This is a genomic window from Paraburkholderia sp. BL23I1N1, from assembly GCF_003610295.1.
GTDB lineage: Bacteria > Pseudomonadota > Gammaproteobacteria > Burkholderiales > Burkholderiaceae > Paraburkholderia.
This window is the reverse complement of record NZ_RAPV01000001.1, coordinates 6,206,893-6,262,001: the sequence shown is the minus strand read 5'-3', so window position 1 is coordinate 6,262,001 and position 55,109 is coordinate 6,206,893. Positions and strand designations below refer to the sequence as shown.

Here is a 55,109-nt window from a genome sequence, read left to right as displayed (position 1 = left end):
GCCCTGCGACTCGCCGCTCTGATTCAGCTTGGGCCCCGAATGACATCCCGCAAGCATTCCCACCAGCAGCGTAACAATACAAAGTCCAGTTCTGGTCATGATGTGTCTCCTCTGATCGGAGGTGAAACTGCGCTTCTTTGGGAGTGCTGCTAGCGATCCAAAGTGCGCGAGGGTTGACCTCGAGAACGTCAATGTTCAATTGATATAGAAGGCATCTCTTCAGATTTCAAGTTTCTTTTGAAAAACGCCGTGGAGAAAGTATTTGTTAATCAACGTGCTTCAATGGCTGCATATTTTTCTTGACCAGTATCTCAAGATTCCTAAGATTAGTATCATGAAATCATGATTCGGATGCGGCTTCCGGTTCATCATGGCAGTTGCCGCGGCGACCGATTACGCAGTTCTCACGTGGTAACGCGTCCATTAGCAGGTGCGCCTGCTGCAACCGGCTTGATCAATATCTCCTGGTTGGATTTCAGGTTCGGCGAGGAGCCAGCCGTCAAAAGCAGGTTGGTTGGCGCTATCCCTCATCAGCTCGACGTTGATCGCCTTGCGAATCCCGAAATCCTCGGAATCGGGAATGTTCAAATCCGAATCGGATGCACTCCGGAGCGTACCTTTCGACGACTCGAGTTCAGCTGCTCTGGAGAGCGCTCCCCGCGTCGGCACGTTTTGATCGACCATGTCAGTATTGGTGTCGATGCCCCGGGAAATTGCCATAAAATCGACGACGATGACGGCAAGCGCGGCGACCAGAAGGAACACGCAGCACCATGGCGCGATGCTGGAGTGGGGGTGCCTTTCAAGTGACGTGATTCATCACAACTCCGGGCGGCCAGATGGTCCACGACATCGGCCCGATGACAAACAGGCCCGGATTGCTGGGCACGACCTTCGACCTGTCTGATTCGTGCGGCCTTGTATTTCGACATGAATGTGGCCATGCGGGTTCGCCGTCATCGAAAGGTTAGCGGTGGATATGCACCGCCCAATCCCGGCCATTATGTCGATCGACAGAAGTGCTCTCCGGGTAGCCCGCCGTCTGTCGCTACAGTCGGCCGGGATCGAAAGGAATCTGAAATACTCGTTTCGGCGAGCATGACCTCGATAAAACGCGGGGACGTAGCTGCTTATTAAGTCTCGCTTAAGGACGGTTGCTTACAGTGGACTGAGGCTTCCGCATCGGACTGGCGGACGCGAACGTCCAGGCGTCCCCGGTTTTGTGGATGGGGGCGACTTTTCCGGATCCGGTGTCCTCCGCCGGATCCACTTTTTCTTTTTAATGCCGGGAGGCTGACGTGTCGACGATAGGGGCGAGCAGTCTGTCTCGCGGACTGCGCCGGGAGCGACGATCACCGGGTTTCGACGCGAGGGCGTTCAGGACAGGTTGAAATTCAACTCCGCGGTTGGCCTGCGATCTCGAGCACACCCAGCCGAACTGCACTGGCTTCAGTTAGCGCTATGAAGGAGGGCTGTGATGAAGCGGATCATGATTGGGGTGTTTGTTGTGGGCTTGGGAATGTCACAGATCGGCTTCGCACAACCAGCGCGGCAAGTGCAACCTGCAAGAATGAAATGTGAAGATTTCCTGTCGCTAGCCGACAATTACAAACCCGCGTTGCTGTACTGGACGGCCGGTGTTGACCGGACGAACATGAAAACGAATGACGTACTCGTGGTCGATGCAGCAGACCCGGTGGGGTTGGTCGTTGATGAATGCAGGAAAGACCCAGGAACATCTTTCATGGGCAAGGTCCGGCAACTGACCAGGTCGGGGCGGCTCAATGTTCTGGAGCATGACGATCACCGCTAGACCGTCCTTGTGCGTCACTGCGCGTTCAAGGCTTGCTCTGCGAAACCAGGGTTTTTGAACATCCTGGGTTGCGATGTACCTGGAGGTCTTGTTCCAGTGGGTAGGTCGCGGATCGACGTAGAACAGACGTGCGCGTCAACAAGCGCCGGTCCGTGCCGCCCGCGGTATTGGTGGAGGGGGAGGCTGATCGATCGCGGGGTGCTTTAAGGACTTGATGAGTGAACTGCGACGTCTGGTGCGCGGGGTCGTGGAGGGCGTCTGAGATGGAGCAGCAGCGACCGGCGTTTATACTGTCGCCTTCATACGCTTCTCCGGCCTCATGTCACTTGTTCAATTTGTAGACCGACGTACATTGCAACGTGCGCATCGGCTGTGGCTGCACTACGGCGTGTTCTGGCTTGGCGCCATTGCCGTAGGGCTTACTGCTGTGTTGTATGCGCAGTTGATCGACTTTGGTTACGGTGCATTCCTGAGATATTCCGCGCAGTACCGATGGTTACCGCTGCTGGTCACCCCCGCGATCAGCGCGGCTTGCGTCTGGATCACGCGCCGTTTTTTCCCGGGCGCGGAGGGAAGCGGGATTCCACAGGTGATTGCGAGCCTCCACGACCACAGCGGGTTGGGCCATCGCCTCCTGACGATCAGAATTCTCGTTGGCAAGATTTTCATCTCCTTTCTGGCGATATTGGGAGGGCTCACGATTGGCCGTGAAGGGCCCACCATCCACGTGGGGGCGGCGCTGATGTTCAATCTGCGCGCCTTTTACCCAAAAAGGTTTCGCGCGATGCAGGGTGGCGTACTGGAACGCAGGCTGGCATTAGCGGGAGCGGCCGCGGGCTTATCGGCGGCATTCAACGCGCCTTTGGCCGGCGTTGTCTTTGCGATAGAGGAGCTTACCCGCAGCTTCGAGCAGAGAACAAGCGGCGTACTGATTACCGCAATCATTTTTGCTGGTATCGTCGCTTTGGGAATCCAGGGCAACTATACGTATTTCGGCACGATCGACGTTGGCCCGCATTTTCCCGATCTGCTTGCGTTGGCCGTCGTCCTGATCGGCGTAGTTGCAGGTGCTGCCGGCGGCATCTTCTGCTGGCTCCTGCTCAATACCCAACGCTGGATGCCGTCCATTGTGCTCGGCTGGCGGGCACAACGTCCTGTGGCATTCGGTGCCGGATGTGGCCTTCTGATCGCAGTGATCGGTGTCCTCTCCGGAGGGCACACGTTCGGCAGCGGCTATGCAGAAGCTCGCGGGATGCTTGAGGGCAATGCGCATCTTACCGTCTTGTATCCTGTGTTCAAGATGGCATCGATGGTCGGCTCTTACCTGCCGGGGGCGCCAGGTGGACTATTCGCCCCGTCGCTCGCGATTGGCGCGGGAATCGGCAATGCGCTCCATCTGCTGTTTTCCCAGATGCAACTGCCGATGCTGATTGCACTCGGAATGGTTGGCTATCTTGCGGCTGTCACGCAAAGTCCTATCACGTCATTTGTCATCGTGATCGAGATGATCAACGGACACGCGTTGGTGATTTCACTAATGGCCACTGCGCTGATTGCCAGCCGCGTGTCCAGGATCTTCGCGCCACCGTTGTATGAAGCGCTGTCAGAACGCTACGGTACTGGAAAGCAATCGTGATCTCGAGACGCGCGGATGGTGCGTGCACCTCATACAAGTCGCGCCGACTGATTACAAACCGATGGTGTTAAGCCCCTCAGGATGCGTGCCGTCGATGATCGATCTCCCTTCAGCGAAACCGGCTTGTTCCGCGGCTTTCGCAGTAAGCAGATCGGCGAGGGGATGAGCAAAACTCACCCTCTGTGACGACCCATAGCGAACGTCTGCGCTTGGGCGGGCAATGTAGCCGGTATAACCGAACGGTATGTTCGGTGGGTGAGGCGAATACTCAGGAACGGCGAGGACTCGGATCGTAAAGCCGTTGTATTCGTCGAATTGCTCTTGTCCCTCAGCCATGTCGGTCTCCGTCGCCCTGTGCGGGGAACTACAGTGCCCGGTTCAGTTCAAAATTCCGTCGCACCAGTGAATCGCCCATGCCTTCGCACAAGAAATTGCATCAGCTTCATTAGCGAATCGATCAATGTCGCCGGACTCGTGCGTTTCGACCCGGTCTTCATCGCTTCCGGGCCTGCGAGTGATTCTGGCTCTCGCGATGTAACCACCACCGCTGTCAACGCTTCGCGCCCGGCAATCGATGTGAAACCCCTTGTAATCGAATTGCATAGTCGCTCCCCTGGTATCGTTTTGTTAGATTGGTGGGCGTGCAGGATGTTCTAAAGTATTCGCGATCTCATCGGCGATCGCGACCCTGACCCCGTCAGCATATTGTCGTGATGACAACACCATCTCAGGTTTTTTTCACGTAAGCGCTGCACCATCCCTTTGAATCGACCAGCTTGCCACCATAAATTGGACACGGCCCGGAGGGGGCACCCGGCTTGCCCTGATAGAGCTGACAATTGGTGCACGTTTGGCCGGCAACGTATTTGGGATATTTCGCCTTGTCCACTCTTGTCGCGTCCGTTTTATAACCTAGCGCCTGAGCGGTTGGGTCGGTCTCGGAGACCGCCGTAGCGTCAGCGCGCGACTCGGTGGGAAGGAGCGTCGTGGAAGCCAGCGAAGCGGCAGCTATCACGAAACGACGACGGGATATTTGCATAAAAGCACTCCTTCTCGTGATCCATGGCCCATTGCCACCTGATACATCGGCCACTGCTAACCCTGCATGTCCTTCGCATTGGTATTCCGTCGATCCGTACTTGCCCATGGAAATCATTACCCTCTACAGGGTTTCTAGGCCATCGGCAGTAACGCGTTGCTGGCGATCATTACACGCACGCCGCGTGCGATCCCGCATTCGGCATCGCGACGCGGACGAAGTGGGTAAGGGATTCCCGGGCCCTCGCGACGGCAGGCTACTGCGTATCAGGGGCGCACATGAATTCCCGATATCCACGCGCAATCCTGGTGAATCGTCTGTGTCTTTCTGTGCAGATTACCCCTAGATTAGGTTCGATCCAGCGAGAAACTCGCTTTCAGTTTATGTCATATCATGACGAATTCAAGGCGATCGTCATGCGGGCGCTCTCAGCGAGCACAATCTGGCGAGTTGATCACATTGTGATGAAAAAATGGCCCTTCTCGTGGCTGGTTCATGAGGAGGAGTAGCCCCGATGAAATTACGAGGATGAAATTACGAGGATGAAATTACGAGGATGATTTGACCGGATCACGCCCGTCCATAGGGATGCCGTGTTCCGCTCCGATGCACAAAACCGGTCATCCTGAACGGCACGGCCGTCGTCACAGGAGACGATCTCCGGTTGCCTCGGGTCGTGCCGCGTCACACTGTGACTCCCGCGAACGCCGTCAGGGATCGGGAAGTGGACTTTCGCAGCGGGCACGGCCGCCGAAGCTTGTCGCGTGGGTGGCCAGGGTGTCGGAACGTGGTGCAGAGATCACTGGGCCGATGCCGCAGCAGCATCAAGGCCCGTGACGCGTGCGGTTCCACCAGTGCCTGCCGGCCGCATATCGAAGAACCCGTTCGCGGGTATTGCCCGGGGGATCCTGGGCAATGACGAAAAGAACCACCATCGCCAGTACCGCGGCCGAAACTGCAATCTGTACGAGAAGATCTATGATCATCATCGCCTCCGCCATGGTTGTGCGTTCAATAGTGAGGTCGTTGCCGCCCGACGCACAGATCAGAGTTGCTTCGCTCAGTGACGACCGTCCCGTCCCGTTTGCGAACGCCGGGACGGCTAGGTGACACCGACACCCGCGAGCGTCCTGTCGATATAGCGCTTTGCCATCGCGGCGGCGATTCTCAAGGCGTTTCCGGAACGAAGGAAAACCCGTCGCTTCTGGTCACACAGAAGTTTTCTATGTGAGCCGGTGTTGTCCTGCCAATCGATGACGGCCACCGGTTGATAGATCGCGCCTAGTTCCAGCCCTTCGCCAGCCACCGGATCAAGCTGCGCGCACGCGCAGAGCTGAAAACCCCTGTAGTGTTCGTATGAATGTTCGTTCATTGTGCCCACCTCGATTCGAATTTTCGCAAGACCGTCAGTCGTCTACTTCGAATAGGACAGCGCAAGACACGCGGTCGAGCAGCAATGCATGGTTTTCTCCCATCCACCAGCGTGCAAAAAATCCATGCGGGTGGTGCCCAATGACGATCAGGTCGACCTTCAATGAATCTGCGAGGCGGGAAATCTGGTCAATAGCATTTCCGACCGAATAATGTCCCGTTGCAGTCACACCCCATGCCCGTAGCCAGTCAATACCCTCGCGCAGTGTTTCTCGTGCCGCCTGCTCATCGACCTCGAATTTCATCGACGACAGGACGTCGACGCCGCTGGACCAATATGTGCAGTCGAAAATCGCGAGCAGATGGGTTTCAGCGTGCAGCTGTTGCGCAAGGGCTGCGCCGCAGCGCAGCGCGAGCCGTCCCTCCGGCGTGGCGTCGTAGCAGAGCAGGATCCGGTCGAACGGGGCCATGATGGGCTCCTTTGCCAACTTTAGTGGTGTCGTCCATTCGAGCGATCGAATCGGCTCGCCACGAAATTGTCCAGGTGAGCATCGGCGCGGCTTCGATCAGCACGAAGGCCAGTAGAGCACCCTCGGCTGCACCCAGCAGCTTGGGGTGCCAACGCTGCAACTGCAGCGTGCTGAGCAGGTTGCCGGCCAGGCTAGTGCCGAGCAGCGCAAATTCCTGATACGGGCCTTTGATTCAATTATATGTCACGCCATGACATGTATGGTCAAATGTCGAACGAACTGTGAGACTGGGAAGTTCGTTGTCGGTACGTGCGTTCTGCAAAAAGGATGAGGTCGCGAGTGACCGGGTGACATACGAGAGGTTCTGGAATTGCTAGGCGTGAAGCACGCGTTCGTCAAATCGGCTGCCCGGCTGAACAATCGGGCTGAGAACAGCCACCAACCGCCGCGCGATCGCGAGCGTCGTACGCATCGCTTTCGAGAAGCGAAACGCACGCAGATTTCTCACATGCCTCGGGCCGATCCGGCAACACTTCGCGCTCAAACGGTATCTGCTGCACGCTTCACCGCATCGCAAGCAACTCGCAGCAGGGTTCGCTGTCTGGCGCGAACTCACTGGACTCATCCAACATCTTTCTGCTCGCTGCTGAGCGATCGCGACACCTGCCGCCGCTTCGTCTCACTCTCGGGAAATTGACGGATCCCGGCAGTCGTGTCAGACAGGACGACCCATTTGTGCTGCAAGCACACCGCGTTCAGCCCAGGATGTCAGTCGCTTTATGGTGCTCGTCCACACCGTCGATCAAAATCACGGACCCGTTCGCATGCCGCAGGCGTAACGGCAGGATTCGTTGATACGCGTCCGATCCGTACCAGGCGCGCGCGGCGGCGAGATCGGGAAACGCAACCATAATCAGATCGCCGTGCCATTCGCCTTCGCGCACCTCGGGTCGAGCGCCGTGCACGACAAAACGGCCGCTAAACGGCTCAAGTGTGTCGTCAATGCGCTCGAGGTATTCGACGATGTCAGCGCACAACGCGACGTTCGTCAGATGGGCGACAGCGTATGCAGTCATGGCAGCGCTCCGTAACATAGGTGTGTGTATGCTGCCTATGGTCGCCGCAGGCGCGACGCACGTCGATTACCTGGGAGGTAAAGGAATCTGCAGTACCTTACCCGGCGCAACTTCGTCGCCGCAGGGGCGAGTCGCTCTCGGAGGGCGCCCATTCGTTCTCGGCCAGACGTGCGGTTACGTTTCGCGGAATCGCAGAGCACGCTCGAGCACCATCGGCTTACCTGCTGCCCATCCGTGACAGGGCTTCCGTAAGCCGCATTCCTATTGTGCGTCTTCACGGCCCTGGAATATACCTAGCCTCATGGCTAACTATTATGGGACGGTAAGCGAAGTGTTCCAGGCGCTCGCTGACCCCACTCGTTGCGCGATCGTCCGTGCACTGGTCAGCGGCGCACAGTCGGTGTCAGCGCTGGCGGCACCGTTCGATATGGCACTGCCGTCGTTCATGAAGCACGTGAACGTGCTTGAGCGCAGCGGCCTCATCCTGACCCGCAAGGTCGGGCGGACACGCACGTGCGAGCTACTGCCGGAAAAGCTTTCGCAGGCCGAACAGTGGATAGGCCAGCAACGAGCTTTGTGGGAAGCAAGATCCGACCGCACGGTCGAATTCGTTGAACGACTTCATCAGGAGGAGCAAGCCAATGACACAAAACGCAGCCGACCACGCTGATTCCCGCGATCTCGTTATCTCTCGCGTGCTGCGCGCACCGCGGGCCGCCTTGTGGCGCGCGTGGTCAGAACCGGGCCTGCTCAAGGAGTGGTGGTGTCCAAAGCCGTGGACAACCGAGGTTCGTGCCTTTGACCTGCACCCTGGTGGAGCCTTTCATACGGTCATGCAGGGCCCGGATGGAAACACTAGCGATAACCCCGGATGCTTCCTTGAGGTCGTGCCCCAATCGCGTCTTGTGTTCACGTCGATGCTCACGGCGGACTGGCGTCCAGCCAAGCCGTGGCTCGGTTTCACGGCGATCATCACGATGGCCGACGAAAGCGAAGGTAGCCGCTATATTGCCCGGGTGATGCATCAGGACGATGCCGCGCGCGAGCAACACGAAAAGTTGGGCTTCTTCGACGGATGGAACACCGTTATCACCCAGCTCGACGAATTCGCGAGTGCGCTGCGCTAAAGCGCAGTCACGCAAAACAAGCCCCCGTCCTGCAGCATAAGGACTCCTTGTCACCCTGGAATTTTCTCGCCTCACTGAACTTATCGCGACACAACCGCTAAACCAGCCGGCCTACGCCGTCGCTCGCATTGTGATCGGCGGGGCTGACCGACTTCTTTTGGAGCATCACCCTCGTTGTTTGAGCGTCTCCCGCGATACCGGGCGATGGTTTGCTTCAGTAGCTGACGAAGAGGGCCTACAGATATTACGAAAAGCGCTCTAGACGTACCGCACTGGCGCGAAGTCGTATCGCTTTATCTGGTCATCGTGGGTCAACAACACGATTCCTTCTGCCATCGCTTGACCGACGAGGAGCCGGTCGAACGGGTCCTTGTGAAGAGGCGGAAGGGCCGCAACTTCGAACGCATGCTGTGCTTCAATCGACAGCTCTTCATAACCAGCATCAGGCAGGTTCCTGCGAAGAACGCGTGCATCGACCTGAAAGTCCTCACGGCCCAGTGCGCTCTTGACGACAATTTCCCAGATGCTGGCGACGCTGAAGTAGAGGGTGTTGCCGGCGTCCTCGATGGCTGCGCGCGCTTCGTTCGACAAGGCAGGATCGTCAGCCGCAGCCCAGACCAGCAGATGAGTATCGAGCAACAGCCTCACTTTGCCTTACCCTCAAACATGTCGCAGATTTCGTCCGCTGCCATAGTGTCGAAATCTGCGGGCACTTTGATTTGCCCCTTCAGGAACCCAATGCGCCGCCGCGGCTTTGCGGCTTCGGCCTCGATGCGCACGACCTTGACCAATGGCTTGCCGGCCTTAGCGATTACGAACGGCTCGCCGCTGTTCACGGTTTCCTCGATTAGCCGCGACAGATTGGTCTTGGCATCGTGAATGTTGTAAATATGCATGGCAGCACCATATAAACTTAGTTTATCTTAAGATTTATCCTCCCGCAATACGTTCAAAGTGCTTTGTCAACTTGACGAGCACAGGCAATGTTTCTAGTTAAACGTAGGTATCCTGATCAGATAACATGCTCGATTCAGCGTCGACGGCCCAACCATGCCAGGCGGCGATGCGTTTCTTGAGTATGGCGCGATGACGTGCCGCGTTCATCTGATGTCTAGGCAACGCGAAGTGCTGCCTGATCAGGCAAAAGCATGAGAGAAACGCCTGCGTGCGACGTGCATCGCGAAAGCCGCACATGTGTCGTTCGCGCCTGCGGATTGGCTGATGGATTCTATGAGCAGGAAGTTGTCAAGGTCTGTTACGAACTGACTCGCAAAGGGTCGGTCAAGTCTTTCTCCTCGCTGGCTCGGAAGCGCAAGCTACATTTTCGCGGGGTATATTCCGGCGGATTTCCACGGCACCTAACCTCAGCCATGGCTGCAGTCCGGTCCACGTCATTGGCCTGAAGCCGGCTATCGCGCGCGTAAGACAGGAGCGTGGCTACCACGTCGTCGACAGATACCAGCGTCTGTAAAAACTGGCGCGTCTTGATGACAGATTTCATGCGTTCATATGGGGTGGTCATCTTCCGCTTCAGCAAGCAGTTGCCTGGTGATGTCGGTGTGCGAGGTCACGCTGTTCACTCTGCACCAGCACTCCCACACATATTCCGCATTGCTTGGCCGGCTGGGTTGCCCAATGATCTGATAGACGCGCCCGGATTGTGTCTCGCCTTGCAAGGTGAGGCGGTCGAACGTAACGACTTCGGAACTGACACAGCCTGTCGAGTCTCGCTCGTCGGTGCCGACGAAATGCCGAGTTCCGTCATCTGTCTCCAGGATGCTCCACTGGAGGAGCGAAACTCCTGGTTCGTCACTCACCGGGGCGATTTTCCAAATAGGCATGACTATCTTCTGTTCGCCGACGAGCTTTCGGCGGGGGGCGGTTCCCGCGCCGGTCGCTCGTCAACATTGAGCTGAAGTTCATGCTATTCGGATTCGAGCCGAGTTAAAGTGAAAAAGTAGCTTGTTTTATCGGTGATTTTTTCGGACGAGATATTCTTTATTATTTGCCGATGGGTCGATTTATGGTTTATCGAGAAATGGACGATTGTGAATGGCGCTATATTCCGCGGACAGCTTATGCTTTATTTCGAGGACGAGTTATGGTGCACCGGCACACCGTCCATTATTGAAAGTCTTCTCTTGGGATGCAAGGTTCAATAAAGGTTCGACGGGGGCAATCTTCCGGTCACACTGTTTATCCCCGCCCAGTCGTGAGCCTCCTTCGCTGCGGGGATGCGCATCGGGCCATTCTTCAACGACAACCTACAAATTACGCGAGGCGAGCGAGCATACCTTATATGCCCATCGTAACCTGCTAAAACCGTTCTTCGAAATCGTTACCGCGATCAAGCCTATTACGAAGAGCGCGCCACGGGCTTCTCACACGGCGCGACAATTGACTGGACACGCTGGCCGTGGCTGCGGTCAGCCGGCTGTGCGCGACAGGAGCAAGCGAGAACGAATTGCTTCAAGCAGTCGCCGAGATTTTCGCGCGGAGCTACGCGAGGTGATCATCCTTTTGTTTGCGTGCGCTTCAATTAAAAAAATCGGTGCACGTGACAGCGGCGCCGTCAGACTGTTGACGGACGGTCCACACACCGTTGCCTCGCATCTTCATGCTGATTTTCAGAGGGTGCGTCCTGCCTTTTTTCGCAGTTGCTATTTCGTCTGAGAAAACCGAAAAAAGATACGTGGCTGAAGCCCGATGGCTTCGCCGCGATAAACCCTCACGATTGACCCGTGGCCGGGACTCCAGGTGCCCTCGTGTCCGCACTGGACAGCCGGAAGGGGCGCAGCCGCAACGGTACAGGCATGCGCATTTGAGGCAGGGAACATCATGAAAGAACTCAATGCATGGACAGTCGCTGGCATGGAGAGCGCCCCTCACATGCTACCGTCAAACGCTGCTCCCGATCAGCGTTTGACGCGGGCCGAAGCTGAAGTCCGTCGGCTAACCAGGTGCATGGCGATGAAGGATCGGCAGCTCTGCGAGCTGCGCAGGGCGCTTGCGAATTCGGCGACCGTTCACTACTCATTTGAAGATCGCCTGCAGCGTGAACTGGATTCCCTGCGGATCATGATACCCGTGAACGGGTTCAAGGAGGATTGGGACAAGCCTGCCAGCGACCGGCCGGAGGAGTGCGTCGTCGTGAAACTGCCCTACGTGACGTCGATTCTGTCGGTCCTGTTCGATGCAATGTGTACGTTCTGGGTGGACTGCGATCGCGAACATCCGCCGAAGTCTGCGACTGTCGCGCGCGCCATCGACGAACGCCTGGGCTTGAGTTCGCAGCGGAATGGAGAGGCTTCGCGCAGCGGGCAGGCTTATGCGTCGGCGATCAGGCCGGATTGGGTGAAGGAGGCCGACAACCGCCACCATTGCCGGCCTGCAGGGATGCGCTGATGCAAGGGGCCGGTCGTCTAGACGGTCGCTTGCGGGTGCATCGTTTCGTTGTCGCATACCGCGAGGTGCTCGTCACCGGGAGCGTACGCAGAACGCGTGCCCGCGTCAGTGGAAGACGAATGACCCCGCAAGCCAGCTTCGGGGAATGGGATCTGTCCGAAGCGCGTGATCGAGTCAAGTAGCGCGCTGGGATCGCACAGGAGATTGCGGAACGTCGCGGGACCCAGATCGATTGAGCACGCAACGATATCGGCGCGGCCCGGTGCTGTGCCAGCGCCGATATCGTGAAGATCGAGCCCGAAGCGTCGGTACAAACGCGCAACGGAGCGGGAGACGACACCGATCACACGCGTCGCGCCGAACGAGAAGGCGAGTGCCATCGCGTAAGGGAACAATGACATGCCCGAGGTTGAGCCGGTTCGATGGTCCGGCAGACCTGATCCTGCGAATCGCGACATCTCCCATATCGAAGTCGATGACGGCAGTAAGCCTGGGCCTGCGAGCTGTGGGAAAACATCACGGAGCAGATAGGGTCCTATGGTGGGCATCAGCCGCGCGCATCCGCAGACCTCGTCGTCCGCGGACAGTGCGACCAGATGAATGGTATGGCCTCCGTCGAATTCGTCCCACTCGCTCGTGGCGTCGTGGGATACGCCGGGTATTTCCCAGTGCAGACGCTGGACAAAGACCTTGTGGCGAAAGGTGCCGAGATTGCGACAGATATCCGATGGCAGGTCGGCAAGCCTGCCGGCAACGATGAATGACATGGGCTCCTCCTGGTGTTAGCCGTTGACGCGACGCTATCAGCGTGGCTGCGGCCCAGAAACTCGGAGCTTTGGGAGTGTGTCGATGCGTACGCGCGAGCGTGCATCGCCGCACGGTGCCTGTTCGGCGGCCGGCAGAACGCGCGGTGAAACGGGGGAATATCAGAGTCAGGGTTTTATGAGGCCCTGTACGGTTGCGTGGACGGCAGCGGCTGTCCTGCTGCGTATATTGAGAGCGTCCATCGCTTCCTTGATGTGGTAGTCAGCGGTATAGCGGGAGCGCCCGAGAATTTCGCCAATCTCGGCTGAAGTTTTCCCACGGGCGACCCAGGTGAGGCATTCGAGCTGGCGCGCTGTAAGCAGGTGTGCCGCCCTTCTTGAAGGTATCAGCGCGAGGCGATGAAGTTCGAAGTGAAACTGCGCACTCATCAGGTACGCCAGCCGGGAGTTGATTGTGTCGTTGACGGAATGGAGAGGGCCGGAGAGATTGAACAGCAGGATACTGCCATCGGACTGGTGGACCGGGATACTGAGCCCCGCAGGTAGTCCGGCTTCTTTTGCTTCGTCGAGCAGACGACGCTCGGCCTTGCTCAGGCCGATGATGTCGTGCCATCGGTAGGGCGCCGACTGGAGGAACGCCGCCCGATGAACGGGGTCGGTGGACGCGTAATCCCGACGCTGGTAGTGCCGTACCCACTCCTGCGGATAGTGCGAGCCGATCATCTCGAGCGCCGTTCGCCGGGCGCAGGTCGAACGGCTCCGCGTAACGCGGCTGATCACGTAATGCGGGAAGCCGAGTTTCGCAGCCGCATGGCCGAAAGACTCGACGAGAGCAGGAATATCGATGGCACATGCAAGACGCATGACCGATGCGAGCGCGCCAGCCTGCAGGCGATCAGATGCGGCCGACGGCCTGTGCTGGCCGCCGTTCGAACGGCGTCGAGAGACATGTGTCATGTTTGCTACCCCGGCGCTGCCCCACAGAGTCTGGAACGTCAGGTGCCACGTGAGAACGGGGCCCGCGCGCAACGACGATGTTCGTGTGACGCGTTCGGGCGGGCAGTCAGAAGCCTGCATACCGTTGCCGCAGGCTGCAGCACCGGCAATGGCCGACCGGACGCGTACCATGCACCCGCCCGGGTGCATTTGACATTTATTATAGTCTGCAGATTGCCGCCCGATGGTCCATGTAACTGATTACAAACTGCACCGACTGTGCGGTCGGGCATGCAGAAGAAGCGGGCGGGAGGGGCCGCGTCGCTCGGGCTAACGGACAAGCAGCGCGGCTGCGGAAAACCCGCCGACGCCGCGTGCAAAGAGCAGGAACGGCCTGCCCGGTACCAGTCCATGACACTGGGCGAGATTGATGAACGCATCGCTGACGGTGACGTGGCCGATGCGGGAAAAATTCTCCGCGAACAGCCGGTCCTGCGGGATCTGAAGCGCATCGAGCAGGCGGCGCCATGCAGGCAGATCCAGATGATGGGGCAGGATACGCTGGATGTCATCCAGTGCGAAATGTGCCTGCTGGACTGTCTGCCTGATCAGGCTGCGCGCCGCGAAGAAGTGCTGCGCTGCCAGGCGCGGTTCCTCATCTGCCAAGACCCCGCGCCAGCCTTTGCCGCTGGCATATGTTGCGATGGCGAGCAGGCGGTTGACGGCGCCGCCGCGCTCGATGAATGCGGCGAATGCACCGTCACCCAGAATCCCCCCGGTTTGCATTAACCTTTCTGACTCGAGTGGCATGATATCGGCGCCGACAAGCAGGACCCGTTTCATGTGGGGCCGGGCGATGAACATCGCGCGAATCACGCGTAGTGCGCCAAGGGCGGATGCGCAATGCTGCTGTGCGAACGAGAACGCCTCGGCGTCGGTGAAACCGAACCGGTCACATAGCAGGCCGGGTAGCGACTGCGGCGGTGGCGCAATGCTGCCCTGGAGCGTATGCACGTAGACGAGGCAGTTGACTTCACCAGGTGCGATACCTGAAGCAGCCAGGAGACTCCGGATCGCGCTGGCCGCGAGTCCGATTGCGGTCTGCTCACCCGCACTGCGGTAGTAATGCATCCCGGCCCGCTCCAGGTCCAGTACGGTGGTGGTTTTCTGTCCGGTTCGCTTTGCCCAGCTCCGGACGTCGTCGATGCGCTGGGGGAGATGGAAGGCGACGTGCGATATGCCGAGATCGGGGATCATGAGACAGACCGGATATCGTCCTGCCGACAGAGGTAGGGGGCGCCGCGAGCCTCCAGCAGCGCAGCGCCCACAAAGCCGCCGATCCCGTAGCCCCATAGCAGCATGCGATGTGTCCGGCGGCATGGGGTGCGGCGGGGCGCCCGTGCGAGGCATACGATGGATTCGGCCGCGCCGAGATGAATGCAATGTCGATGCTGCGCGCCGGCGTCCTGCCGGCCGAGCAGGTTGCATACTGCGCGGGTGAGCGACGGAATACCCGGGTGCCCGACAACTTCGTCAATTTCACTGTGACGAAGAGCGTGTCGCGCGAGCAGAAACTCGATCATCGATAGCAACGTGAATGTCCGGGCATCGGAGACTCGTGCGACACGACGACTGATGTCACCGGGAACGTGCCGGGCTGCTACATCGAGCAGGTGCAGGCCACCTGTTCCGTAGTCGGTTCTTTCAACGAGCAACGCACCGGCGGCGTCACCGTGGACAATGTCAGGTCCACATATCCTGGAAAACGGTGGGCGCCACTTCTCCGCCCCGACAACCAGTATCGTGTGGACCTCCGGTTCAGCGACGAAGAGGTCGGACGCCAGCCGCAATGCTGTGAATGGCGACACGCCATGCTGCTGCGAGACTGAAAAAGGAAAACACGGTGTGCCGATCCCGGCACACAGCCGTCCGGCAACTGTGGTCGAAACATGTTCATCGAGGCTGCTATGACAGAACACGATGACATCGATTGGGCGCGCGTCCGGCGGCCGGGCGGCGCAGATCGCGTTTGCCACTTTTGCGGCGAGTCCGGAAAGATCCGTACCGGTTTCGACCGGCACCATGCAGGTCATGTCGGGTGTTGCCAGACCGGAATGCACAAGGCGCGAACCACCGGTTTCCTCACCGGGCCATGCCTCCAGCCAGTGCCCGTAGTCGGGATGCCAGGATCTCATCCAGGCATCCCAGCCGGGATGTCCTGTCTCGCGCAGTGCCGACTCCATTGCCGTCCATCGGGACAGCGGTATGGCGTCCGGCACCCAGGCCGTAACTGCGGTGATGGCGGGTGGGTTCATGCGCCACCCTCGGCCGAGCCGCAGCCGTTGGCGAGATCGGCTGGCAGCAGGTCATACAGTACGCGCCCAAACCGCGATCCGTGCATGACGTGGCAATCCCGCTGCAGCCCGATCAGGTGAAAACCGATCCGTTCGAGCAGGCGCCGCGAGCGCACGTTGCAGTCTACGGCCCACGCCGCGATGCAGTGCAGCTGGTCGGTTTCGAGCACCTCGTGGAGCAGCCTGATGGAGGCAACAAACGTCATGTCCCGGCAGGCGGGCCGCCGGCTGTCGCGCAGTACCCAGAACGAGCCGGTGCCGAATGCATGCGTCAGATCGCTGACGGCCACAACGCCGCTTGCGGCTTCATGGCCTGCCGGTCCGAATACGCGCAGGCGGTGCCGACCGCTTTGCATCATGAGCTGCACGGCAAGCACGGGAAGCGTCTGACGGCCTTGCCCAAAATCGAACCACTGGTTGATGTCCGGTTCGGTGAGCCAGGCAGCGATGTCATTCACATCGTTGCTGTCCGGTTCACGAAGCCAGCACGAGCTGGATCCTCCACCCGTCTGGCCGGGTCCTTCAGTCTGGTGCGCGGATGCCTGTGCCCGCCCTTCGCTGCTCACGGGGAATCTCCTGCTGGTGAACGACTTATGCCGACGCGGTGAACGTGCGTAGCGCCGCCTCGACCTTCATCAACAGCATCGCAAACCAGTGCATCGTCTGGAACCGTGCCGCTGGTGGAAGACCTTCCACGTAGCCATGGCCACCGCAAAGCTGAACAAGCTCCCGCGCAACGTCCGTCGCTTCGGTGGCAACGTGGCGCGCCATCTGCGATACGGCGGCGAACTGCGCCTGCGTATCGTCCGCTGCCACGGACCGGAGAAAGAGGTGGATGGTGTGCGCGGACATGAGCATGTCGGCGAGTCGGGTAGCGACAAGCTGATGGGCGACGATCGGCTTGCGGAACGTCTGTCGGGTCACGCTATAGGTGAGAGCGAAGTTAATGCCCTGCTGCACGGCACCGGAAAGCAGCGCTGTGAGGTAGATTGCTGTATTGACGAGCCACCGTCTTGTCGGATCGCCGCCCTGGTTCGCGCCCTGGGGCACCACCAGGAGTGGGGCATCGCCCGCACGAGCGGGAGTGCGGGTGATCGTTAGAGCGCCGAGCACGGCAACGGGAGCGGTACCCCGGACGTCCTGTCCTGCAGGCGGCGTCGCCAGCATGAGCTGCGGACGTCCATCGTTCATACCGACCATCATTGCCGGGGAGGCTGGATGCTGGCGCAGGACCCAGAGGCTCGAAGCATTCGCGTCGGGGATACCCAGTGCAATGGATGTGGTGCCGTCGAAGTAATGCTGGATATCGCGAACGGGTAGCCGGTCGAGTGCATCATATACGCGCAGCGTCATCAGTGCGGGGCTGCTGAGGGTCAGCTCGGCCGCGCGTTCCAGCGGACCCGCTGCGAACTGTTCAACGACAAGTGCCAGGTCGTGCCGGCTGATTCCCATGCCTCCCACCTGCTCCGGCAGGATCATGCTCGCGAGGTCGAGCGTCGCAGCGAGCGTGACCGTTCCGCTCCACAGGGCGGGGTCTGGCCGAGCGCCCAGCAGAGGCTCGAGGCGCTCGCGCGCAAACTGCCTGGCGGCAGCGCGCAACCCCTGCTGGTCGTCGCTGAGTGTCCAGGACGCTGGCGTGAGGTCTGCGACAACGGATTCACTCGATGGCATGATGTTTCTCCAGATCTCGTGGTGTCACACGAGCATTTCGACGGGTTCGGGATGACTCAGGAAATGCAGCGGGCTCGCCGAGCGGCCATACGCACCCGACTGTCTCACCACGACGAAATCGCCAATATGGGCTTCGGGAAGTTCAATGTCGTCCGCCAGACGGTCGAGCGGCGTGCACAGGCAACCGACCACGTGACAGCGTTCGCGTGTCCCGCTGTCGGGCCGGTTTCCGAGGACGACCGGAAAGTTACGGCGAAGGACCTGACCGAAGTTGCCGGAGGCGGCGAGGTGATGATGCAGGCCGCCATCCGTGATGACGAACGTTTTGCCGCGCGAGACCTTCTGGTCGATGACGCGGCATACGTAGATCCCCGCCTCACCTACCAGGTAGCGCCCGAGTTCCAGGAGGGGCACGATTCCCGGCAGACGTTCGCCAAGCCGTGGTAGCCAGTCGTGCATCGCCTCGCAGACTGCCTTTACATCTAGCGGTGTTTCGCCCGGGAAGTAGGGGATGCCAAAGCCGCCGCCAAGGTTCACGAACCGCGGCGGTTCGGTCAAACCGCTGGCCAGCCGGAGGACGAGTTCAACACTCTGGCGCTGGGCCTTGATGACCGTTGCTGCATGCAGGCACTGTGAGCCCCAGAAGATGTGAAAGCCGGCGAGTGCGACTTCCCGCGCTTCGAGTTCGCGCAGCAGCGCCGGCACCTGGTCCACATCGACGCCGAACGGCGCCGCACCGCCACCCATGCGCATGCCGCTCTGTCCAACCTGGAAGTCGGGATTGACGCGGATTGCCACGCTGGGCTGCACGCCCAGCTCCCATCCGAGCGCGGTGACGAGCCGCAACTGGGTTTCCGATTCAACGTGCACGTTCACTCCGCTGGCGACGGCGCGTCGCAGGTCGTCGTGAGACTTGCCTGGCCCGGCAAAGCCGATTGCGGCGGGGGTGGTGCCGGCATCGAGCGCGAGGGCCATCTCCTGTGCCGAGGCGACGTCGAAACCGTCGACCCGTGCGGCGAGGAAGTGGACCATGGCGGGCATCGGATTCGCCTTGATCGAGTAGTGGAGGTGTATGCCGGAGGGCAGCAGGCTGCGCAGGTCCCGGATGCGGGCGTCGATCGCTGAGCGGTCGTATGCGAAAAACGGTGTGCGCCCGGCACGATCGGCCAGCTGTCTTACGTCCACGCCACCGAACTGCAGCCCCGGAGGCCGCCGGATGAGAGTCAGGCTCACGATGCTTTCTCCCCTGAACCGTGTCCGAGCGAGGCGAATCCAAACGCGGCAGCCATATTCCGTAGCGCCGCCCTGTCGAACTTTCCGTTGGGATTGCGTGGAATGTCCGTGCAGCTCACGATGTCACGCGGGACCATGTAACGTGGCAGGCGCTGCATGCACCAGTTGCGCAGGTCATCGACAGATGAGTCACCAGCCAGGACGACGAGCAGCGCAACCGCTTCGTCAAGCGCATCATCCGGGATACCGAACGCGACGGCTTCCACGACGAGGCCGCTTGCGTGAACCGTTTCCTCGATTTCCTCCGGACTGATCCGGTAGCCGGAGCTCTTGATCTGGGCATCATTGCGGGCGATGAAATAGAGAAAACCTTCGCTGTCGCGCCGCACGAGGTCGCCAGACCAGACTGCCGTATCACGCGGCGCGCCGCCCGGTTTGGCTTCGGGCGATGGGCGGTAGCGTTGCGCGGTGCGCGCGGCGTCGTTCCAGTAGCCGAGTGTGACGCACGCGCCCACGTGCACCAGCTCGCCGGGTTCGTCGGGAGCGCACGGCGTACCGTCCTCATGGACCACCAGGATGCGCGCATTGGGCACAGCGTTGCCGATCGAGTCGGGCCGCCGGTCGACCTGTGCGGGATCGAGATATGTGGAACGGAATGCCTCGGTCAGCCCGTACATCAGGTACGGCGTGGCACGGGGGAAGAGCGTCCTGAGCTTCTGCAGCACGGGCAATGGGAGGCGACCGCCGGTGTTCGCGAAGTAGCGCACCGCATTGCGCGGCCCGTCGGGCCACGTCGCGCCCGCGAGTTGCATCCACAGTGGCGGCACACCGGTAACGGCGGTGATGCGTTCGCGCTCGCACGCGAGGATGGCGTCCTGCGCAGTGAGGTAGTTCAGCAGGACCGCTGTTGCGCCAGCAGACCAGGCCGAGGTGAGCTGGCTCAGGCCCGCATCGAAGCTCAGTGGGAGAAGCGCGAGGATGCGGTCAGACGGCTCGTGACGCAGATACTCCGCGACGCTCCAGGCGCCCTCAAGCAGGTTCCGGTGGCTGAGCATCACGCCCTTGGGCAGGCCCGTCGAGCCGGAGGTATAGAGAAGGGCGGCAAGGTCGGTGTCAATGCATGGTGTGGACGGTGCCGGGATCGAGGCATTGCCGGGGGCAGCGGTGTCGCGGTCCGGCCAGCGATGAACCATGACCGTTCCTGTGCCGAAGGGGACCGGGTCAGGCTCGTCTACCACGATCAGATCGGATACCGGTGCAAGGCCTTCCGCAGCCAGGAAGCGGGCGCGAAATGCGGAGGTCACCAGACACCGGGCGCCGCTGTCGCGAAGCACGTGGGCCACCTGGTTCGGTTTCAGGAGCGGATTGACCGGGACGAACACGCAACCCGCAGCGCAGGCGCCGAGCATCGAGACGACGGTCTCGATACGCTTGTCGAGAAAGATTGCAACGCGCTCCCCCGGAGCGATGCCAAATGAGGATAGAGCCTGCCCGAACGCGCGGCTCCTTTTAAGCAGTTCGAGGTAGGAGACGCGGACATCGCCGCACACGAGCGCCTGCGCATCAGATGCACGGCGCGCTGCTGACTGTACAAGATCAAGGAGATTTCGCATGGCCGGTTGATATGAAGTTCTGGGTCAGTGGCGGATCACCATCGCGCCAAAGCAGCCGGCAAGTCCGCTGGAGAACAGCAGCGAGTGCGAGTCCGGTTGCGCGCGCGGCGCGGTGTGGAAATTGATGAACGGGTCGGCACCGAACACGTGGCCGAGGCGTCCGAAATTCGCCGTGAAAAGGCGCTCCTGTGGTACGGACAGCATGGCCATGAGGCGCTGCCAGCCGGGGAGGTTGACGTGGTGAGGCAGGACATGGACGAGTTCATTGCCTGTGATGCCTGCCTGTCGAAGGGCCGCACGCATTGTCGTGAATGCCGACCAGTAGTAACGATCATCTGGCACAGGCTGCAGGTCGTCGTCGGTGCCGCGGAAGTAGCGATTGTCTGTATAAAGATGCAGCCCCACGATGCGGTTGCGGTCGGTATCGCGCTCCAGCAGGATTGCGCACGCCCCGTCGCTATGCAGCGCGAGGTCCTGGATGGCGCGCAGATGATCGCAGCCCGAGCCCATCACATCCGCGCAGACAACAATCGCCCGCTGGAGGGGACGACCGGCGACGGTGAGCACGCGCAGCAGGCGGATGGCGGCTACCGGTGAGACGCAGTTCTGCTGCATCAGCGAGAACGCGAGTGCGCGGTCCAGGCCCATACGGGACTGGATGAATGCCGCAGTACCGGCAGGCGGTGCGAGGACGCTGCTCTGGATGGTGTGGGTGTAGATAAGCGCATCGATGCTTGCCGGTGTCGTGCCGGTATCCTCGAGCAGGGTGGAAACCGCCTCGCACGCGAATGTGACGGGCGACCCCGCTGCAGCATCGTGGAACTGCTGTACGCCATTGCGCAGCAGCGCGCTCGCGCGCGCTTCGGGAAATCCGCAGCGACGGGCCCAGGTGTTCGCATCGACTGTGCGGGCCGGAAAGCTGGTTGCGATGCTGGACAGCGATAATATGGAAGTGGTTGCGGGCGCAGTCATGGCTGCCTCGCGCGGTATTCGAGGATGGCGCAGGCGGCCTGTCCCTGAAAGCCGGCCGACCACAGCAGAATGTGTTGTCCGTCCGACGGAGCAACCGATTGCAGCAACATGTGGAGCTGCGCCGGCGCGTCTGCGGAGCACAGGTACCCGATGTCGCCCGGGTCGGGGTACCACATTCGCCATGCAGGCAATCGGGCCTGGGCGGTGACGTCGCACGCCAGAGTTGCGTTGATGCGCGGCGGCACGATCCAGTCGATTGCCGTGGGTTTCAGGCCTGCCTGCCTGCACGTCTTCCCGATGATCTCCACCACGACGGTTTTGTCGACACACATATCGGGGGGCGCGACGGGAACCGAAGGCGTGCATACGTTGACGCTGAGCACCTGCCATCCGGGACGGGCGTGACGCCGGATCACTACGGCAGCCGCACCGTCGCCCAGTGCCGTTAGCGATCCGGCCAGCCGGGAGAACGGTGGCAGCCAGCGTTCAGCGCCGACGATCAGTGCACAGCGCGTGTGATCGTCACTGGCCATCATGTCGGCCACCATCTGCAGTGCAAGAAAGAAGGACAGGCCCTGGAGCTGTCCAATCGCGAACGGCACGCCCGTCGATCCCAGTTCGCTATGCAGGCGACCCGCGCACGAGAGCGCGAGGTCCGGCTCGAAACTTGTCGCGCAGACGATGACCTGATCCGGCACGAGGTTGTCCTTGCCGGGACACCGCCGGATAGCTTCCCCGGCGACCGTTGATGCCATTTCCGAGAGGAAAAGGCGTGGCTCGCAGGCGACGCCCACCGGCATTGCGGCAGGCACCGATCCCGACGAATGACTGACGTGGGCAGGACCTGCCACCTCGCCGCTCCAGCGCAGCGTATCGGCATAGACTGATCGCATGACGGTTTCCCGCGCGCATGCAGGTGTAGCCGCTGGCTGCTGTAACGCTACGTCGGGCCGCACGCGCGCCTCTGGGACGTAGCGTGCCGTGGCCGCGATGCATGCCTGCCCGCGAACGGGGTCAGTTGCGATGGGCATGGGATTCCACGAAGGAGACAAGGTTGCCGAAGCGCAGGAACAGATCGGCCGAGAGGTCTTCCGGCGCGAGGGTCAGGCCGAAACGCTGTTCGAGCTGAAGAAGCAGGTCTGTCATGTTCATGGAGTCGACACCAACGTCGAACAGGTTCGTGTCGTCCGCGATCAGGTCCGCAGCCATGGTGCTGCCGATGGCTGATAGCAGGCATGACCGGACGGTGGCTGCGATTTCCTCGCGCCGGAGGCCGTGCGTGTTATGCGTCGTCATTGGGGTGTCTCCTGCCCGGATCTGTGGGCGTTGGCTATGTCAGGCGATGAGTCTGGCGATAAGACAGGTGATGAATCAGGCGTGGTGGGGCAGTCGCAAGGCACGACCGTGATGTCCCACGGACGTGACGTAGATCGCTGTGCTGCCCGCGCGATCATGAGCCGCTGCAGGTCGCCGGTACCTTCCATGATGTCGAACGCCCTGGTGTCCCGGTAACCCTGCTCAAGTGACGGACAGGCGGCGATGCCGTCGAGACCGGCGAGGTCCATTGCAGCGCGCGTCACCCTGGCGGCTACGCGCGAGGCAAACGCCTTGGTCATGGAGGAATCCATTGATGTTGCAATGCCGCGATCTGCTTTCCAGGCCGTGCAGTGACAGAGCAGCCATGCGGCCGCAATTTGGCGGTCGATGTCGAGCAGGGACGCTTCCACGCCGGCCACGCCTTGGTGCCTGTCCGCGGGCGTGCCATCCGCATCTAGCCAGGCCGCAAGGTCAGCGCGTACCCGCCGGCAGGTACCGACCATGACGGCGGAAAGCAGGGGCCTGAAGTAGTCCCAGGAGCGCTGCGCACCCGAGAAAGCGTCGCCGAGCGGCTTTTCGTCGCCACGAGCAAGCAGCGCATCGCTGGTTACCTCGCAGTCGGTGTAGGAGAGCACGGCAAGCTGGGTCGCGCGCAGGCCTGCCATCCGCTCGATGCGCGACACTTCGAATCCAGGTGTATTGCTCTCTACCAGGAATGCGCGGATACCGTAGCGACCCATCTGCCGGTTGATCGTTGCAAACGTGATGGCATAGTCGGCGCGCGCGCCGTTCGTGATAAAGCACTTTGTGCCGTTCAGAATCCAGCCGCGACCGGTCTTCCTTGCACTGGTACGCATGGCAGTCGCGTCGGAACCATAGTCCGGCTCGGTGATGGCGAAGGCGCCCCAGCGCGGTGTGCCCGACTGGAATCGCTGGAAGAACCGGGCCTGCTGTTGCGTCGAGGCGAGCGCAACGACAGGCGGCATGGCGAGACCCGGGCCCGGTAAAGCAAGGGCGAGGCTTGCATCGGCTTCCCCGAGGTAGGCCATCAACGTTGCCTGAGCCACGAGGGACTGCAGGGCCGGACAGCCGCCGTACTGGATGGGTACAAGGTTCATGTTCAGGGCGCTGACGTCATCCGCACGCCAGGGAGGACCGACGATCTGGCTGGTTGCGTCCGATTCGATGCTGACGTTGCGCATACGTCTGGCAAGCAGATCAAGATCGAGTCCACGATCGGCGAGCGCTGCACCGATATTGTCGATCGTGTGAACCGCCTGCGACGTCTGCTCATGGCGCGTCATGTCGAGCTCTCCCAAGCGGGCGCATCTGCGCCCAGGACCAACATTCACGCCAAGCCACGGATGAGGTTTGCGTGTCGTCTGGCAATGAGCGTAGGCATTGGGGCGGGGAGTCGTCACCTCCGAAAATTAGGAGGGTGTTGTATTGGAGGGCGTTTGCGGGAACGTCATCGCGGTCACTCGATAGCGGATGACTGATAATGACGTTCGGACGAACGATGATGGCCAACTATGGGTGTGAGGTATGGCAGCGCGAAAACAGACGACAGAGAAAACACCGTTGCTGAAGCGAGACAAGCGGGGGCCCCGCACGACCAAGCGGGGAGACCAGGTTGCCGAACTTATCAAGACGTGGATTACCGATGGAAAGGTGCGCCCCGGTGTGCGACTGAACAAAGAGGCCGAGCTCCAGGACATATTCAACGTCAGCCGCGGCTCGATGCGCGATGCCCTTAAGGCACTGGAGGTGCAGGGGCTTGTGCGTCTGAGTACGGGACCGGACGGTGGCGCGACGATTACGCGAGTGCCGCTTGCCCGTGCATTTCAGGCGTTGCAGAACTACCTGTTTTTCGAGAGCATCAGTCTCGAGGATATCTACGCCGTGAGGCGCGTGCTGGAGCCGCTACTTGCAGCAGGGGCGGTCGAGCATCTGACCGATGCGGACCTGGAAGCGCTCGAGCGTAGCGTGGACGTGTGCGAGCCGTTTGTCGCAAGCCATGAGCATGCGCTTGATCAGCGCCATGAGGACATACACTTTCATGACGTACTAGCCGCGGCAAACCCGAACGCATTCCTTCGTTGCGTATGCCAGATCATCAACCAGATGCTGCACAGTCTCGTGATCGTGGCTGGCAACGTGACCCAAGATGATTACCAGGCGTTTGGCCGGCAGACCGTCGCTGCTCACCGCGCGATCCTGGAGGCGGCAAGGCGTCGGGACGCAGGGGCGGTAGAGAAGCTCATGGCGGCGCACATGGAAGAAGCGGAAGCGCAGCTTCGCAAGGTGCACGCAGCCTTGCGTCAGAAGCTGGTGCTGGATTCGGACCTTGGTTTGCACGCCAGAAGGGGCAGTGACTGATGGACGCCGGGACCGTTGACGCGTGCGTTCGGTCTCCTCCGGATAGCCGGCCTTAATGCGTCGCGCGGCCTAGAATGGACGCTGAAAGCGAGCGTGCCACGTCGGTCAGCGGTGCCCGTCCGAAGGCGAGTTCAAGTATGTGGCTTGCCCAGAGCACAAGTGCATCGGCGTGACGGCCGCCAACGATCTGTATCCCGATCGGTAGGCCGTCTGAAGTGGTGCCCGTGTAGACGCTCGCCGCAGGAAGCCCGAGCTGGTTGCACCAGGCGGTGAAATGGGGAAACAGTTCTTCGCTGGCTGGGACTTCCACAAGCGGCATGGCCACGCGGGGATACACCGGGCAGACGACAAGATCGTACCGCTCGAAGAATGCGTTGACGGTGGCGCCGAGTTCCCCTCTCTCGATGAGTGCGCCAAGCAACGCCTGGCGCGATATTGCAGCCCCCGCATTGGAGTAGGCTTGTAATGACGGATCGAGCGCCGCGCCGGCGTCAGCCATGCCTTCGGTGAGCTGGCGGCAGCAGGCCGGCCAGAGGGTCGCGTGGATCGCGTTACAGCGAGCGATACCCGGCGGGTCTTCCGGATAGACCCTGGCGCCGAGTTGGCCGAACGTGTCGGCTGCCCGCGTGACCGCATCGCGGACATGCGCCTCGGGAATCAAATCCAGTCCCAGAGAAGAGCTGTGTGCGATCCGGATGCCGCCAGGCGCTGGTTTGCATTTGAGGCCAAGCTCGTAGTCGCTGGCGTCGAACGGCAAGGCGTACCAATCGCGGCTGTCAGGGCGACTGATTACGGTCAGGACGCGCGCGGCATCCGCCACGCAGCGGGTCATGGGGCCAACGTGGCTCACCAGGCCGAACGGCCCGCGTGGTGCATGCGGCACGCGGCCGAAGCTCGGCTTGAAACCAAACGTGCCAGTGAACGCGGCTGGAATCCGGATCGATCCACCGCCGTCGGTGCCGATTGCCACGGGCGCCATGCCAAGCGAGACCGCGGCGGCCGCTCCGCCGCTGCTGCCGCCAGGGGTCCGGTCCGTATCCCAGGGATTGCGCGTGACCCCCGTAAGCGGACTATCGGTGACGATCTTGTGGGCGAAATCAGGCAGTGTGGTCTTGGCGAAGCAGATCGCACCGGACTCGCGAAGCCTGGCTACACACGGGCTGTCGTGGGGCGCAGGTGTTTCGTCCGTGACTCGTGAGCCGTATCGCGTAGCAAGTCCGGCGACAGCGACGTTGTCCTTAATGCTGATCGGCACCCCGTCGAGAGGGCCAAGAGAGCGCTTGCTTTGCCATCGTATCTCCGATGCGCGGGCCATGTCGAGCGCGTCCGGAGCTATGCAGCAGAAGGCATTGACGGCCGGGTCGAGTTGCTCGATCCGTTGAAGCACGGCGGCCATCACTTCGACTGGCGAGGCGCTGCCATTGCGATAAAGCTCCTGCAGTTCCTGTGCCGTGAGTTCGCAGAGATCGCCCTTCATCTCGCCTCCAAATTAATTATAACAAATATACGATATTACCGATTGTGAGTGATGTCAATGTGGGAAGTCTATTAGAAATTTCAGGGTAAACGCGATGCTAACATGGGGTTGACATCCTCATTTTATGGGGCTAATTTAATAGCAATAAATCGGACATATGGCCGACCCGATGCGGGTGGACAGTAACAGTGTGTCCGTATGCAGTGACAGCAACTTGTCGTGAGGGTGTTCAGCGCAGCGCGGACCGCCTGCCATGAGCGATCGCCAGAGAGGCTACCGCCTCCGGTACGGGAGAAGACTGCGGGTTGCCGCAGATAGTCAGCGGAGGCCGCCGCGGTCTTCGGCTGCCTTGATCAACTGGGACAGCGGCACACCAAGCGCGTCAGCAATGTCGATCAACGCGTCGAATCCCGCGATCGTTTGCGCACGCTCGATGAGTGAGACGGTGTTTGGGTGAACTTCCGCGCGTAGTGCCAGACCGGCCTGAGTCAACTTCTTCAGCTTGCGGCGCGCGCGGATCTCCTTCCCAATAGCTTTGATCAGTGTTTCTTTGGTCATGCGTACTCGATTCAACTGGGCGAATCGAGTATCGGGGAACGAACGACCAGAAATTAACAATAAATTGTGTAAACGGATTTTTGCTGTTCTAAAATTAACAATATTTTGTGTAAACGTGAGGGTGCGAGCCGGAGGCCGCGTCTGTGGGCAGCCGACTTGTGTTCTCTCCTTTAATGGGCTGCCGGCAGATGGCTGCTGGTCGGGATCCACTTGGCATGCGAGGAGAAGATGATAGGAATACTTAATATTGCGAGCTATGCATGTGTTCTCGCGATGATTGCGCTTGGTCTGGCCGTGGTGTTCGGCATGATGGACATTGTGAATCTGGCGCATGCCGAGTGGGTCACGATCGGCGCATACGCGCTCGCGGTCGCGCAGGCGGCCGGCGGGAAGCAGGCCTTCTGGCTTGCCCTGCTGGTGGCACCGGCCGTCGGGGCGCTCCTCGGATGGTGCCTCGAACGTTTCATCATCCGGCTGCTCTATGACCGGCCACTGGACACGCTTCTCGCGACCTATGCGATCAGCCTGATCCTGCAGAAGGCACTGGAGCTCATCTTCGGCACCCAGCCAATGCTCGTGTATGCCCCGTTCGGCGGAGCGGTTCCGGTCCCCGGCGGTAGCTATCCGGCCTACCGGATCTTCGTGATTGCTGTTGCGCTGACGGTCACCGCAGGGTGCTGGCTGCTATTCGCCCGTACGCGCTTTGGTACGCAACTGCGTGCCGTGATCCAGCACCCGGCGATGGCTGAGGCCACCGGCATCGACACCCGGCGCCTGAATCGCATTGCCTTCTGCGGCGGTGCGGCGCTTGCGTCGCTCGCCGGCGTGCTCGTCGCGCCCATGGTTTCGGTGGAGTCGCATCTGGGCGTCTCGTATCTCGCCAAGGCGTTCTTCGTGATCGTACTGGGCGGCATCGGATCGATCGCGGGCAGCATCCTGGGCAGCGCGGTCATCGGCACGGCCGAGACATTATTGAGCTATCGCGTTGACCCCTCTCTCGCGTCGGCGATGGTGCTGGTTCTCTCCATTGTCGTGATCCGGTTCAGGCCGCAAGGGCTGATTCCGGGATTCAGTGCGGCGCATCAGCTTCTCGGTAAAGGATAAAGCGTATGTCTGGAAAACATGCAGGCCCCCTGCGGCCATGGTTCTCACAGCCGCCTTTCGGCCGCAAGGACGTCGCGCCCCTGCTGATGTGGGGCGCAGCGGCGGCAGCCGCGGTGATCGTGCCTTTTTTTGCCGGTCCCTGGGTGCTGCCAACGGTGCGCGATGCACTGGTCATGGGGATCCTCGCATTGAGCTACGACCTGCTCTGGGGACGGGCCGGGGTGCTCACGCTTGGGCACACCACGTTCCTGGGTCTCGGCGCTTACGGATTTGCCATCACGACCGTCCAGTTCGGACAGGCGTCCGTGACGGGGTTGGCGGCGGGTGTGTTCTGCGCTGTGGCTGTCGCCGCCGTGATTGGCTATTTCCTGCTCTTTGCCGGGGTAAGGCTTCACTTTTTTGCCATCATCAGCCTGGCCGTGCTGATCGTTGCACAGCAGCTCGCCGTCAGCTGGCAGTCGGTCACAGGAGGAGATACGGGCATCCTGGGCATACCCGGACTGTCGTTCGGGCTGGGCGGCCACACGTTCGATCTGGGCGGCCCGTGCGCATCGTGGTACACCGTGGCCGTCTTTCTGCTTGCCGCAACAGGTCTGGTGTGGCTTGTGTGCCGAAGTCGCTACGGCAAGGTGCTTGATGCGATCGCCGCCAACGAATGGCGGGCAAAGGCATGTGGCTATCACACCTCGTTTCACCTGCTGCTGGTCTTCGTCGTGTCGGCAGCACTTGCGGCCATCGCGGGCGCGCTGATGGCGGCCTGCTCGGGGGTGGTGGCACCGGACGTGTTTTCGCCGGTTCTTGCGACGGAGGTCATCCTCTGGGTGGCCATCGGCGGGCGGGGAAGAACCGGTGGACCCGTTGTCGCCGCCGTCGTTCTGACACTCCTCAGGCAGACCGTCTCCAGCTACAGCACAGACGGCTGGCCCCTGATTTTGGGTGGCCTGTTTCTCGGCTGTGTGCTCTTCATGCCGAACGGACTGCGTCTCCGTGGATTGGTGGAGGCCGCGCGCCGCGTTGCCCGAATGCCATGGAACAGGCCACCGGTTCATCGTGCGGGCCATGCACAGGAGGAACGGTAATGGACACCCAGTTTCTTCAGGGCAGCGGCCTCTCGCGCGCATTCGGCGGAATAAACGCCGTGGCCGGTGTAGACATCAACATCGCGCCACGCGATCTGCTGTGCGTGATCGGGCCGAACGGCGCGGGCAAGAGCACGCTTGTTGGCCTGCTCTCAGGCGCGATTGCCCCCGGTTCCGGCGAACTGTATCTCGATGGCGAACGGATGACGGGCCGCCCGATGCACGCCTTTTGTCGGCGCGGCGTGGTGCGCAAGTTTCAGGGGACCAACACCTTCCTCACGATGACGGTGCGCGACAACCTGGTCGTGGCCGGTCTCGGAGTGGCGGCTTACCGGGCTTCGCCGATGCCCGATCCCGACGCGGTGCTGGAGGAGGTAGGGCTCGCCGGGCAGGCGGGCGAGCTCGCCTCGCATCTGCCGCACGGTGAGCGGCAGTGGCTCGAAATCGGCATGGCGATCATGTGCCAGCCTGTATTGCTGCTCCTCGACGAACCCGCAGCCGGTCTGTCGGCAAAGGACGCCCAGCGGCTGGTGCGCCTCATCCACCGGCTACGGGAGCGATGCGCGGTGCTCGCCATCGAACACGACCTGGGCTTTGTGCAGTCTCTTGCGTGCGAGACATGGGTCATGCACCGGGGAGAGGTGGTGCGACAGGGATCGTATGCGCAGATCGCGGACGACGAGGAGATCCGCCGCATCTATCTGGGGCGGGGGGCGACACATGCTGCGCATTGAAAACCTGTGCGCCGGATACGGCGACGTGGATGTGGTTCACAACCTCACGCTGGACGTGCTGCCGAACGAGGTGGTCGGTGTGCTTGGGTGCAACGGTGCCGGCAAGACGACCCTGGTGAAGGCGGTCATGGGGTTGCTGCCGCGCGTAAGCGGGCAGGTCTTTTTCCTGGGGCAGCCGGTCACAGGCCTGCGCACGCACGAGATTGCACGCCGGGGCATCGGACTTGTGCCGCAGGGACGCTGGATCTTTCCGAAACTGACCGTGCGCGAGAACCTGCTGATGGGTACGCAGGCCGCCGGCGGGGCGGACATCCTCGACGAGGTATTCGATTACTTCCCGGTGCTCGGGTCGCGTCTGTCGCAGCAGGGCGGCACGCTCTCGGGTGGCGAGCAGCAGGTCCTCGCCATCGCACGTGCCCTGTGCGGCCGTCCAAAACTGCTCCTGCTGGATGAGCCGTCCGATGGCGTGCAGCCTAACCTGGTCGAGCGCATCGGCGAAGTGATCCCGGAACTATGCCGCCGCTCGAAGCTGGCGGTGCTCCTTGTCGAACAGAACCTCGATCTTGTCCTTCAGAGCGCGCAGCGTTGCATTGTGCTCAGTAATGGTCGCCTCGTGCATGCCGGCGTCGTCGAACCGCAACCGGGTGACAGGGGTGAACACCCGCTCGCGCGCTATCTCTCTCCTGCCGCAGAGCCCGCGCCGGACTTGCCTCATGAAAACATCCAGTGAAACCCAGCAATATCAAGTGAGAAAACGCATGAACCGTCGTGACTTTTCCCGAAGCGTGCTGCTTGGTGCGGCCGCGTCCCTTGCAGCGTCGGCTGTCTGTCCGTTCGCACGTGGGGCGGAGCCATTGAAGATCGGTCTGCTCGCACCGCTCAGCGGTCCGCTGACGCGTGTGGGCCAGACCAACCGCAACTGTGCCGCGCTGGCAGTGGACGAGATCAATGCAGCGGGCGGGCTGCTTGGCCGGCCGCTGCAGCTAAGCGTTGAGGACACGCAGATGTCCACGGCCGTGACACTGCAGAAGGCGCGGCAACTTTTCATGCGCGACGACGTCGCGATGATCACGGGTATGGTGCTGCCGTCCGAGCGCGAAGCGGCGCTGCAGGCGGCAAGGGCGGCGCGAAAGCTCATCGTCTACCCCAACTTCGACGAAGGACGATGCGACCCGCAACTGCTCACGACCGGGCTGGCTGCGAGCCAGCGCATCGAGCCGCTCGTTGCGTGGCTCATGCGCGATGGTGGACGGTCCGTCTGCGCGGTCGTCTCGGACATCGGCAGCAACCGGAAGGTGCTGATCCCGCAGCTGCAGGCGGCGGTGGGCCGCCATGGCGGGAAGTTCCTCGACGTCTACTGGCTGCCCTTCGGCACGCGCGACTACGGTGCTGTCCTGCAACGGGTCGCCAGTGCGAATCCGCAGATCGTATGGCACAGCATCGGGGACGACCCTGTGACGTTCGTGAAGCAGTACCGGTCGTTTGCGATGAAACCGCAACTGGTGACGGACATCGCGCACGAGTCCCTCTCGATTGCAACCACGGGGGCATTGGCCGGCACGATCGGCGTGTCGTCCTACTTCATGAGCATCGGTAACCCGGAAAACCAGGCGTTCCTCACGCGCTATACGGCCCGGTACGCCGACGCACGCGATCCTCGCCTTGGCCGCTATGCCGTGGTGCTGCCGCACGGCGAGAACACGTATGCAGGCATTCGTCTGTTCGCCGAGGCCGTCAGGTCGGCGGGAAGTGTCGACGCCGGCCGCGTCAGGGCTGCGCTGGCCGCCGTCTCCGTTGCCCTGCCGCGTGGCAAAACGGGGGTCAGCCACGACGGCAGTCATGTGCTCTGCCAGACACGGATCGGTCAGGCGCTCGCCGACAACAGCTTTTCGATCCTGGAATCCACCGGCCCGGTAACGCCGGTCTGTGAAGGATAGGCGTGGCCTCATCTCTCTGTAAAAGGGTGTTTGTCAATAGATAAGGACTGCATAATGAGTGAAATTGTCATGCTGGGTGCGAGTCAACTGGTGGTCGGGTTCCGGCAGCGCACGCTCTCGCCCGTGGAGGTCATGTGCGCGGTACTGGACCGCGTCACGAAGCTCGATCCGGTTGTCAACGCGTTCTGCGCCCTCGACGAGGAAGGGGCGATGTCGGCCGCCGGGGAGGCCGAGCGGCGGTGGATGCGCGGCGAGCCGTGCGGTCCGCTTGATGGCGTACCGGTATCGGTCAAGGATCTCGTCGCCGTGGCTGGTCTTCCGACACGGCATGGGTCATGGACCACTTCCCCAGACCGCGAAAACGCCGATGCGCCGGCCGTGGCACGGCTGCGGCGCGCGGGCGCCATACCGTTCGGCAAGACCACGACTTCCGAGTTCGGCAACAAGATCGTCACTGACTGTCCGTTGACAGGCGCGACGCGCAATCCGTGGGATACGCGGCTTTCGCCGGGAGGCAGCAGCGGCGGATCGGCGGTCGCGGTTGCGCTGGGCATGGGGCCGCTGTCGCTCGCGACCGATGGCGGCGGGTCGATCCGGATTCCCGCCTGCTGGAGCGGCGTGGTCGGATTCAAGCCCACGTTCGGGCTCGTACCGGCCGGTTCAGCAACGTCATGGACGGCTCTGTCCACGCTGGGGCCGATGGCACGCAACGTACGGGATGCAGCGTTAATGCTCGATGCGATGACTCACGGGAGTCGGGACGGACGTTCGGCAACGGATGCAAGGTCCGGATACGCCGACACACTCGACGACAGCATCGCGGGTCTGCGCATCGCGTACTGCGCTGCCCCGGCGGGCATATCCGTGACCTCGCACATTGCGGAATGTGTCAGGAGGGAAACCAGCACATTCGCGGCACTCGGCGCGCGGGTGGACGAGACCGAAGTAGTACCCCTTGCGGACTTTTACGGGGACGGCCGCATGCATTCGATCCAGTGGGCCGTGTTCTTCGCGCAGCGCGTCCGGTACATGGAAGAGGCGAACAGGACACTGCTCGATCCCGACCTGAAGGCACTGGCGAATGCTGGCGCACAGGTGGACACCGCGACCTTCGCCGACACGCTGTTTGCCCGTCATGCGCTCACGGCGTCTATGGAGACATTCTTCCAGCATCACGACCTGCTGCTCACGCCGACGTTTCATTGCGGCCCACCATTGGTTCCCGGGCTGCCGGCCCATCTGCGTCAGGCGCCTGTCCTGACGGCGTGGTGCAACCAGGCCGGACTGCCCGCGATATCGGTGCCTTGCGGATTCGCCGGTGATCTGCCTGTCGGTCTGCAGATCATCGGCCCCCGGGGCAGCGATGCGCTGGTGCTGCGCGCAGCGCGCGCTTACGAGTTGGCGAGGGGAGATTTTCCGGCACCGGCAGGGGAACTGCAGCTTCCGGGTGACATGGAGATCGCGCCATGAACGTCCAGATTACGCGGATCGTGATCCATCTTGTTGAGCGGTGCGCGGAACTCGGCACAGCCGTGAGCCCACCGCATCGTCAGGTCGTCGCCGCTGCCGTGCTGAAGCCGGCCGACCTGGATGTCGGTGGTGAGCTCGAGGCGCTGTATGCGGCGGGCGCAGAGCTCGGCCGGATGCTCACCGGACGGGCGCTGCGCGCGCTCGGTTGCGTGGGGGAAGACATCCAGGGTTACGGGAAGGCGGCGCTCGCGGGCACAGGCGTGCCGCTCGAGTGGGGCGCAGCGCTACTGCATCCGCGACTCGGCAAGGCGGTGCGCGACTGCCTGCCCGGCGCGTCCTCAATTATGCCGTCCGTCACGAAGCGCGGGCCGCCGGGTGTGTGCGTCGACATTCCCCTGCACAGCGTCACAGACATGTGGAGCTTTGACCACTTCGACACCGTATCGCTCTGTCTACCCGATTCGCCGGCACCGGATGAACTGCTGGTCGCCGTTGCGCTGGCCGAGCGAGGAAGGCCGCTCGCGCGTGTCAGGCCAGGGTGACGCGCGACGAGACATCGTGCCGTCAGGCAGGCGCACGCCAGAAGAACACTCACAAACGATGAAGGAGAAATCATGCGCAGGGATGTGCGGGGAAAATGCAGCAAAGGTCTGGCGGCGCTGTCGTTGTGTCTGACAGTGGGCATGGCGCACGCGCAATCGTCAGTGTCTCTTTACGGGCTGGCCGATGCATTTGCCGGGGTGGTGCATACGCCCGGCTCGGCGGGCAACGCGTGGGAGGTGGGCTCGGGAGGGCTCTCGACATCGTATTGGGGTATGTCGGGCGCCGAGGATCTGGGCGGTGGCATGAAGGCGATCTTCACGCTCGAAAGCTTTTACCGGATCAACGGCGGGCAGTCCGGCGCGTACGACGGGCAGTCCTTCTTCGGGCGCAGGGCGTTTGTCGGTTTAAGCGGGCAATTCGGTCAGTTGACCCTCGGGCGTAATGATTCCCTGCTGTTCGTGTCCACGCTGCTGTTCAACCCGTTCGGCAACTCGTTCGTCTTCTCGCCCATGGTGGTCCACACGTTTCTGGGCTCCGCGATGGGTGCTGCGTCGGTGCAAAGCGATACGGCGATCGACGATTCGATTGTCTACCAGTCGCCGGAGGTTGGGGGGCTGACGGGAAGTCTGCTGTACAGCAATGCGGGCGTCGCGGGGCATGCAGGGCAGGCGAACTACAGTGCGAACGTGCTTTACTTCGCGGGGCCGTTCTCCGCGACGGCTGCAGTCCAGAGCCTTCACATGGCGTCGCTTTTTCTGAATGGCGCCACGGAACAGACGGCATGGCTCGTCGGCGCGGCGTATCGCCTGCAGGCGGTGAAGCTCTATCTCCAGTGCGAACGGGTGACCAACAACAATGAGCTTACCGACGATACCGTTCAGGCAGGCGCCAGCGCGCAGGTCGGAACGGGCAGCGTGCTGGTGTCCTGGGTGGGGACGCTCCGGCGGCCTGTACAGGGCGCGGATGTCCGCTGGTCGACAGTGGTGCTCGGATACGACTACCCGCTCTCGAAACGCACGGATGTCTATGCGGCGTGGCGGTACGACACAATGACCAGCGTGTCGTCAGGCAACAGCCTGGGTGCCGGTATCAGGATGAAGTTCTAGCCGGCCTGAACCAGCAGGTTTGCATGGGTCGGAAGCGCCAGATTGCCGCAGGGTCGTATGCCGGTGACGACGTTCGACGGGGGCGGCACATCGGCGTTCCTCCAGAACGCGGCAGATGATGTTGCGGTTTCAGGCACCGCGTTGCCTTCGTGGCGCGAGGGCGTCGGGGCGTGACGAAAAACCGCTGAAACGCCTGCCGTGCAGCGAACCAGGGCGCGCGCGGCCACGAGACGTCGTCGGCGAATTTTCTCCAGGGCACGCCTGAATCACCCCGGATGAACTCGCTTCAACGGCTCCGCGGGGCTGCGACGCAGGCCCGCGGAGCCGTATTCATGGGTTACATGCCGGTGTGCTCACTCGCCTGCCGGGGTGAGAATGCGTCAGGTGTCGTTGCGCTCGTTGTTACTTCCTGGAACACACCCGATCAGGCCAAACATGGCCTGGAATTCGTACCCGCAGCCTTCGCACACATACTCCTGGTAGATCGTGTAGCGCCTACAGCACACGCGCCCATCGTCACGTTCAACGAGTTGCAGGACGGGCAGCGCACGACGCCATCCTCAACGGTACGCGTTCGCCATTCATCGGAAGACAGCACGACCGTCTCTCCTGGTTGATGCGACGGGTACCACCTTCGCGGGACCACCACCGTGGGTCAGCTATTGACCATTCTACGCTTCCCGTTCGTGAGATTGACCGCGGTAATCACCGCCGTCGACAGGTGATACGTTTTGCCTCACCTGTGTGTCGTTTGCACCGTCCGACGGGAGCTTCCCGTCGATAAGACGGGTTTGGAAGCCGGACCCGACCGCTGCTTGAATGTCCCCATGTACCGGCAACGCCAGGCCGGCATTTTTTCTGGGGGAAGGCCATGTCAACTGCGAACAGCGAGGCGCACTGGATCCTGCGCCGCCGCCAGGTCGAAGAGAGAACGGGGCTATCGCGCTCAACGATTTACCGTCGCATGGAGGCGGGAACATTTCCTCCGGCGATACCGCTGGGCGGACGCCTGGTGGGATGGCGCGCGGCCGACATTGAACAGTTTCTCAAGGATCCCGCGCGTTATCGTGCGCCTGCACCAGCGCGCGACGAAGTGGGAGATGCGCCATGAGTCGCGATCCCGCTTCGCCACCCCTGCATCGGCGGCTGGAGAATTGGGGCAATGCATCTCGCGGCGCTTACGATCCGGTCGATGCGGCGCGGATCACGAAAGCATGGCAGACCCTGCATCCGCGGCATCGCGACATCCTGCGCATGGTGTATCTCTGGCATGCCAGCCATGAGGTCGTCTGCAGACGGCTGCGCATACCCCGTCGGCCCGCGCAACGCTTCGAGCTGGAACTTTCGGCCGCACGTACGGCACTCGCACGCGCCCTGGAGAGGGGGAACCAGGATCGCGACGGCTCGCACCCATCTGACGACAGGCAATGATGGTGTGCTGTCGCCGACGGTTCGATTCGACCCGCCTGCGGCCTGCACGGTCTGACGCGGCCGATGCTGCCTTCGGCGAATCCCGGGTCGAAGGTCTCGCACCAGAAATTTTTTGGGGCACTCGTGGCAACACCTGGGAACACGTGGGTAAATGGAAGGACGGCGCGGTGTGTGAGGCCACTTGCATTGCGCGGCGCACTCGCCTAGATTGAAGCCAACAATCTGATCCGGTCAACGTGCCCTGCACGACCGAGTACGCGTTAGCGGCCCCGCAGTTCGATGTCTGTGCGACGACGTGGTGTGCCGTGACGCATTCGCAAAAAGCCTGCAAATGTAGGCTTTTCTGCTTTCTGGCGCTGATGCAATGATCCCCCGTTGAGCCCGCGGTCAGCCTCTCCGGCGCCGCGGGTTCCTTTTTCTTCGCAGGTTCATCGACAGCGGGCGCGGCTGAGGACGATGAACCATGAAATCGCTTCTGATCATATCGGCAAAGAGTAACTCGGGCAGGACGATGCTGACCTGCCTGCTTGCCCGTCACCTGCATCGCGTCAATCACTGGCGCGTGCTGGTACTGGACCTTGCCGAGCCGCCGCGCTGCGCACGGATGTTCGCTGGCCGGCAGCAAGACGCGATCGGGTCCGGCAACCCGGTGCCGGACCCGTCCGGGCGCGCCCGGCCCGCACCCGGCGGCTGCGTTCACGTGCTCAGCGGCGACGCCGTCGACGGTCTGCGCTCGCGTGACGATCCCGCCCGCACCCGCTACTACGCGAACCTTCGTCATCTGCTATGCGTGGTGGCGCCGCGGTTCGACGTGTGCCTGATCGATACTCCCGTCCTGCCCGACCTGCGCGCTGTCTGTGCAGAGGCGCTGGTGGACGCGGTGCTGAGCCTCATAGCGATGTCGCCGGAATGCGTCGAATGCGCCTCGGAAATCATCAATGGCACGTATGGGATCCGCAACGTCCGGGCGCGACTGAATCCGGCACTGCACTTTGTCGGGCTTCTGCCCGTCGTCGCAATCCCTGGACCGATGGAAGAAGCGTGGGTGAAGGTGATGGAAACGACGCTGCGTGAATGGCTGATCGCGGACCAGGCGTTTCCCCACGGATACGCCTGGCTGCCTCGCCTGACAGCTGTCGGGCGCGCTGTGGGTTACTCAGTGCCGCGCGACCGGCCAGCCGCGCAGGATGTCCGGGTAGCCGAATCCTCGCGGACAGTGGTCGCCTGTCTGGAGGTCCTCACTCGCCGGCTCGATGCAATCGGGAACGGTGCAATGCCTGCCCTTCGTCGTGCAGAGGTGTGCGATGCATGATGCAGCCATCTCATTCGACATTGCCATCGCCGGCCGCGGGCTGCTGTGGGTGTTGCGCCGCTGGTTGATTGTCCTCGCCGCATTCGTCGGTGCATCAATCGTGGCGCCTGGCACTTCCCATGCCGACGACTGGGGTTGCCAGGTGATCCTGTGCCTCTCCAATCCCGGTGGCCCTGAGCAGTATGGCGAGTGCGTCCCGCCGATCGGGAGGCTGTGGGCAGCCTTGCGCCACGGCGATCCTTTTCCGACGTGCGACTTCGGCGCAGGTGGCTCGCAGGGGACGTCGGCGGTGAACATCTTTGCGGGCACCGGGTACTGCCGCGAGGATCTGCTGTACTGGGGTGGCCCCAAGCAGAGTGAGCTGCGATGCAATGCGCACGGCGCAATCAACGTCGAAATCGACGGCGTCCTGTACACGCGGGTGTGGTGGGACGCGAGAGGTGCAGACCTCACGATCACGGAGTTCTACGGAGCCGGCAGTACCGCTATCCCGTACGAGCCGACCCAGTCCGCACGTCTCTTTCTGGAGCGGGAGTACGAAAGCCCGGGCGGACAGGGAGGTGGTGAATGATTCCGCTCGCCGCATTCCTCGCCCTGACGCAGCAGTGCGCGCCGGCCGTGGCGCCCGCCACGATCGCAGCCATCGTGCGGGTCGAGTCGGGTTTCAACCCGTACGCGATCGGGGTGGTACATGGCCGCCTCGAGCGCCAGCCAGCGAACCTCAATGAGGCCGTTGCGACGGCACGCGCGCTGGAGGCCGCCGGGTGGGATTACAGCGCAGGACTCGCGCAGGTGAACCGCGCGAACTGGATCCGGTTCGGCCTGACACGGGAGACCGTCTTCGATCCATGCCGCAATCTCGCCGCCGGCGTGGCCATCCTGCAGGGCTGCTTCGAGCGTGCGCGGCACGAGTATGCACGAGCGCAGGACGCATTGCGCGCGGGGCTGTCGTGCTACGCGAGCGGCGACTTTTCCACGAGATTTCGCACGGGCTATGTGCAGAGGGTCGTCGCCGATGCAGCGCTCCCTGATCCGGTGGTTCCGGCCACTGCCGCCGACCTCCCGCCCATTCGCGTCATTCCGTCCAGTCCGCAAGGCGCGCGTTCCGGTCCGTCTCGCATCCGGGATGGAACGCCGTCGACCACGGACTGCAGACGAAATCGCCAGACTGGTCTACCCGGCGACATGGCGCAGGAAAACGCGGTCGTCTTCTGACCAGGCAGGACCCATGTGTGTAACAGGAGCAGCCCATGAAATCAGGACTACAAATCAAGTGGAGATCTATTCCACGGGAGACGTGGATGCGTGGGTCGGCGCGAGCCGTCCGTCGCGGGCTCGCGATTGCGCCCCTGCTGGCACTGACGGTGACGCCGGCATATGCGCAGCTCTCTCAGGTCAACACCCTGCTGACAACGATCCAGACCACATTACTCAGCGTGGGTGCAGTGGTGTGCTCGATCTCGATCATCTGGGCGGGCTTCAAGATGATGTTCCAGCACGCGCGCTTTGGCGATATCGCCAACGTGTTCATCGGCGGCCTGTTCGTGGGCTGCGCCACGGTGATCGCAGCGATGCTGATCCCGACGAGCTGATCCAGAGGCAAACATGGACCAGCTCAGGGATCCCGTCTTCAAGGGCTGCACACGACCCGCGATGCTGTGGGGCGTGCCGCTTGTGCCGTTGCTGATGGTGGGCGGCAGCATCCTGATTCCCGCGATCTGGGCGCTGCTCGCAAGCCCGCCGGTGGGCGTCGGCATCGTGCTGCTTCTCGTGCCGGTGTTCGTGACGATGCGTTCGGTCACGCGGCACGACGACCAGCGGCTTGCGCAGTGCGTGCTGTGCGTTCGCATGGCGTTTCGCCAGCGCAATCGCCACTTCTGGGGCGCGCACGGCTACGTGCCGGTTCGCATCAGGAGGAGGGGCTGACATGGCTGCGCAGCCGCACCACCTTATCGATGTGGCCGAACGCGAGGTCGTGCTCGCGGATTTCGTGCCGTTCTCATCGCACGTGACCGACCACGTGATCCGCACGCGGGAAGGCGACTATCTGCGCGTGTGGAAGATCGCCGGCATTGCCTTCGAGGCGGCCGATCCAGGTGACATCCTGGTGCGTCACGAAGGGTTCAACCAGCTCGTGCGCAGCCTGCCGGGTGGCCATGTGGGACTCTGGTCCCATCGGCTCCGCCGGCGCGTGACTGACCACTTCGCCACGCCTTACGGCAACCCGTTCTGCCAGGAGCTTGCCACACGGTACTACGCGAGCTTTGCGGGCTACCGGATGATGGCCAACGAGCTGTACCTGACGGTCGTCTACCGGCCGCACCGCACGCGTCTGGGGCGGCTATTCAGTCAGGCAGCCCGTCGCACCGCCGACGATATCAGGCGGGACGAGTATGAGGCGCTGAAGGTGATGGCGGAACTCGCAGCGCAGGTCGAATCGGGCCTGAAACCGTGGGATCCGGTGGCCCTTGGCGTCTACAGGAAGCAGGTTCGCTACGCGAAGCAGATCCACCATACGCAGCGGCCGGTGCGTTTCTCGGCGGCACTGGAGTTTCTGGGTTATCTCGTCAACGCCGCCTGGGAGCCCGTGCCGGTGCCGTCAGGCCGCATTGCCGAGGCACTGCCGACGTCGCGACTTTTCTTCCGCACCGAGAAGGTCGAGATCCGCATGCCGGGCGCAACGCGCTACGCGGCGCTGCTCGACCTGAAGGACTACCCGGAAGAAACGGAGCCCGGGATGCTCGACGGTCTGCTCTACGGCGACTTCGAGTACATCGAGACGCAGAGCTTCACGATCCTTGACCGTCCCACGGCAAAGGAAGCGCTTGAGCGACAGCGCAACCAGCTGATTGCCGGCGAGGACGTCGCGGTGTCACAGGTCGAGGCGATGGACCAGGCGCTGAACGACCTGATCAATGGCGATTTCGTCCTGGGCGAATACCATTATTCGCTTGCCGTGCTCGGGGACCGCCCGGACGAGGTAGCGCGGCACGTGGCGAAGGCGCGCACGCAGCTCGCGGACGTGGGCTTCCAGAGCGCGCTCGTCGACCTCGTGGCGGACGCGGCGTGGTTCGCGCAGCTGCCCGGCAACTGGCGCTACCGGCCACGGGAGGCGAAGCTCACCTCGCGCAATTTCTGTGGACTCGCGAGCCTGCACAACTTCGCGACGGGCAAGCGCGACGGCAACCCGTGGGGCGAGGCAATCACCATTGTCAAGACGCCGAGCGGCCAGCCACTCTATCTGAACTTCCACGCGACTGCGGAAAAGAAGGAATCGGCCGACGAGAAGGCACTCGCCAACACCCAGATCATTGGGCAGGCGGGCGCGGGCAAGACGGTACTTGAGCTGTTCCTGCTTGCCATGGCGATGAAGTATGGCGTCACCGGCGTTATCTACGACAAGGACCGCGGTACCGAGATCGCGATCCGCGCGGTGGGCGGCCGCTACACCGTCTTTCACCGGGGTGTCCCGACGGGGCTCAATCCCTTCCAGCTTGAGCCGGATGAGGCGGGACTGGATTTCTGGGAGCGTCTCGTGCGCCGGCTCGTCGATACGGGTGCGCCGCTTTCGGCGAGAGACGAGCTCGACGTTTCGCGTGCCGTGCGGGAAGTGGCCCGCATGGCACGGCCGCTTCGGCGCCTGTCGATGGTGCGGCAACTGATGCCCAACGTGGGCGAGAACAGCCTGCATGCGCGACTGACCAGGTGGTGTGCGGGCGGCCGGCTCGGCTGGGTGCTGGACAACCCGTCGGACCTGCTGGAATTCAGCCACAACCAGCTCTTCGGCTTCGATGATACAGAACTGCTGGACGATCCGGAGGTGTCGACGCCGGTGACGATGTACCTGCTGCACCTGACCGGAAGCCTGATCGACGGGCGGCGCTTCATCTATGTGATGACCGAGTTCTGGAAGCGCCTCGGGGACCCGGTATTTACGGATTTCGCGAACAACAGGCAGAAGACCATCCGCAAGCAGAACGGTCTGGGCATCTTCGACACGCAGTCGCCGGCGGACGTCCTGCGCAGCCCTATCGCGCGGGCGCTCATCGAGCAGACCGCGACATTCTTCTTCCTGCCCAATCCGCGGGCGGACTACGACGACTACGTGCACGGCTTCAAGCTCACCGAGGCCGAATTCAATATCGTTCGCACGCTTGGGGAGAACAGCCGCCTGTTCCTTGTCAAGCAGGGACACCACTCGGCGATCGGCAGACTGGATCTCGGCGGACTCGGCGACGTGCTCGACGTGCTGTCGGGAACGACGGACAACGTCGAACTGCTCGACGGCATCCGTGCCGAGGTGGGCGACGAACCCGCTGCGTGGCTTCCCGTGTTTCATGAACGGCTGGCGCGACGGCGTGCGACCGGGGCAGCCCTGAACATGCTGGCCCCGAGTGTGTCGGGAAGAGGTGCTCGATGAGCGGCCTTTTCACAGCGGTTGGCGGCACGCTCGAAAACGGCATGTCGACGTACGTCACGGGCGTGTCGTCGGCGCTCTCCAGTGCGCTGGTGCCGGTCGTCACGACGGCCCTCACGATCTGGATCATCGTGTACGGGTTCGCCGTGGTGCGCGGCGAGGCCCATGAGTCGGTACCCGCCTTTGCGTGGCGCGGGATGAAGGTGGCCATCATGCTCGCCTTTGCGCTCGGTGCGGGCATCTACCAGTCGCAGGTAGTTACCGCGGTGGAGGGCGCTACCTCAGGTCTGGCCCAGACGATCCAGACGGCGGCCGCGAATGCCGGGGCGGGTAATGCCGGCTGCGGAACGGTGAGTGGCGCCAGCGTGACGGGTACGAGCGCGTCCTCCATTTACCAGACCCTCGACTGCTATGACCGGCAGATCGACATCGTGATGGATGCCTACTTCAACAAGGCGACGCACGAAGGCTTCAGCATGGCGGGCATCGTGGCGGGCATCGGCGATTTCTTTTGCGGGCTGATAGCCGCGCTCGGTGCCTCGGTCTTCCTGATCGTCCTCGCATTCGAGGTGCTGATGGCGAGGATGCTTCTGGAGCTGGTGCTCGGGCTTGGCCCCCTGTTCATCGCATGTGGCGCATTCAGCCCGACAGCCCGGTTCTTCGAGGCATGGACCGCGAAGATTGCGAACTACGCGCTGTTGCAGATACTCATTGCGGCGTTTCTGGGCATGGCGCTGACCGCGTTCTCCGCCGATCTCGCGCCGTTCCAGGTGACGACCTCGGCACCCGATGCGAATGCGTCCTCGCTGACAGCGGCTGTTCACAGCGCACTCGACAGCGCAGCGTCCTGGGGAGCGGGACTGGGAATGTGCGTCACGGGCCTCCTGCTGGCCACTGTCGGATGGCAACTGCCTGGGGTCGCGTCCGGTCTGGCTGGTGGCGCCACCCTGTCGGGGTTTGGCGCATTCGTTGCGGGATACGCCGCACGCCAGGCGCTTCGCGGCGTCGGTGCCGTCATGCGCTTCGGGCACGGTCCACGCCGGCCGGGCGGAAAGATTTCGGATGGCGGAGCGGGAAGCGGTTCGGTGCCAGCCTACCAGCGTGCGGCCCGCGAGCACCTGGGCGATCGGGGAAACGATGGAGAGTCTGCATCATGACCACCTCACATGTACGGCGCGCTCTGATAGCAGGCGCAATCGCCGCGACCGGTTGCCTGTCTTCCGTCGTTCGTGCCCAAGGCATTCCCGTGTATGACGTACAGAACGTCGTGCAGGTGATCGCGACTGTAGGGCAACTGAAGGAGGAGGTGCAGCAGGAGCTCCAGCTGTATCAGTCGCTCAGTGGCACCCGTGGATTTGGATCCCTGATGAGCAATCCGGTTCTGTCGAACTCCCTGCCGTCGAACTGGCAGTCCGTCTATACGGCAGTCCAGAACGGGGGATATGCGGGTCTCACTGGCAGTGCGCAGACGCTGCGCTCGGCGAGCGAGATCTACAACTGCGAGGACCAGAGTGGTGTCGACCAGCAGGTCTGCCAGCGCGCGCTCAACAAGCCGTTCCAGGACAAGGCATTCGGCACACAGGCGTACCAGACGGAGCTCCAGGAGCTCGACCAGATCCAGGGCCTGATGCAGCAGATCGACGTCACGCAGGACCAGAAGGGGATTTCCGAACTGCAGGCTCGCATCCAGATTGAGAGCACGGCGGTCGGCAACGAAATGACGAAGCTGCAGCTTTTCAGGATGCTCGCCGATTCCGAAGACCGGCTCATCGCCGGGCAGCAGCAGGAGCTCGTCCTCAAGCGTGCCGGCAATACCGCGCGGTTGCAGGACCAGATGGTACCCGCAAGCTTTGGAAACTGAGTTCGGCAACTGAGGAGATTGACATGGTCCGTTCCATCGCTGCGGTTGTTGTCGTACAGTTAGTGATGCTTATTAACGGGTGCGCCGGCAGCCAACCTAAACCCGTCCTGCCGGATGGCTCGCACCGTGTTCCGGTGAACCGCGTGCCACCCGTTCCCCCGTCGGATGGGGGCAGTCATGAGCAGTGACCGTGACTATCGTCGGGCGCTCGATTTCGAGGTGTCGGTCACGCACCTGCAGGAGCGGTCCGAGCGTCGGGCATGGTACGTGGCCGCGACCTCGGTCGTGGTGGCCATCCTGTGTGCCATCGCATTGGCTGTGATGACCCCCTTCTATCGGCTCGTGCCACTGCCGATCGAGGTTGACCGGCTGACGGGCGAAGCGCAGGTGATCGACGTGCTCGACGCGAAGCACATCCCTATGCGCGACACCGAGGACAAGCACTGGGTCGAGGTGTATGTGGGCTCGCGCGAGCGTTACGACTGGGGTCTGCTGCAGATGGACTACGACCGCGTGCTCGACATGAGCGACGACCGGGTTGCGCGTGACTACCGGGCGATCTACGGCGGACCGGACGCGCTGGACCGGCAGCTTGGGGCAAACGCACAGCGGCGCATCCGCATCCTCTCGACGACACTCGTGCCGGATGAACCGGGGCATGCCGTCGTGCATATCGAGCGCACGACGTGGAAGAACGGTATCGATAACGCGGAGCCGCCGCAGCGTTTCGTCATCACGCTGGCCTTCACGTACCGGCCATCCGTCTTTACACGCGAGCGCACGGCGATTGAAAACCCGTTCGGCTTCAGGGTGACGGCTTACAGTCGCGATCCCGAATACACCCCTGCGGCGTCATCGCCGGCGTCACAGTCGGTCCCGGGAGGTGTGCGATGAGGCTGTACAACCTGGTGAGAACCGTTGTGCTGGGGGCCACGCTGGCAGCGCTCTGCGGTGGCGCCCGCGCGTACGACGTGCCCGGCTGGTCCAGCGACCCGCGTGTGCGGCAGGTCGTGTACCGGCAGGACGAGGTGGTGCGGATCATCGCACAGCGCGGTTTCGCCACGCATATTGCGCTCGATCCGGCCGAGCACATTCTCGTCGTGGCCCCTGGCGACCGGGACGGATGGCAGGTGCTTGCAAACCGGGGTGAGCACGACGTCTACCTCAAGCCCCAGCTCGCCGCGCACGACACGAACCTCGAGATCCGTACCGACCGGCGCAGCTACAGCTTTGACCTCGTGGTGCTGCCGCTCAGGGCCCGGTTCGCCAACGACGAGCAGATGTATCGCATCACCTTCGTCTATCCCGACGCGCAAGCCGCGAAGACAAAGGCCGCCGATGATGCCGCCCTCGTACGCGCGCGCCTGGACCAGCCGCCGGTGGTGCGCAATACCGCCTACTCGATGCAGGTGATGCCGCACTCGGAGGATATCGCGCCTACTGCGGCGTGGGATGACGGGCGCTTTACCTATATCCGCATTCCCAACAACCGACGTATCCCTGCGATCTTCCGCGTGGCCGGCAACGACAGCGAAAGCGTCGTCGACCGGCACATGGAAGACGACGTGATCGTCGTGCATGAGCTCGCGCGACGTTTCGTGCTGCGTCTCGGTGACGAGGTGGTCGGTCTGTGGAACGACGCGTTCGACGTGGACGGGGTACCGCCTGCGGATGGCACGACGGTGAGCGGTGTGAAGCGTGTCCTGCGGAGCGACGGCCATGAATGAGGAAACGCCGCGCAGAGTGATTGCGCCCAAGGTCGTGTCCGAGGGCGACCCCGCAAAGGTCACAGAAACCATAAACGGTGACCCTGCGGACCAGCCAGCCGATCGTGGCATGCCGGAGCTGGGGCAGCAGGGTGGTCGGCCCCGTGCCTGGTGGCTTGCGCCGCTCGTGGTCGTAGCGGTCTTGATCGGCGGAGCGGTCTGGACGATACACGGGTTTCTCGAGCGGCACGATGCGGCTGAGAAGGCCAGACGGGATGCCGTGCAGGACCAGCCGTCCCAGGGGCGGGTGTTCAGCGAAGGGACCGTAGCGGCCTCAGCAGCTGCCGCAGTGCCAGGCAGCCCGGTCACCGCGAGTGCCGCCGCGTCGGCCCCCGTTGCCGCCGCGACGCCCCACACTCCTGTCCATACCGCGCCGGCTCGCAGCTATTACGACGCGCCGCTGCTCGCCACCGGAAGCACAGGCGGAAGCAATGGTCCCGCCAACGCAGCGGCGGAGCTTGCCGCGTCAACACCGGGCGTTTCGCCGGGCGCGACTGCTGTGACGGTCAGCCAGCCCCAGGGCAGCAGCCCGCTTGCCCAGGCGCTGACGCCGACCGTGACGCCGAAAGCGCGCGCAGGCTTTCTCGGCAACCGCACTCTGGTTCTTGCAGAAGGCGCCAAGATCGACTGCGTGGGCGATACGGCCTTTGATTCGACCCAGGCGGGTATCTCGACCTGCACGGTGACGAAGAACGTCTATTCGGATGACGGCCGTGTGGTTCTGATTGAACGGGGTTCGCAGATCAACAGCGAGTACCGCTCGAACCTGGCACCTGGACAGAAGCGGGTGTTCATCCTGTCGGCCCGCATCAAGACTCCCGAAGGGGTGACGGTCGAGATCGATTCGCCGGCCGCGGACGCGCTCGGACGCATGGGCGTGAGCGGCTATGTGAACGACCATTGGGGCGAACGGATCGGCGCGGCCATGCTGCTCGGCATGACGCAGGACGCGATCGGCTATCTCGCGACGCGTGGCGGCAACAGCAACGGCTCGGTGGTGTTCGAGAACACGCAGCAGCAGGGCAATGACATGGCCTCGCGGGTACTCGACAGCACCATCAACATTCCGCCCACGCTGTCGCAGAACCAGGGGGCCGAGTTCACGATCGTCGTCGCGCGGGACCTGGACTTCAGTGCGGTCTATGCGCTCGATCCGGAGGGCTCGCGATGAACGCGCCGGCCCACTTCCTGAGCGACGCACCTGTGTCAGCCGATGCCCCACTGCCGAGGCTGGCAGAGGACGCGTCGGTACGCGAGCTCATGCGGCCGTTCGCGGGGCTGCTCGATGACCCGACGGTCACGGAGCTGGTGATCAACAGGCCACAACGCGTGCTGACCGAAACCCATCTCGGATGGCATGTGCACGACTGCACGGACCTTGATTTCGAGCGCCTGATGTCGTTCGCGGTCGCGATTGCCACGCTCACGAACCAGGAGGTCTCGGCGCTGCATCCGGTGCTCTCCGCGCTGCTGCCAGGTGATGCGCGCATCCAGATCGTGATCCCGCCGGTGGTACCTCCGCGTACCGTGTCGGTGACGATCCGCCGTCCCTCTTCGCGCGAGAAAACGCTCGATGCGTATGCAGGCGAGGGCCTGTTCGCGCACACCACGTGGCGCCGCCCGGCTGGACTTGATGAGGCGATGCCGGCGCTACGGCCTCTCGATCGCGAACTCGTCAGGTACCTCGAAGCGCGTGATTTGCCGGCTTTCTTCGAGCGGGCGGTGCGCGGGCGGCTGAACCTCGCGATCGTGGGCAACACCGGCTCGGGCAAGACGAGCTTCATGAAGACACTGTGCCGGTACATTCCGGCCACCGAGCGCATCGTGACGATCGAGGATGTGCGCGAACTCTTCATCCGCCACATCGATAACTGCGTGCACCTGATCTACAGCAAGGGTGGTCACGCTCAGGCGCGGGTGACGCCCGCGGACCTGATCGCCAGCACGATGCGCATGCGTCCCGACCGCGTGCTGCTCGCTGAACTGCGCGGCAGCGAGGCGTACGACTTTCTGAAGCTCCTGACCACGGGCCATTCGGGCTCGATCACGAGCTATCACGCATCGAGCGCCCCGGTCGCGATCGAGCGGTTCGCGCTGATGGCGAAGGAACATCCGGAAGCTTCGACGTGGGATGACGCGGCACTGCGCCGGCTGCTCTTCATGACCATCGATGTGGTGGCGCACATGGAGGCCACGGCCCTTTTCGATGCGTCAGGTGAGCAGACCGGCCGGCGATGGTCGATGACGGAAGTCTGGTTCGATCCGCTGCGTCGCCATCACGCGGATTTCCGGTGAAAGGAGAGCAGGCCATGGACATCGGAAAGGCAACCGGAACGGTACGCACAACCAGCAGGGGGGCCGGGTATCACGCGGTGCGCGCGCTGGTCACGCTCGCGATTGTGGCCACTGCTGCTGCCGGTCTGATCCTCGCCCTCTGGCTGGCGTCGTTTTTCTTCGTCGCGAGCCAGCATGCCAATCCGCTTCATGCCGGGTTTCATGCCTGGCCGGATGCGGCGCTGACCTGGTACGACGGACGCCTGCCAGGGCAGGGGCGGCGGCTTGCTGGCACCGCGCTGTTCGGCTTCCTGCTCGCGTTTGGTGCGCCGGCGCTTGCCGCTTACGCGCTGCCGGATCGCTCCGGCCGCCGGCGTCTTTATGGCAGCGCGCGGTTCGCAAACGAGGCGGACATCCGCCGGGCAGGGCTGCTATGAGCGCGGTGACGACATCAGAAGCATTCAGCGGCCCGCCGCTGGTCGTGGGTGTCTGGCGTGGCCGCTACCTGCGGTTCACTGGCCAGCAGTTCGTGCTGCTTGCGGCACCGGCGCGGTCGGGCAAGGGCGTGGGCATCGTGGTGCCCAACCTGCTGAGCTATCCGGATTCGGTGGTCGTGCTCGATATCAAGCAGGAGAATTTCAACCTCACGGCAGGGTTTCGTCGTGCACACGGCCATGACGTGTACCTGTTCAATCCGTTTGCCGAGGATGGCCGTACGCACCGGTATAACCCGTTGTCGCCGATCCCGGACGGGGTGTTCCGCGTCGGCGATATTCTTGCAATCGGATACGCGCTGTATCCGGTCGGCGGTCACGACGACTTCTGGAAGGATCAGGCCCGCAACCTGTTTCTCGGGATCGTACTGCTGCTATACGAGTGGCGCGATGCGCGCCGCAGCGGCGACACCGATGTGCCCGACTATCCGGTGACGATGGGCGAGGTGCTGCGGCAGTCGTCCGGTAACGGCATGCCCGTCAAGGTGTATCTCCAGCAGGCGCTGCTGCAGAACCGGCGGCTGCTCACTGGTGCGTGCGTCGACGCGCTGAACCGCTTTCTTGCGAACGACGACAAGGTCCTTGCGAGCATACTCGCGACGTTCAATGCGCCGCTGACGATCTGGGCCAATCCGATCGTTGATGCCGCGACGAGCGCCAATGACTTCGACCTGCGCGACGTGCGCAGGCGCCGCATGTCGGTGTATGTCGGCATCACGCCGGACCATCTGGCCGAGGCCGCGCTGGTCGTCAACCTGGTGTTCTCGCAACTCGTCAATCTGAACACGCGGCAACTGCCCCAGGACAACCCGGAGCTGACGGTACAGTGCCTGATGCTGATGGACGAATTCACGTCGGTCGGCAGGATTCACATCATCGCCCGCGCTGTCGCCTATATGGCGGGATACAACCTGCGGCTGCTTTCGATCGTGCAGTCGATCTCACAGCTTGAATCGGTCTATGGCCGCGCGGACGCGAGGACTTTCGTCACGAATCACGCGATGCAGATCATCTACGCACCACGTGAGCAGAAGGATGCGAACGAATACTCGGAGATGCTCGGCACCTTCACGGACCGCTCGCGCAGTGTGAGCCGGTCGACCGCGATCTTTGGCGGCCGGGGCGGCTCGAGCGAGAGCTTCTCCGAGCAGCGCCGGCCCCTGCTGTTGCCTCAGGAACTGAAGGAACTGGGGCGCGAGAAGGAAATCATCCTGCTCGAAAACACGAAGCCGATCCTGGCCGAACGGATCTGCTACTGGCGTGATCCGGTGTTCGCCTCCCGCCTGCGCACGGCGCCAGCCATCCCGGCGATGGATCTCGTGCGTTTTGTGGCTCAGGTCGAACGGCGCGTGAGGGATGTGCAACCTGACGACGTGGATGAAGCCGGCGTGATGCACATTCCGCCGGAGTATCTGGAAGTGCTCCAGGCTTGGGATCCGCGCGACCTGCCACGGCATCTGGGCGACATGAGCGACGACGAGGCCGCCGCCTATGCCGGGCGACATTTCATGCTGCTGGGGATGCCGGCTGCGCGCGTGGCCGCGGCGGTGCGGCGGCTGTCGCCATCTGATCTCGACGTCGCGGAACTGCGCCCCTCGGACGGCGCGCCCAGGCACAGGTCTGCGCGCGCCGCGGGCGCATCTCGCACCCAGCGCGGGCGAGCTGCATCGCATGTGGGTGACAGTTCGAATGTCGTGCCGCTTCACGGAGAACGCCAATGAATGCCCGGTACCTGAGTGAAGAGGAGCGTGCGCGCGCGGCGCTGGCCACGATTCCAGCCGAAGACTACGCGACGTGGGTCGACATGGCGTTCGCGCTCAAGCAGGGATTCGGCGAGGCCGGCTTCGACATCTGGGACGAATGGAGCCGCACCGCCCACAACTACAGCGAGCGTGCGGCGCGGGTGACGTGGCGCTCGGCCGGCGAGTCGGGCGGCAAGACACTCGCGTCGCTCTTCTGGCTCGCGCAGCAGCACGGTTTCGATGTCAGGGCGTCGCGCGCGGCAATGGAACCGACGGACCGACCGCGCGTGCCATCAGCGCGTTCCTCTGTGGATCAGGTGCGGCAGGAGGGCAGGGTCGAGGCGCGTGTGCGCGCGCGACAGGCGGCCGTCGCGCGGGAGGCACTGGCGATCTGGAAGTGGGCACGGCCGGTGGGGCCCGGACACCCGTATCTCGAACGCAAGCAGGTCAGGGCGGTCCCCACGCTGCGTGAACTCGAGGCCGAGGAGCTGCATGCACTGCTCGGATATGCGCCGCGCAGTGCCGGGGAGCCGCTCACCGGCCGCGTGCTGGTGGTGCCGGTCCGCATCGGCGAGACCCTTTCGACGCTGGAGCTGATCGATACCGAAGGGCGCAAGTCTGCCCTGGCGGGCGGTGCCAAGTCGGGCGGCAACTGGCTGGTTGAACCGGGCCAGTTTCGCGAGGGTGCGACCACGCCAATCCTGATCGCCGAAGGGGTGGCAACGGCACTGGCAGTGTGGCAGGCGACCGGCTGGTTCAGCGTCGCCGCCCTGTCGAGCGGCAACCTTCGGCCTGTGGCAGCGATGTGGCGCGGCCGCTACCCGGAAGCGGAGATCGCGGTGCTCGCCGATCTCGGTGCCGGGTATGAACATGCGAAGCAGGCCGCGCTCGGCACGTCGTCGCTGCTGGCAGAACCGCACTTTGCACCGGAGACCCGGATTGCCGGCGAGATGCCGACTGACTTCGACGACATGACCGTGCTGTCCGGATCCCGTGCCGTCGGTGAGCTTTTACGGGAGTCACTCTACGAGGCACCTGGGCGGGCGGTTGTGGGTGAGGAAGTGTCTGGACAGGCCATGGCTGAAGACGGATCGGGCGATGCACTGAAGGAGGGTGAAATGGGTAACGTGAAAGAGAAACTCGTGGGTGACGCAGAGGCGTCTGGCCGGCGCCGTACCTCGCGTCGCCGGGCGGCGAGTCAGGACACGCCAGAACCGGCGCCGCAGGAAAACCCGGCGCCGGCAGCCGGGCAGGCACAGTCCCAGCCGCCGGGACAGGAGCGGCGCGAGACCGAAGCGCCGAACGTTGAGTCTCCACCAGCGCGTGCGCCGGATACGCTGGTGCGCCGTCAGGTGGGCGAACCGCTGTATGGACTCGACGACGTACCGGGCGAGATCAAGGCGCTGGCCCAGCATCGTTTCGGCGCGCAGATCCGCATGGCGACGCCCCGTGAGAATGGTGGTCCGTACCGTGGCGAGGTGTTCAACACCGAGCACTACCTGATCCAGGAAGTGTCGACCCGTAGTGTGGTATTCCACGCGAAGGCGAACGTGGGGTTCGTCTCGGACCGGCTGAGGTGGATGGACGAAAACCAGCGCCTCAATGGGGCGGAGGTGCAGGTTGGCTACGACGGCAATCACGGGAAGGTGTATCCGTGGGACCGTGCGCGCGATCTGTTCGAGCGCACGGTTGCATCCCTGAAGAAGTCCGCACGCGAGGTGGGTTTCGGCAACGAGCTCGATGCGACACTCGACCAGTTGCAGGGCGTGTCATGGACGCGGGTGAGAGAAGCACGGGCAGCCGCCCTCGCGCAGTCGAAGGAGCGCGCCGGCCGCGAACAGGGTGAAGGGCAGCAACGCTGATCGCGCGCGACGCTGTGTCAGCCAGCGACCAGAGGGAGATCCATGATGGATGAAACCACAACCTCGACCGGCACGCCTGCGGACGATCCGGTTATCAACGTGATCGAACCGGATCCGCCGCCGCTTCAGGATCCGCAGGGCGGCGCTACGGGCGCAGACCGCTTCGACCAGACGGCGGCCGATGCCCTGGGCGCACGCCGGCGCCGCGAGTTCGATGCCGCGCGGGCGCGGCTGCGCGATCAGGCCATCCAGGCTGACGCCTCACCGCAGGTTGCGGCACAGCAACCAGAATCGCAGCAGAGGGCGCCGCGTGGCAGCGACGACGCGGCCACCATGCGGTGGGCGGCGCTTGGGAATCCGCCAGAGACAGTGCGAAAGCGCTACCTGCGGGCGGGCAATCAGTATTTCCTGAAGGATGCGTCGCATCAGCTCGCATTCGAGGATATCGGTCCCTACCTGGTGACGGAACACAACCGGCCGGATGTCGTTGAGTCGATGGTAGATATGGTCCGCGCCAAGGCCTGGAGGCGCGTGCGGGTATCGGGCCATGAGCAGTTCCGGCGCGAGGTGTGGGTCCGGGCGATGCTGCTCGGCATCGAGGTGACTGGCTACGAGCCGAAGGCAGTCGACCTGGCGCGTCTGGCCGAAGGTCGTCGTGATCGGATGACCAACCGCATTGATGTCACACAGACGCCTGCGACTATGCGAGCTCCTGCGGATTTCCCGAAAACGCCTGCGGCGGCGCCTGGTCCCACGGAATCACAGGCGGCGCAGCCAGCGAAGCGCGATGCCTCCCGGCAACTGGAGACGGGTGCCGCCGCGCCGCCGATGGCTGCTGAACCGCCGCGTGCTGCTCCAGCCGCCGAAACGGCGCCACACGTTGCTGAATCCGATGGGCAGGAGCGTCAGCACGACGTGGGCGAACTGGTCGAGCACGGTGGTGCGCCCTACCAGCACAATCCTTCGCACAGTGACTCGTATTACGTTGTCTATCGTGATGCGGGTGGTGCGGACCATGTCGTCTGGGGTGTGGATCTCGAGCGGGCCGTTGCGGAGTCCGGCGCGCTGGCCGGACAGCAGGTCATGCTCGAAAACCTTGGCCGGCGTCTCGTGACAGTGATGGTCCCGGTGCTCGACGTGACAGGAAATGTGATCGGCGAAGAGGAAAAGGAAGTCTATCGCAATACGTGGCAGGTCGATGTCGTGGAGAAGGAGCGGACGCAGTCGCGTCGCGAGGCGTCCGACAGCAGGAGCGAGGCCGGAAGGAGCGGGACTGCGGGGCCGGCAACTCCGCAGCATACCCAGTCCGTGCGGCGTGAGCCTTCCGTCGCGTCACCCGAAGAGCGCGCCGTGCAGATGGCTGTGCTGACCGCCGCGATGCGGCAGCAGGGTTTCAGCGAGCGATCCATTGCGCGCGTGCAGCAGCACGCGCAACGGCTGCTGGCCGCGTTCGTGGCGGAGGGCGTCACCGTGCCGCGACCGCGCGTGTTTGATCCCGAGGCCCCTTCCGCACGGAACCGCCGCACCCGCACGGCAGCGCAGCGCGTCCCGACCCGCGAGGTCGAACGTGGTCCGGCAGAACCTGCGCCTCCGTCCCTGTAGGAGCACGCGCATGACCACGCGTATGCGACTGTGTGTGGATCTCGGACCGGCGAAGCCACGCTGGGAGGCGTGGTGCGTCCTTCACGGCGTCACGGCGGCCGATGGTGTGCGGCAACTGGTCCACGGTGTGCTGGGTCAGGACGAGCCGCCAGACACAGTGCCTGAACGTGAGCTGCGTCGCCTTCCGGTCGACGGGCATCGCGAACGCATCGAAGTCCGGCTCACACAGGAGGAACTTGACGCGGCCAGACAGCGTGCGCTGGCGAGTGGACTGAATGTCAATCGCTGGGTGGTTGCCGTGATCCGTGCGCAGCTTGTGCATGAGCCGCAACTGGGCGAGCGGGAGATGCGACTGCTTGCGGACTCGAACCAGCATCTGGCCACGATCATGACGTTGCTCGGACGGTTGCAGGCGCATGGTGATGCGCGCGACGCGGCGCACATGACGCACATGATCGAGGGAGCCCGTGCCGTGATCGATACGCACCTGCGTACAGTCATGCAGGTGCTGCGCGCCAATCTCGATCGCTGGAGTCGCTAGGATGCCTTTTCCGAAGACATACGTCGATCAGATGCTGCTGAACTGGGGTGACCGGCTCTTTCACGATCCGCTGCGGCACGTGCGGGCACCGCGTGTGTCGCGCGGCGAACTCCAGCGGGACGTGCGACGCATGCGCGAGCAGCTCGCCCGCACGCTCAGGCGTATCCCCGAGGTGATGGTCAAGATCACGAACAAGGCGTCGAGCGCGCAGGGCATGGGTGCTGTGCGTCGTCATCTGCGCTACATCTCCCGTAACGGGAAAGTGGAACTCGAGGACCAGGACGGGATGACCGTGCTGGGTCGCGAGGCGCTGCACGATCTCACGGATGCGTGGCTCCTCGGTGGGTGGGGTATTCCGGAGGAAAGCCGCAGGCGGGAGGTGTTCAACGTGTTGCTGTCAATGCCACCGGGGACGGACCGGCAGGCGGTGCGCAACGCCGCGCGTGCGTTCGCGGCTGCGGAATTCGGCGACGGCAGACGGTATGTCTTTGCGGCGCACGATGACGAAGCGCACCCGCATGTGCATCTGAGCGTGCAGGTACGCGGGCCGGACGGCAGGCGGCTCAACCCGCGCAGGCAGGACCTGCAACGCTGGCGCGATCGGTTTGCCGGGCAGTTGCGCG

Annotated in this window: 58 protein-coding genes and 2 pseudogenes (2 of these 60 only partly in view); 35 read left to right on the top strand and 25 right to left on the bottom strand. The window is 62.9% G+C overall.

Going from position 1 to position 55,109, the window contains the following annotated elements:
* Both pal and B0G76_RS29320 read right to left on the bottom strand, forming a co-directional pair.
* A protein-coding gene (gene pal, locus B0G76_RS29325) for a peptidoglycan-associated lipoprotein Pal (RefSeq protein WP_183082170.1) crosses the window boundary here: on the bottom strand, window positions 1-99 show its beginning. It extends 402 nt beyond the left edge of the window; the window shows 99 of its 501 coding nt (coding positions 1-99); its start codon is at window positions 97-99; the stop codon falls past the left edge of the window.
* Window positions 100-423: 324 nt separating this feature from the next.
* Complete coding sequence (locus tag B0G76_RS29320) at window positions 424-765, bottom strand: hypothetical protein (RefSeq protein WP_120295578.1); 342 nt, start codon at window positions 763-765, stop codon at window positions 424-426.
* 712 nt (window positions 766-1,477) lie between these two features.
* Here B0G76_RS29320 and B0G76_RS29315 point away from each other — a divergent pair.
* On the top strand, window positions 1,478-1,813 hold the full coding sequence (locus B0G76_RS29315) for an HdeA/HdeB family chaperone (RefSeq protein WP_120295577.1): 336 nt from the start codon (window positions 1,478-1,480) through the stop codon (window positions 1,811-1,813).
* Between the two features lie 319 nt (window positions 1,814-2,132).
* Window positions 2,133-3,449 (top strand): chloride channel protein, encoded by a 1,317-nt coding sequence (locus tag B0G76_RS29310; protein WP_120295576.1) that lies wholly within the window; start codon window positions 2,133-2,135, stop codon window positions 3,447-3,449.
* A 51-nt stretch (window positions 3,450-3,500) separates the two neighbouring features.
* Here B0G76_RS29310 and B0G76_RS29305 read toward each other — a convergent pair whose 3' ends face one another.
* The 4 genes from B0G76_RS29305 to B0G76_RS29285 form a co-directional block, all read right to left on the bottom strand.
* Complete coding sequence (locus tag B0G76_RS29305) at window positions 3,501-3,785, bottom strand: hypothetical protein (RefSeq protein WP_120295575.1); 285 nt, start codon at window positions 3,783-3,785, stop codon at window positions 3,501-3,503.
* Between the two features lie 391 nt (window positions 3,786-4,176).
* Window positions 4,177-4,488, bottom strand: coding sequence for a high-potential iron-sulfur protein (locus B0G76_RS29295; RefSeq protein ID WP_120295573.1), 312 nt, complete (start codon window positions 4,486-4,488; stop codon window positions 4,177-4,179).
* Window positions 4,489-5,590: 1,102 nt separating this feature from the next.
* On the bottom strand, window positions 5,591-5,860 hold the full coding sequence (locus B0G76_RS29290; RefSeq protein ID WP_120295572.1) for a hypothetical protein: 270 nt from the start codon (window positions 5,858-5,860) through the stop codon (window positions 5,591-5,593).
* 34 nt (window positions 5,861-5,894) lie between these two features.
* A complete protein-coding gene (locus B0G76_RS29285) occupies window positions 5,895-6,329 on the bottom strand; it encodes a universal stress protein (RefSeq protein WP_120295571.1) in 435 nt (144 codons plus the stop codon).
* Window positions 6,330-6,672: 343 nt separating this feature from the next.
* Between B0G76_RS29285 and B0G76_RS44220 the strand changes: the two are divergent.
* Window positions 6,673-6,979: pseudogene (locus tag B0G76_RS44220) on the top strand (IS6 family transposase); the annotation flags it as partial.
* Window positions 6,980-7,084: 105 nt separating this feature from the next.
* Here B0G76_RS44220 and B0G76_RS29270 read toward each other — a convergent pair.
* Window positions 7,085-7,405: a DUF1330 domain-containing protein gene (locus tag B0G76_RS29270; RefSeq protein WP_120295569.1), complete on the bottom strand. Its 321-nt coding sequence runs from the start codon at window positions 7,403-7,405 to the stop codon at window positions 7,085-7,087.
* A gap of 301 nt (window positions 7,406-7,706) precedes the next feature.
* Here B0G76_RS29270 and B0G76_RS29265 point away from each other — a divergent pair, with 301 nt between their 5' ends.
* The gene (locus tag B0G76_RS29265; RefSeq protein WP_120295568.1) at window positions 7,707-8,075 is read left to right on the top strand and encodes a helix-turn-helix transcriptional regulator; all 369 of its coding nucleotides are present in this window, start codon (window positions 7,707-7,709) and stop codon (window positions 8,073-8,075) included.
* A complete protein-coding gene (locus B0G76_RS29260) occupies window positions 8,047-8,532 on the top strand; it encodes an SRPBCC family protein (protein ID WP_120295567.1) in 486 nt (161 codons plus the stop codon). The genes B0G76_RS29265 and B0G76_RS29260 overlap by 29 nt, the downstream gene beginning before the upstream one ends.
* Window positions 8,533-8,790: 258 nt before the next feature.
* On the opposite strand, the gene B0G76_RS29255 is transcribed toward B0G76_RS29260, so the two are convergent.
* The 4 genes and pseudogenes from B0G76_RS29255 to B0G76_RS29240 all read right to left on the bottom strand — a co-directional run bounded on the left by B0G76_RS29255 (window position 8,791) and on the right by B0G76_RS29240 (window position 10,373).
* Window positions 8,791-9,180 (bottom strand): type II toxin-antitoxin system VapC family toxin, encoded by a 390-nt coding sequence (locus B0G76_RS29255; RefSeq protein WP_120295566.1) that lies wholly within the window; start codon window positions 9,178-9,180, stop codon window positions 8,791-8,793.
* On the bottom strand, window positions 9,177-9,428 hold the full coding sequence (locus tag B0G76_RS29250; protein WP_120295565.1) for a type II toxin-antitoxin system Phd/YefM family antitoxin: 252 nt from the start codon (window positions 9,426-9,428) through the stop codon (window positions 9,177-9,179). The genes B0G76_RS29255 and B0G76_RS29250 overlap by 4 nt, the downstream gene beginning before the upstream one ends.
* A gap of 97 nt (window positions 9,429-9,525) precedes the next feature.
* Window positions 9,526-9,768, bottom strand: a pseudogene (locus tag B0G76_RS44215) (IS6 family transposase); the annotation flags it as partial.
* Between the two features lie 269 nt (window positions 9,769-10,037).
* A complete protein-coding gene (locus B0G76_RS29240; RefSeq protein WP_183082169.1) occupies window positions 10,038-10,373 on the bottom strand; it encodes a hypothetical protein in 336 nt (111 codons plus the stop codon).
* A gap of 1,123 nt (window positions 10,374-11,496) precedes the next feature.
* On the opposite strand from B0G76_RS29240, the gene B0G76_RS29230 reads away from it, so the two are divergent.
* Entirely contained in the window at window positions 11,497-11,937 is a 441-nt protein-coding gene (locus tag B0G76_RS29230; protein WP_259460756.1) for a hypothetical protein, read from the top strand.
* A gap of 17 nt (window positions 11,938-11,954) precedes the next feature.
* On the opposite strand, the gene B0G76_RS29225 is transcribed toward B0G76_RS29230, so the two are convergent.
* The 12 genes from B0G76_RS29225 to B0G76_RS29170 all read right to left on the bottom strand — a co-directional run bounded on the left by B0G76_RS29225 (window position 11,955) and on the right by B0G76_RS29170 (window position 24,101).
* Entirely contained in the window at window positions 11,955-12,704 is a 750-nt protein-coding gene (locus tag B0G76_RS29225) for an acyl-homoserine-lactone synthase (protein ID WP_120295562.1), read from the bottom strand.
* Window positions 12,705-12,869: 165 nt separating this feature from the next.
* Window positions 12,870-13,829 carry a LuxR family transcriptional regulator gene (locus tag B0G76_RS29220; RefSeq protein ID WP_259460755.1) on the bottom strand — a complete coding sequence of 320 codons (960 nt, stop codon included), beginning with the start codon at window positions 13,827-13,829 and terminating at the stop codon, window positions 12,870-12,872.
* A gap of 138 nt (window positions 13,830-13,967) precedes the next feature.
* Window positions 13,968-14,894: a 3-oxoacyl-[acyl-carrier-protein] synthase III C-terminal domain-containing protein gene (locus tag B0G76_RS29215; protein ID WP_120295561.1), complete on the bottom strand. Its 927-nt coding sequence runs from the start codon at window positions 14,892-14,894 to the stop codon at window positions 13,968-13,970.
* Window positions 14,891-15,952: a 3-oxoacyl-ACP synthase gene (locus B0G76_RS29210; protein WP_120295560.1), complete on the bottom strand. Its 1,062-nt coding sequence runs from the start codon at window positions 15,950-15,952 to the stop codon at window positions 14,891-14,893. The genes B0G76_RS29215 and B0G76_RS29210 overlap by 4 nt, the downstream gene beginning before the upstream one ends.
* Window positions 15,949-16,557 carry a GNAT family N-acetyltransferase gene (locus B0G76_RS29205; protein ID WP_120295559.1) on the bottom strand — a complete coding sequence of 203 codons (609 nt, stop codon included), beginning with the start codon at window positions 16,555-16,557 and terminating at the stop codon, window positions 15,949-15,951. Before B0G76_RS29205 ends, B0G76_RS29210 begins: the two co-directional genes overlap by 4 nt.
* A gap of 25 nt (window positions 16,558-16,582) precedes the next feature.
* Window positions 16,583-17,662: an acyl-CoA dehydrogenase family protein gene (locus tag B0G76_RS29200; RefSeq protein ID WP_120295558.1), complete on the bottom strand. Its 1,080-nt coding sequence runs from the start codon at window positions 17,660-17,662 to the stop codon at window positions 16,583-16,585.
* A 24-nt stretch (window positions 17,663-17,686) separates the two neighbouring features.
* Window positions 17,687-18,895 (bottom strand): pyridoxal-dependent decarboxylase, exosortase A system-associated, encoded by a 1,209-nt coding sequence (locus B0G76_RS29195; protein WP_120295557.1) that lies wholly within the window; start codon window positions 18,893-18,895, stop codon window positions 17,687-17,689.
* Complete coding sequence (locus B0G76_RS29190; RefSeq protein ID WP_120295556.1) at window positions 18,892-20,508, bottom strand: acyl-CoA ligase (AMP-forming), exosortase A system-associated; 1,617 nt, start codon at window positions 20,506-20,508, stop codon at window positions 18,892-18,894. The genes B0G76_RS29195 and B0G76_RS29190 overlap by 4 nt, the downstream gene beginning before the upstream one ends.
* Window positions 20,509-20,532: 24 nt before the next feature.
* Window positions 20,533-21,480, bottom strand: a complete 948-nt coding sequence (locus B0G76_RS29185) for a ketoacyl-ACP synthase III family protein (RefSeq protein ID WP_120295555.1) — start codon at window positions 21,478-21,480, stop codon at window positions 20,533-20,535.
* Entirely contained in the window at window positions 21,477-22,373 is an 897-nt protein-coding gene (locus B0G76_RS29180; protein ID WP_259460754.1) for a 3-oxoacyl-[acyl-carrier-protein] synthase III C-terminal domain-containing protein, read from the bottom strand. Before B0G76_RS29180 ends, B0G76_RS29185 begins: the two co-directional genes overlap by 4 nt.
* Window positions 22,374-22,494: 121 nt before the next feature.
* A complete protein-coding gene (locus tag B0G76_RS29175; protein ID WP_120295553.1) occupies window positions 22,495-22,776 on the bottom strand; it encodes an acyl carrier protein in 282 nt (93 codons plus the stop codon).
* Entirely contained in the window at window positions 22,773-24,101 is a 1,329-nt protein-coding gene (locus tag B0G76_RS29170) for an acyl-CoA dehydrogenase family protein (protein ID WP_120295552.1), read from the bottom strand. The genes B0G76_RS29175 and B0G76_RS29170 overlap by 4 nt, the downstream gene beginning before the upstream one ends.
* Window positions 24,102-24,342: 241 nt before the next feature.
* Here B0G76_RS29170 and B0G76_RS29165 point away from each other — a divergent pair, with 241 nt between their 5' ends.
* Window positions 24,343-25,176, top strand: a complete 834-nt coding sequence (locus tag B0G76_RS29165) for a FadR/GntR family transcriptional regulator (RefSeq protein ID WP_120295551.1) — start codon at window positions 24,343-24,345, stop codon at window positions 25,174-25,176.
* Window positions 25,177-25,228: 52 nt separating this feature from the next.
* Here B0G76_RS29165 and B0G76_RS29160 read toward each other — a convergent pair whose 3' ends face one another.
* Window positions 25,229-26,653 (bottom strand): amidase family protein, encoded by a 1,425-nt coding sequence (locus B0G76_RS29160; RefSeq protein ID WP_120295550.1) that lies wholly within the window; start codon window positions 26,651-26,653, stop codon window positions 25,229-25,231.
* A 318-nt stretch (window positions 26,654-26,971) separates the two neighbouring features.
* Window positions 26,972-27,421 carry a helix-turn-helix domain-containing protein gene (locus tag B0G76_RS44210; RefSeq protein ID WP_259460753.1) on the bottom strand — a complete coding sequence of 150 codons (450 nt, stop codon included), beginning with the start codon at window positions 27,419-27,421 and terminating at the stop codon, window positions 26,972-26,974.
* A gap of 18 nt (window positions 27,422-27,439) precedes the next feature.
* On the opposite strand from B0G76_RS44210, the gene B0G76_RS29150 reads away from it, so the two are divergent.
* The 28 genes from B0G76_RS29150 to B0G76_RS29015 all read left to right on the top strand — a co-directional run.
* On the top strand, window positions 27,440-28,315 hold the full coding sequence (locus B0G76_RS29150; RefSeq protein WP_120295548.1) for a branched-chain amino acid ABC transporter permease: 876 nt from the start codon (window positions 27,440-27,442) through the stop codon (window positions 28,313-28,315).
* A 5-nt stretch (window positions 28,316-28,320) separates the two neighbouring features.
* A complete protein-coding gene (locus B0G76_RS29145; RefSeq protein ID WP_120295547.1) occupies window positions 28,321-29,394 on the top strand; it encodes a branched-chain amino acid ABC transporter permease in 1,074 nt (357 codons plus the stop codon).
* Window positions 29,394-30,128, top strand: a complete 735-nt coding sequence (locus tag B0G76_RS29140; protein ID WP_120295546.1) for an ABC transporter ATP-binding protein — start codon at window positions 29,394-29,396, stop codon at window positions 30,126-30,128. Before B0G76_RS29145 ends, B0G76_RS29140 begins: the two co-directional genes overlap by 1 nt.
* The gene (locus B0G76_RS29135; protein WP_120295545.1) at window positions 30,115-30,858 is read left to right on the top strand and encodes an ABC transporter ATP-binding protein; all 744 of its coding nucleotides are present in this window, start codon (window positions 30,115-30,117) and stop codon (window positions 30,856-30,858) included. The genes B0G76_RS29140 and B0G76_RS29135 overlap by 14 nt, the downstream gene beginning before the upstream one ends.
* Before the next feature lie 28 nt (window positions 30,859-30,886).
* Window positions 30,887-32,065, top strand: coding sequence for an ABC transporter substrate-binding protein (locus B0G76_RS29130; RefSeq protein ID WP_120295544.1), 1,179 nt, complete (start codon window positions 30,887-30,889; stop codon window positions 32,063-32,065).
* 54 nt (window positions 32,066-32,119) lie between these two features.
* Window positions 32,120-33,535, top strand: a complete 1,416-nt coding sequence (locus B0G76_RS29125; protein ID WP_120295543.1) for an amidase family protein — start codon at window positions 32,120-32,122, stop codon at window positions 33,533-33,535.
* A complete protein-coding gene (locus tag B0G76_RS29120; protein WP_120295542.1) occupies window positions 33,532-34,077 on the top strand; it encodes an amino acid synthesis family protein in 546 nt (181 codons plus the stop codon). Before B0G76_RS29125 ends, B0G76_RS29120 begins: the two co-directional genes overlap by 4 nt.
* Window positions 34,078-34,149: 72 nt before the next feature.
* Window positions 34,150-35,184 (top strand): porin, encoded by a 1,035-nt coding sequence (locus B0G76_RS29115; protein ID WP_120295541.1) that lies wholly within the window; start codon window positions 34,150-34,152, stop codon window positions 35,182-35,184.
* Between the two features lie 871 nt (window positions 35,185-36,055).
* Entirely contained in the window at window positions 36,056-36,295 is a 240-nt protein-coding gene (locus B0G76_RS29110; RefSeq protein ID WP_120295540.1) for an AlpA family transcriptional regulator, read from the top strand.
* Window positions 36,292-36,615, top strand: coding sequence for a hypothetical protein (locus B0G76_RS29105; protein ID WP_120295539.1), 324 nt, complete (start codon window positions 36,292-36,294; stop codon window positions 36,613-36,615). Before B0G76_RS29110 ends, B0G76_RS29105 begins: the two co-directional genes overlap by 4 nt.
* Window positions 36,616-37,078: 463 nt before the next feature.
* Window positions 37,079-37,927, top strand: coding sequence for a ParA family protein (locus tag B0G76_RS29100; protein ID WP_120295538.1), 849 nt, complete (start codon window positions 37,079-37,081; stop codon window positions 37,925-37,927).
* Window positions 37,920-38,498 carry a hypothetical protein gene (locus B0G76_RS29095; protein WP_120295537.1) on the top strand — a complete coding sequence of 193 codons (579 nt, stop codon included), beginning with the start codon at window positions 37,920-37,922 and terminating at the stop codon, window positions 38,496-38,498. The genes B0G76_RS29100 and B0G76_RS29095 overlap by 8 nt, the downstream gene beginning before the upstream one ends.
* Window positions 38,495-39,142: a lytic transglycosylase domain-containing protein gene (locus B0G76_RS29090; protein WP_120295536.1), complete on the top strand. Its 648-nt coding sequence runs from the start codon at window positions 38,495-38,497 to the stop codon at window positions 39,140-39,142. Before B0G76_RS29095 ends, B0G76_RS29090 begins: the two co-directional genes overlap by 4 nt.
* 35 nt (window positions 39,143-39,177) lie before the next feature.
* Window positions 39,178-39,519, top strand: coding sequence for a TrbC/VirB2 family protein (locus tag B0G76_RS29085; protein ID WP_120295535.1), 342 nt, complete (start codon window positions 39,178-39,180; stop codon window positions 39,517-39,519).
* A 13-nt stretch (window positions 39,520-39,532) separates the two neighbouring features.
* Complete coding sequence (locus B0G76_RS29080; protein ID WP_120295534.1) at window positions 39,533-39,853, top strand: type IV secretion system protein VirB3; 321 nt, start codon at window positions 39,533-39,535, stop codon at window positions 39,851-39,853.
* Between the two features lies 1 nt (window position 39,854).
* Entirely contained in the window at window positions 39,855-42,347 is a 2,493-nt protein-coding gene (locus B0G76_RS29075; protein WP_120295533.1) for a VirB4 family type IV secretion/conjugal transfer ATPase, read from the top strand.
* On the top strand, window positions 42,344-43,501 hold the full coding sequence (locus B0G76_RS29070) for a type IV secretion system protein (protein WP_120295532.1): 1,158 nt from the start codon (window positions 42,344-42,346) through the stop codon (window positions 43,499-43,501). The genes B0G76_RS29075 and B0G76_RS29070 overlap by 4 nt, the downstream gene beginning before the upstream one ends.
* Window positions 43,498-44,205 carry a type IV secretion system protein gene (locus B0G76_RS29065; protein WP_120295531.1) on the top strand — a complete coding sequence of 236 codons (708 nt, stop codon included), beginning with the start codon at window positions 43,498-43,500 and terminating at the stop codon, window positions 44,203-44,205. The genes B0G76_RS29070 and B0G76_RS29065 overlap by 4 nt, the downstream gene beginning before the upstream one ends.
* A gap of 177 nt (window positions 44,206-44,382) precedes the next feature.
* On the top strand, window positions 44,383-45,099 hold the full coding sequence (locus B0G76_RS29060; protein ID WP_120295530.1) for a virB8 family protein: 717 nt from the start codon (window positions 44,383-44,385) through the stop codon (window positions 45,097-45,099).
* Entirely contained in the window at window positions 45,096-45,932 is an 837-nt protein-coding gene (locus tag B0G76_RS29055) for a TrbG/VirB9 family P-type conjugative transfer protein (RefSeq protein WP_120295529.1), read from the top strand. Before B0G76_RS29060 ends, B0G76_RS29055 begins: the two co-directional genes overlap by 4 nt.
* A complete protein-coding gene (virB10, locus tag B0G76_RS29050) occupies window positions 45,925-47,142 on the top strand; it encodes a type IV secretion system protein VirB10 (RefSeq protein ID WP_120295528.1) in 1,218 nt (405 codons plus the stop codon). Before B0G76_RS29055 ends, virB10 begins: the two co-directional genes overlap by 8 nt.
* Complete coding sequence (gene virB11, locus B0G76_RS29045) at window positions 47,139-48,266, top strand: P-type DNA transfer ATPase VirB11 (protein ID WP_120295527.1); 1,128 nt, start codon at window positions 47,139-47,141, stop codon at window positions 48,264-48,266. Before virB10 ends, virB11 begins: the two co-directional genes overlap by 4 nt.
* Window positions 48,267-48,280: 14 nt before the next feature.
* Entirely contained in the window at window positions 48,281-48,682 is a 402-nt protein-coding gene (locus B0G76_RS29040; RefSeq protein ID WP_120295526.1) for a hypothetical protein, read from the top strand.
* The gene (locus tag B0G76_RS29035; protein ID WP_120295525.1) at window positions 48,679-50,460 is read left to right on the top strand and encodes a type IV secretory system conjugative DNA transfer family protein; all 1,782 of its coding nucleotides are present in this window, start codon (window positions 48,679-48,681) and stop codon (window positions 50,458-50,460) included. Before B0G76_RS29040 ends, B0G76_RS29035 begins: the two co-directional genes overlap by 4 nt.
* On the top strand, window positions 50,457-52,343 hold the full coding sequence (locus tag B0G76_RS29030) for a PriCT-2 domain-containing protein (protein WP_120295524.1): 1,887 nt from the start codon (window positions 50,457-50,459) through the stop codon (window positions 52,341-52,343). Before B0G76_RS29035 ends, B0G76_RS29030 begins: the two co-directional genes overlap by 4 nt.
* Window positions 52,344-52,385: 42 nt before the next feature.
* Window positions 52,386-53,945, top strand: coding sequence for an LPD7 domain-containing protein (locus tag B0G76_RS29025; protein WP_120295523.1), 1,560 nt, complete (start codon window positions 52,386-52,388; stop codon window positions 53,943-53,945).
* 10 nt (window positions 53,946-53,955) lie between these two features.
* Complete coding sequence (locus B0G76_RS29020) at window positions 53,956-54,486, top strand: plasmid stabilization protein (protein WP_120295522.1); 531 nt, start codon at window positions 53,956-53,958, stop codon at window positions 54,484-54,486.
* Between the two features lies 1 nt (window position 54,487).
* A protein-coding gene (locus tag B0G76_RS29015) for a relaxase/mobilization nuclease domain-containing protein (RefSeq protein WP_120295521.1) crosses the window boundary here: on the top strand, window positions 54,488-55,109 show its 5' portion. It continues 428 nt past the right edge of the window; the window shows 622 of its 1,050 coding nt (coding positions 1-622); its start codon is at window positions 54,488-54,490; its stop codon lies off the right edge, out of view.

What these genes read in the sequence shown, in the direction of transcription:
- B0G76_RS29230 (WP_259460756.1), top strand. Translation starts at nt 11,497, where the DNA reads ATGGCGATGAAGGATCGGCAGCTCTGCGAGCTGCGCAGGGCGCTTGCG.
- B0G76_RS29070 (WP_120295532.1), top strand. Translation starts at nt 42,344, where the DNA reads ATGAGCGGCCTTTTCACAGCGGTTGGCGGCACGCTCGAAAACGGCATG.
- B0G76_RS29310 (WP_120295576.1), top strand. Translation starts at nt 2,133, where the DNA reads ATGTCACTTGTTCAATTTGTAGACCGACGTACATTGCAACGTGCGCAT.
- B0G76_RS29260 (WP_120295567.1), top strand. Translation starts at nt 8,047, where the DNA reads ATGACACAAAACGCAGCCGACCACGCTGATTCCCGCGATCTCGTTATC.
- B0G76_RS29145 (WP_120295547.1), top strand. Translation starts at nt 28,321, where the DNA reads ATGTCTGGAAAACATGCAGGCCCCCTGCGGCCATGGTTCTCACAGCCG.
- B0G76_RS29180 (WP_259460754.1), bottom strand. Translation starts at nt 22,373, where the DNA reads ATGCGATCAGTCTATGCCGATACGCTGCGCTGGAGCGGCGAGGTGGCA.
- B0G76_RS29150 (WP_120295548.1), top strand. Translation starts at nt 27,440, where the DNA reads ATGATAGGAATACTTAATATTGCGAGCTATGCATGTGTTCTCGCGATG.
- B0G76_RS29130 (WP_120295544.1), top strand. Translation starts at nt 30,887, where the DNA reads ATGAACCGTCGTGACTTTTCCCGAAGCGTGCTGCTTGGTGCGGCCGCG.
- B0G76_RS29025 (WP_120295523.1), top strand. Translation starts at nt 52,386, where the DNA reads ATGATGGATGAAACCACAACCTCGACCGGCACGCCTGCGGACGATCCG.
- B0G76_RS29175 (WP_120295553.1), bottom strand. Translation starts at nt 22,776, where the DNA reads ATGACGACGCATAACACGCACGGCCTCCGGCGCGAGGAAATCGCAGCC.
- B0G76_RS29020 (WP_120295522.1), top strand. Translation starts at nt 53,956, where the DNA reads ATGACCACGCGTATGCGACTGTGTGTGGATCTCGGACCGGCGAAGCCA.
- B0G76_RS29080 (WP_120295534.1), top strand. Translation starts at nt 39,533, where the DNA reads ATGGACCAGCTCAGGGATCCCGTCTTCAAGGGCTGCACACGACCCGCG.
- B0G76_RS29055 (WP_120295529.1), top strand. Translation starts at nt 45,096, where the DNA reads ATGAGGCTGTACAACCTGGTGAGAACCGTTGTGCTGGGGGCCACGCTG.
- B0G76_RS29040 (WP_120295526.1), top strand. Translation starts at nt 48,281, where the DNA reads ATGGACATCGGAAAGGCAACCGGAACGGTACGCACAACCAGCAGGGGG.
- B0G76_RS29065 (WP_120295531.1), top strand. Translation starts at nt 43,498, where the DNA reads ATGACCACCTCACATGTACGGCGCGCTCTGATAGCAGGCGCAATCGCC.
- B0G76_RS29265 (WP_120295568.1), top strand. Translation starts at nt 7,707, where the DNA reads ATGGCTAACTATTATGGGACGGTAAGCGAAGTGTTCCAGGCGCTCGCT.
- B0G76_RS29215 (WP_120295561.1), bottom strand. Translation starts at nt 14,894, where the DNA reads ATGATCCCCGATCTCGGCATATCGCACGTCGCCTTCCATCTCCCCCAG.
- B0G76_RS29200 (WP_120295558.1), bottom strand. Translation starts at nt 17,662, where the DNA reads ATGCCATCGAGTGAATCCGTTGTCGCAGACCTCACGCCAGCGTCCTGG.
- B0G76_RS29160 (WP_120295550.1), bottom strand. Translation starts at nt 26,653, where the DNA reads ATGAAGGGCGATCTCTGCGAACTCACGGCACAGGAACTGCAGGAGCTT.
- B0G76_RS29285 (WP_120295571.1), bottom strand. Translation starts at nt 6,329, where the DNA reads ATGGCCCCGTTCGACCGGATCCTGCTCTGCTACGACGCCACGCCGGAG.
- virB10 (WP_120295528.1), top strand. Translation starts at nt 45,925, where the DNA reads ATGAATGAGGAAACGCCGCGCAGAGTGATTGCGCCCAAGGTCGTGTCC.
- B0G76_RS29250 (WP_120295565.1), bottom strand. Translation starts at nt 9,428, where the DNA reads ATGCATATTTACAACATTCACGATGCCAAGACCAATCTGTCGCGGCTA.
- B0G76_RS29115 (WP_120295541.1), top strand. Translation starts at nt 34,150, where the DNA reads ATGCGCAGGGATGTGCGGGGAAAATGCAGCAAAGGTCTGGCGGCGCTG.
- B0G76_RS29315 (WP_120295577.1), top strand. Translation starts at nt 1,478, where the DNA reads ATGAAGCGGATCATGATTGGGGTGTTTGTTGTGGGCTTGGGAATGTCA.
- B0G76_RS29090 (WP_120295536.1), top strand. Translation starts at nt 38,495, where the DNA reads ATGATTCCGCTCGCCGCATTCCTCGCCCTGACGCAGCAGTGCGCGCCG.
- B0G76_RS29220 (WP_259460755.1), bottom strand. Translation starts at nt 13,829, where the DNA reads ATGGTACGCGTCCGGTCGGCCATTGCCGGTGCTGCAGCCTGCGGCAAC.
- B0G76_RS29030 (WP_120295524.1), top strand. Translation starts at nt 50,457, where the DNA reads ATGAATGCCCGGTACCTGAGTGAAGAGGAGCGTGCGCGCGCGGCGCTG.
- B0G76_RS29085 (WP_120295535.1), top strand. Translation starts at nt 39,178, where the DNA reads ATGAAATCAGGACTACAAATCAAGTGGAGATCTATTCCACGGGAGACG.
- B0G76_RS29190 (WP_120295556.1), bottom strand. Translation starts at nt 20,508, where the DNA reads ATGCGAAATCTCCTTGATCTTGTACAGTCAGCAGCGCGCCGTGCATCT.
- B0G76_RS29095 (WP_120295537.1), top strand. Translation starts at nt 37,920, where the DNA reads ATGCATGATGCAGCCATCTCATTCGACATTGCCATCGCCGGCCGCGGG.
- B0G76_RS29125 (WP_120295543.1), top strand. Translation starts at nt 32,120, where the DNA reads ATGAGTGAAATTGTCATGCTGGGTGCGAGTCAACTGGTGGTCGGGTTC.
- B0G76_RS29105 (WP_120295539.1), top strand. Translation starts at nt 36,292, where the DNA reads ATGAGTCGCGATCCCGCTTCGCCACCCCTGCATCGGCGGCTGGAGAAT.
- B0G76_RS29110 (WP_120295540.1), top strand. Translation starts at nt 36,056, where the DNA reads ATGTCAACTGCGAACAGCGAGGCGCACTGGATCCTGCGCCGCCGCCAG.
- B0G76_RS29270 (WP_120295569.1), bottom strand. Translation starts at nt 7,405, where the DNA reads ATGACTGCATACGCTGTCGCCCATCTGACGAACGTCGCGTTGTGCGCT.
- B0G76_RS29035 (WP_120295525.1), top strand. Translation starts at nt 48,679, where the DNA reads ATGAGCGCGGTGACGACATCAGAAGCATTCAGCGGCCCGCCGCTGGTC.
- B0G76_RS29170 (WP_120295552.1), bottom strand. Translation starts at nt 24,101, where the DNA reads ATGACGCGCCATGAGCAGACGTCGCAGGCGGTTCACACGATCGACAAT.
- B0G76_RS29140 (WP_120295546.1), top strand. Translation starts at nt 29,394, where the DNA reads ATGGACACCCAGTTTCTTCAGGGCAGCGGCCTCTCGCGCGCATTCGGC.
- B0G76_RS29295 (WP_120295573.1), bottom strand. Translation starts at nt 4,488, where the DNA reads ATGCAAATATCCCGTCGTCGTTTCGTGATAGCTGCCGCTTCGCTGGCT.
- B0G76_RS29165 (WP_120295551.1), top strand. Translation starts at nt 24,343, where the DNA reads ATGGCAGCGCGAAAACAGACGACAGAGAAAACACCGTTGCTGAAGCGA.
- B0G76_RS29100 (WP_120295538.1), top strand. Translation starts at nt 37,079, where the DNA reads ATGAAATCGCTTCTGATCATATCGGCAAAGAGTAACTCGGGCAGGACG.
- B0G76_RS29185 (WP_120295555.1), bottom strand. Translation starts at nt 21,480, where the DNA reads ATGACTGCGCCCGCAACCACTTCCATATTATCGCTGTCCAGCATCGCA.
- B0G76_RS29290 (WP_120295572.1), bottom strand. Translation starts at nt 5,860, where the DNA reads ATGAACGAACATTCATACGAACACTACAGGGGTTTTCAGCTCTGCGCG.
- B0G76_RS29075 (WP_120295533.1), top strand. Translation starts at nt 39,855, where the DNA reads ATGGCTGCGCAGCCGCACCACCTTATCGATGTGGCCGAACGCGAGGTC.
- virB11 (WP_120295527.1), top strand. Translation starts at nt 47,139, where the DNA reads ATGAACGCGCCGGCCCACTTCCTGAGCGACGCACCTGTGTCAGCCGAT.
- B0G76_RS29060 (WP_120295530.1), top strand. Translation starts at nt 44,383, where the DNA reads ATGAGCAGTGACCGTGACTATCGTCGGGCGCTCGATTTCGAGGTGTCG.
- B0G76_RS29135 (WP_120295545.1), top strand. Translation starts at nt 30,115, where the DNA reads ATGCTGCGCATTGAAAACCTGTGCGCCGGATACGGCGACGTGGATGTG.
- B0G76_RS29240 (WP_183082169.1), bottom strand. Translation starts at nt 10,373, where the DNA reads ATGCCTATTTGGAAAATCGCCCCGGTGAGTGACGAACCAGGAGTTTCG.
- B0G76_RS29305 (WP_120295575.1), bottom strand. Translation starts at nt 3,785, where the DNA reads ATGGCTGAGGGACAAGAGCAATTCGACGAATACAACGGCTTTACGATC.
- B0G76_RS29210 (WP_120295560.1), bottom strand. Translation starts at nt 15,952, where the DNA reads ATGAACCCACCCGCCATCACCGCAGTTACGGCCTGGGTGCCGGACGCC.
- B0G76_RS29120 (WP_120295542.1), top strand. Translation starts at nt 33,532, where the DNA reads ATGAACGTCCAGATTACGCGGATCGTGATCCATCTTGTTGAGCGGTGC.
- B0G76_RS29225 (WP_120295562.1), bottom strand. Translation starts at nt 12,704, where the DNA reads ATGTCATTCATCGTTGCCGGCAGGCTTGCCGACCTGCCATCGGATATC.